Source organism: Bradyrhizobium sp. 164 (assembly GCF_023073715.1).
GTDB lineage: Bacteria > Pseudomonadota > Alphaproteobacteria > Rhizobiales > Xanthobacteraceae > Bradyrhizobium.
The window spans coordinates 336,017-382,256 of record NZ_JADPKA010000066.1 but is presented as its reverse complement, the minus strand read 5'-3'; the positions used below and the strand labels follow the sequence as shown (position 1 = coordinate 382,256).

Sequence of the window (46,240 nt, the reverse complement as noted above, 5' to 3'; positions counted from 1 at the left end):
TCCACTTATCGCGTGCTCTATCGCTCGACGGGGCTGAACGGTCGGCCGGTCTTTGTGTCCGGCGTCGTCATCGTTCCGCAAGGCACGCCCGCGCTCGGCCGACGTCCGATCGTTGCTTGGGCACATCCGACTTCGGGTATCGTGCCGCGTTGCGCCCCATCGCTCGCCATTTTTCTGTTTCAGCAGATCCAGGGACTTCGCTCGATGATCTCCCGTGGCTTCGTCGTTGCGGCGACCGATTATCCAGGGCTCGGTACGCCGGGCCCGCATCCTTATCTGGTCGGTGAGAGCGAAGGTCGAGCCGTGATTGATATTGTGCGCGCGGCACGCTCCGTTACCCGCGCAGGCGATGGCAAGGACTTCACGGTTTGGGGGCATTCACAAGGCGGGCAGGCCGCGCTCTTCGCCGGAATGATCGCAAACGCCTACGCTCCTGAGCTGAAGCTTCTCGGTGTCGCTGCAGCGGCCCCGGCAACGGACCTCGTGAAGCTGATGAGCGACGACATCAACACGATCGGCGGCAAGAACATCACAGCGATGACGCTTTGGTCGTGGCACCGAGTCTACGGAGCCGCCATAGACAACGTCGTCGATCCGCGCGCCATGCCTGCAATCGACAGGCTGGCGCAAGAATGCATCGAAGGCCCTTTCGACCTGATCGTCAGGCAGAGGACAGGGCGGCCACTCGAGCAATATTTCCTGGCCGTGCAAGATCCGAGCAAGGCAGAACCTTGGCGATCGCTTCTCGAACAGAACAGCACCAGGGTGCTCTCCCCTGAGATCCCCATCTTTCTTGCGCAGGGGGCCAACGACCAGGTCATCCAGCCCGCGGTCACGCAGGCCTACATGGACAAGTTGTGCAAAGCCGGCAGCAAGGTCAGGATGGTGATGTTGCCCGGTATCGGCCACGGACGCGCAGCCCAGGCGAGCGCGATGGCGGCGGTAAATTGGATGACTGACCGCTTCACGGGAAAAAGACCGCCGGACGATTGCGTCAGATAGGCTTGTCCAGAACGCCAAAGGAGTTGGTCAGCTCTTAGCTACGCCTTCAGCGTGCGGTGGCGTCCCAATTTTCGGCCGTTGCCCAGTAATCAGTAGCGGTCAAAACGTCTCGGTAATCTTGCCAGGCGATCGGCAGTTCGCGGCAGACCTATTCAGGACAACCTGCAGGATCGATCTCACGCGCTCGCAAAACGGCAATTCCTGTTATTAGCTCGTTTAAGCAGCGTCTCATTTAGAAGGCTGCCAAGTTTCGGGAAGCCGCCGAACAGTTGTTGGCGGTACTCAGCGAGACCTTCTAATGAAGCGCGTCAGGCAGGCTGAGGCTGCTTTGCAAATCAATGACTGGTTGGCCGCACCAGGGGTAGCGCCGCCTACTGCACTTGGGCAGGCAGCTGGCACGGCGAAAAGGCCATCTTATGAAGTTTCTGACCGACTATCTTGAGCGCGCGGTCCAGCTAAATCTGGCGATCAGCGAACCGGATTCAGCGTTGAAATTCAGCTGCTTCAACTAGCCGGGCCATATCGCGAGCTGGCCCAAAGCGGGCGAGGACTATGGGGCTCCCGCGGCCAAGTCGACCAAAAATCGTTTGGGTTGAAGACCGGAAGATCTTGGCCAGTGTCAGGAGCTGCGCGGCGAAACCCGCCGAGTGGAAAGAATCGCGGCCGCAGAAAAATCCGCTACTCAGACGTCGTTCGGGGGGTACGCGCCGCGGCCTCCAGTGATTTCTCTGGTGGCAAGCGCCTCAGGTCGCGGCGCCGCGATCGACGGCAAGATCTCGAAGAGCGCCACTAACGCACCCCAACGACGGCTCCCCGATCGTCAGAATGAGACTCATCTCGAGCATTGCCAGTGAAACACCGGGTGCGCCCGCTTAACCCCGCCGCTCAGTCCGCCAGCGCGGTCCGCCGGTCCGTTATTCGGCGCCGCATGGACGAGCTTCCTCGCGGGGTCTGCGGTTGTCACTCCTGCCCTGGCGGGAAGGAGCCACCGTGCCGGTTGCGGCGGCCCGTTCGCCTTATCCACCGTCAGTCCCAGCGTCCCAGCCTCAATCGCCGGCGTCGATCCTCGGTCCCTCAAAATCTGACCATGCGTCGGCGCCGCGCATGTGGTGCAGGTGAATTTCGGCCCGAAACCGGAGAGGCGGACATCGTCCGGGCATTGGTCGACCTCGGCCAGGGGATAGCCGGATCATGTGGCCGCAGCGGTAGGGCAGCGCGCGAGAGTCTTCGCGCCATGATCCGAACGCCCCAAATTACCTCTCGCGATTTCGTGCCGATGGAGGATCGAGTCCCCGGGAGCGGGCAGGCGGGCGCAAAGCGACAGCGGCGTGGGGCAAGTCAGCAGCGGAGTCCAGCAGCTTGCAAGCGCCTCCTTCGCTAAGTCTGTGGAGCAGCCTGAGTGGGAGCGGTGACCCTGGATTCTTGCGCCGCTTCTGAGGGTGCTTCTCGCGGCCTCCGGTTCTCAGCGGCAGTGATCAAGGATACACCGCGCCGGCCGTCGGAGCGCGCAATTGCGCCGCTACTAAGTGAGGTCGAAAGCAACGCTGTAATGGCCGGAGGTGTTACGGAGGCGAACCTGCCGCAAGCCTCTAAAAACTCGCGCCGATCGTCTTCTTCTTCTGAAGGTGACATCGTACGCCTCATAATTTTTTGAATATAGAAAGTTGGTCGATGGCAGAGTTAAGAGGTTCAATCACGAAATGTAACCACACTCCGTTGGGAATCGAAGTCCTCACATGCTGCCTGGGGCACAAACCATCAATTGCGATCTGAGTGCCCCATGAAGATCATCCTGGTTCGACGGATTCACAAGAGCACTTTAACCCCGCGTGCGATCAAGTTGGAGAGCACCAAGTGGCAAAAGCGACCAAGAGCAAGCGCAAAGAGTACACCAAGGACGATGTCAGGCTAATCAAGGCACATTCCAAGGCTCGCAGGCCGGTGGCCCAAGTTTCTAAGCTGATGAAGCGATCAGAGGGTTCGTTGAGGCAAAAGGCGCGTAGTCTTGGAGTTGGCTTGGGCCATCAGCGCTAACCTGGTGCAAAGAGATGGCAAGCCGCGTAGGCGGGTAGGTCCCTCATCGCTTGAGAAATATAGTCCGAGGGTTCGACGGCTGGACAAAGGCCCGATGGCACCAGAGCCGGGCCCGTCTTCGCGAACCTGCCGATCGGCGTCGGCGCGGTCGTGTCCCCGGTGGTGGTGTAGCTCGGTAGAGCAAAGCCGCCCGGACGCGCGCCGTCACATAGTGCCGTAGCGGGCGGGCGGCTTTGGGGTGGTCACCGGCAGTTCGCCGGTAGGGTCGGGTTGCTGACACCAACCTGATTCGAGGAACCACCGATGACCGATGAGATGATGAACCTCCGCACGCTCGTGGAGAAGACCCCTGATGCGGATCTACTGCGCGAGATGATCGGCTTTGCTGCCCAGCGATTGATGGAGCTGGAAGTGGAAGGCCAGACCGGGGCCGCCTACGGCGAGAAGAACCCGGAGCGTCTGGCACAGCGCAACGGCTACCGCGACCGGACCTGGGAGACCCGCGCCGGCACGGTCGAGCTTCGTATCCCCAAGCTGCGCAAGGGCTCCTACTTCCCGGGCTTTCTGGAGCCGCGCCGGATGGCCGAGAAGGCGCTCACCGCCGTGGTGCAGGAAGCCTATGTGCAAGGCGTCTCGACCCGCTCGGTGGACGACCTTGTTCAGGCCCTGGGAATGAGCGGCATCTCCAAGAGCCAGGTCTCGCGGCTGTGCGCGGAGATCGACGACAAGGTAAAGGCAATTCCTCGGCCGTCCGATCGAGGGCGACTGGCCGTATCTGTGGATCGACGCTACCTACGTGAAGGTGCGCCAGCAGGGGCGTATCGTATCTGTCGCGGTGATCGTCGCGGTCGGCGTCAGCAGCGACGGCCGGCGCGAGGTTCTCGGCATGGACGTCGGGCCCTCCGAGGCCGAGACGTTCTGGACGGCATTCCTGCGCAAGCTCGCCCGCCGCGGCCTGCGCGGCGTCAAGCTGGTCGTCTCCGACGCCCACGAGGGCATCAAGGCCACCGTGGCCAAGGTGCTCAACGCCTCTTGGCAGCGTTGTCGCGTTCACTTCATGCGCAATGCGCTGGCCCATGCCGGCAAGAGCGGCCGTCGCGTCGTCTCCGCCTTCATCGCCACCGCGTTTGCTCAGGACGATGCCGAGGCCGCTAAAATGCAGTGGCGCAAGGTCTCCGACCAGCTCCGTCCCAAGCTGCCCAAGCTTGCCGGCTTCCTCGACGAGGCCGAGACCGACGTGCTCGCCTACATGACGTTCCCACCGCAGCACCGGACCAAGCTGCACTCGACCAATCCGATCGAGCGGCTCAACGGTGAGATCAAGCGGCGCACCGAGGTGATCGGCATCTTCCCCAATGAGGACGCCATCGTCCGCCTCATCGGCGCGATCCTGCTCGAGCAGAACGACGAATGGGCCGTCCAGCGCGCCCGCTACATGACGCTGGAAACTATCGCTCCGTTGAGCGATGATCCAACCGTCAGCCTCCCGGCTATCGCCAGCTGACCAGTCCGGCTCTTGCCGGCGAACGCGGTCTCCCACCGCCAGTTACACCACGCTTAGGGACACGATCGAGTATTGCGCAAACACGGGTCGGAACGTGGCCGAGTGCTGAATCGCCCGTGCGAACCTCCGCACAGGCAACCGGATGGCTTCCCCTCCAACAATCACTGTGGTCCGAGAGAAGGTTGGAAGGGCCGAAACAATAAATCCGCTTACTACTCCTTCACTGCCCACGATTGTTGAGTCAACTTCGCGATCTTCGTCGACCGGAACGGCCAAGCTGACAAAATTTGGGCCGCAGGGAAAATGCAGCGCATCATTGGGATCCCCAGGGTGGGTTAAAACCTGGCCGGCAACGATTTGGCGGATCTCGAGGTAGGGCTGGATTAGCAGAAGGTCTTCATCGCTGAGATTTCGAAGAAGATTATTGGCCGGACGCGTGGTGGCGGCTTTATGCGCCGGAGGCGGTCGCATCATTTATCCGGAATGTTCTAGGACGATCGGCGCTTTCACCTTAGTTCCACAAACCGGAACTGACTGTGCAAATGTGCACACACGCGCGATTTGAGAGAGAGCTCGCCCCTTCTCCTGATGATTTCCAAAGAGAGCCACGCCTCCACTTCCGGGGCAGGCGTGGCCAAGGCGACAGGCGTGCGAAGGCGGCCGAGCTACTCGAGAACGTCAAGATCTGATAGATCGCGGGGGGCAGCCTGAAGGAGCCTCTCGAGCAGTGCGGTAGTCGCGGCACGACTGAAGAGATCGGCTGGGTACCGCCTGATGCTTTGCACGCGACTGATGCATTTTCAGGATTAAGGTGATCGTCCGCGTGGCCCTATTGGGCGAAGTCAACGATGGAGCGTGCGGCCCAGATCTAGCGCGATAACGGCGTATCGGCGATGTCGAGCAACGCGCCGAGCCCCTGACGCAGGCGGCGGGTCGCGACGCTATCGTTGGCAAGTCCAAACACTGCCAGCGAGCGCGCGGTGACACCGTAGGCGCGTCCGAGCTCGAAGTCCGTCATGGACGCATCCGGCTGGTTGGTGTCGATCAGGCTGAGCCAGCTGCGCCCGTCGGTGACCGCCGGCAAGATGAAGTTCACGATGTCATGGTGGGCGTTGTAGACCAGAAGCATCGTCGCATCCGAGCCGCGTCGCTTGATGCCGGTCTCCTGGGCGCGCCCGTCGAGCAGCATGCCAAAGCACTTGGCGTTGCCGTCCTGCCATTGCTCGTCGGTCATCTCTTCGCCGGACGGTGACAGCCAGGTCACGTCCTTGACGTCGAGTTCTTCATGGTGGGAGCCGATCAGGAACCGGCTGCGATAGAGGATCGGGAAGGCCTTGCGTGTCGCAATCAGCTTGCGCGTGAATTCACGAAGATTGCGGCCGTTTGCCGAGATACCCATCCAGTCGAGCCAGGTGGTCTCGTTGTCCTGGGCATACGCATTGTTGTTGCCTCGCTGAGTGTGTCCAAACTCGTCGCCCGCGAGCAGCATTGGCGTGCCGTGGGACAGCAGCATCGTCGCGAGCATGTTCCGCTTCTGGCGTTCGCGCAGCGCCGTGATCTCTTGATCGTCCGTGGCTCCTTCGGCGCCGCAATTCCAGGAATGGTTGTTGCTGTGGCCGTCGCGATTGTTCTCCCCGTTCGCCTCGTTGTGCTTTTCATTGTACGAGACGAGATCATTGAGGTTGAAGCCGTCATGCGCGGTGACGAAGTTGACGCTCGCCCATGGCCGCCGCCCCCGCTTGTTGAAGAGATCGCCGGACCCTGACACACGTTTGGCAAGGTTTGCCAGCGTGCCTTCATCACCCTTCCAGAAGGCGCGCACGGTATCCCTGAACTTGTCATTCCACTCGGCCCAGCCGGGCGGAAACTGGCCGACCTGGTAGCCGCCAGGGCCGATGTCCCAAGGCTCTGCGATCAGCTTGACGCTGGACAGCACCGGATCCTGACGGCAGGCGTCGAGGAAGCCACCGCCTTCGTCGAAGCCATAGGGCTCGCGCGCGAGGATGGTGGCCAGGTCGAAGCGGAAACCGTCGACCCGCATCTCCGTCGCCCAATAGCGCAGGGAATCCGCAACCAGTTGCAGCACCCGTGGGTGGGAGAGGTTCACCGTATTTCCGGTGCCGGTATCATTGATGTAGTAGCGCTTCTGGTCCGGCAGCAGGCGGTAATAGCTGGCGTTGTCGATCCCCTTGAACGACAAGGTCGGGCCGAGTTCGTTGCCTTCCGCCGTGTGATTGTAGACGACGTCGAGGACGACCTCGATGCCATGGGCATGGAACTGGTTGACCATTTCCTTGAATTCGTTCGCGAACGGCGTCCTCAGGTAACGCGGCTCTGGCGCGAAGAAGGCAATGGAATTGTAGCCCCAGTAATTGCGCAGGCCCTTGTCGACCAAGTAGCTATCGTCGACGAAGGCATGGATCGGCAGCAGCTCCGCACTGGTGATCCCGAGCAAGCGCAGATACGCGGGGATTTCCGAATGCGCGAGGCCGGAGAACGTGCCGCGGTCTGCCTCGGGCACCAGCGGATGCAGCTGCGTAAAACCCTTGACGTGCATTTCGTAGACGATCGTCCGCTCCCACGGTACCTCGGGTTTGCGCGCCGCGCCCCAGGTGAACGCGGGGTCGATGACGCGGCACTTCTGCATCAGCGGCGCGCTGTCGCGCTCGTCATAGGAGAGGTCCTTGTCGGCGTGATCGAGCTGGTACCCGAACAGCTCGGGCGCCCAACGCAGTTGCCCGACCAGCTGCTTGGCATACGGATCGAGCAGGAGCTTGTTGGGATTGAAGCGGTGTCCGGCGTCAGGCTCATAGGGTCCATGGACGCGATAGCCGTAGACGGTGCCGGGACGGGCCGAGGGCAGATAGCCGTGCCAGACCTCGTCGGTGTATTCCGGAAGCTCGATCCGCTCGAGTTCGGTTTCACCGTTGTCGTCGAACAGGCAGAGCTCGACATTGGTGGCGTGGGCCGAGAACAGCGCGAAATTGACCCCGAGGCCGTCCCAGGTGGCGCCGAGCGGAAACGGTTTGCCCTCGGTGATACGGGATCGGCGGAGGCTCGACGCCGCCCGCGTCAGGGCGTCGTCCGATTGCGTCTTTTGGTCCATGTCTGCCCCCGATGACAATCCGGTCAGGATGTCGGCGCTGGTGTGGGTATCTCGGTTGCGGCCTGCTCGGTGGCCGCAGCCGAGGCGATCACGGCCGCGGGAGGTACGTCGGCCGGCTTGGCCGGCGGGTTGGCGCGCTGCTTGGCGACTTCCTTGCTGATCGCGGAGATCGAATTGCCGATACGCTCGGCGATCGCGGTCAGCTCGGCATCGGACAGACCCAAACGTTTTCTCACGAGGCGCATTTGAGTGCGGTCGGTCAGGTCGAGCTTGTTGCGAATCGGTTTTGGCGTCGAGCGGCGCATGGTGGCAACTCCTGTGTGTTGGTCGTAACAGTCGCCTGATCATTCCGTTCCAGCGGGTAGCAAATGGCGTTAGCTGGTCGCGCTTATCTCCAGACCGGCGGAAGGTATGGGCATCCGGATCGCCTCTTCGGTTGCGGGTTCACGGTGGCAGGGCTCGGATCGGCTGTGGCTGGCGCGAACGCCTGTGGCGAGGAACGAATGCACGCACGCCAGCTTTTTCCTGCGCAGGCATCCTTTCAAGCGATCGTAACGACCGACCCATCGCGGTTCGCCGAGGCATGCCCAACTCCGTGCATGGGCGCGAAAGGGAAAGATTTGATTCAGAGACTGGGAATTGCCGGACAGGCCCGGCGACACGGTGCTTACATCGTCGATCAGGGGATAAGCTTCAACCTCTGGGCCCCGACGGCTCGCTCGGTGGAGTTGCTGGAGGTGGGGCGACCGCCACAGCGGATGGTGGGCGATGACGACGGCTGGTACCAGCTGCTCAGCCCGACAGCGCATGTCGGCACGCGCTATCAGTTTAGGATCGACCAGGACCTCATCGTCCCGGATCCGGCCTCGTTCTTCCAGCCTGATGATGTCGGTGCGCCCAGCGAGGTGATCGATACGTCGGGGTTACGTGATGCCACCCTCTATCCGGGGCGGCCATGGGCGGACGCCGTGATCTACGAGCTGCACGTCGGCACCTTCAGCGAGGAGGGGACGTATGCCGGCGTCGAGAAGCGGCTGCCCCATCTGCGCGATCTCGGCATCACGGCCATCGAGCTGATGCCGATCAACGACGTCCCCGGCCGGCACAATTGGGGTTATGACGGCGTGCTGCTGAATGCGCCCAATGCTCGCTACGGCAGGCCGCAGGATCTCAAGCGGCTGTTGCGGGCAGCCCACGATCTCGACATCATGGTCTACCTCGACGTGGTCTATAACCACTTCGGACCGCAGTTGAATTATCTGCACAGCTACGCGGAGAATTTCTTCAACAAACGCCACAGCACCGGCTGGGGGCCTGCCGTCAACCTCGAGGGACGCGATGGCGCGTTCGTGCGCGAGTTCCTGATCGAGAACGCGCTGATGTGGTTGCGCGACTACGGCTTCGACGGGCTACGCTTCGATGCCGTTCATGCGCTGAAGGACGATTCCGAACGGCATTTCCTGGTCGAGCTTGCCGAGACCATCCGGCATGAATTGCCGGGCCGGCGCGTGCATCTGATGCTGGAGAATGAGGCCAATCAGGCGCACCTGCTGGACCGAGTGGACGGAGCCCCGAGATATTACGACGCCCAGTGGGGTGACGATTTCCACAATGCGCTTCATGTCCTGCTGACGGGAGAAGAGGAGGGATATTACCGCGCGTTTGCGGACAAGCCGCTCGAACACCTTGCGCGATCGCTCACGGAAGGTTTTGCCTACCAAGGCGAGATCTTCGCGCTTCATAACGAGCCTCGCGGCGAGCCGAGCGCCCATCTGCCGCCGGACGCCACGATCTTCTTCGCGCAGAACCATGATCAGATCGGCAATCGGGGTTTGGGCGAGCGACTATCAAAATTGGTGAGCCCGGAAAAGCTTTGCCAGGCGATGGCGTTGGTCTTGCTCAATCCGCACATTCCGATGCTTTTCATGGGGGAGGAAGCGGCTGTCGAAACGCCGTTCCTGTTCTTTGCAGACTGGACGGGACAAGCCGCCGAGTTGACGCGGGAAGGGCGGCGCAAGGAGTTTTCCCACTTCAAGGCCTTCTCGACGCCCGAAATGCGTGCCAGGATTCCAGACCCGTGCGACGAAACGACGTTTCAGGCCTCGAAGCTCGACTGGAATAGCATCGACCATTCTCCCGGGAGCGCCAAGTTTCGGACGCTGACGACGCAGCTGCTGAAGATACGGCACGACAAGATCGTACCTCTTATCAAACAGGGCTTCGTTTCGGCGCGACGTGAGCTACTGGGCCAGGATAGCGGCAGTGGCGGTGTGGACGTGCGCTGGCAGACTGAGAGGGGGGACATTCTGCAGATTGTCGCCAACTTTGGCGACCACCAGCTGCCCATGCCGGATTTGGTCGCAGGCGATTGCTTGTGGCGAGGAGTCCCCGCAGAATCGGGAGCGCTACTGCCAGGCGATATCACGGTACAACTTGGTCAGCTCTGAGACGCCAAAGGACGATGTTAGTGGGCAAGAGGGATCAAGGGCCTTGTCGATTTACACGCACTGAAGACGTCAGTGCCCTAAGTGGAACTTCGAGGTCCCAAATTTGCGTTCTCCGGCGGACTAGAGGGCATCCCACAGTGCTTTGCCCGCCCGGATGCGAGCTTCCGATGCGCTTCAGCCTGTTGCAAAGCTGTTCTTTCAGCCCGAGTCCGGCTCACCGCTCGCCAGCCGCCCGACCCGAATAGCCTATTCAAGATACTCTGTCAGCAATTTCACCCGAGTGCCGACGCGTTGGGTACTACTACACCCCGGGACGTGCGTCGCCCCTTGGGAGCGTCGATTTGCCGAATGGATGCTCGGCCGTCTCGCGACGCTGGCGCATGGCTTGCGGGTTCGCATCGAGGCACTGCTGCACAGCTGCAAAGTACATGTTCATGCTCCATCGTGTGCTGCCCTGAATTGCCCGATCCTTGGTGGGTCGGTCGTCAGCGTCGTATTGATGTTCAGCAGAAAACTGCCACGGCGCATCGATGTAGTTAGCGCCGCTGGCCGACATCGAACTTGTACGTCAATACCAGTTATGAAAAATTGCGACGCTTTTCATAGCCTAGACTTCTCCGACGTTTTCTGTTCCTCGCTAAGGCTCTCCATTCTGCTCTTTGCTTCCTTGATGTGGACTGCGGCTCGCCCCAGAGTAGCTCCTTCGGCTGTGAAGGAGGCCTAATCTTGAGACGGCGTGGTCCAGACCTCGAAGACGATATCGAAGTTGAACGTGGTGCAGCCGCAGATGAGTTGATGCCCCGCCATCTGTGTCGCCTCCCATTTGCGCAGCGGTTGACCTGCACCATCACGGAGGCCTGTGAAGTGAACTCGGGCGCACTAAGTTTTATGAACTTATCGGGGATGGTCGAGTGGCCAAGAGTTGGACGACGTTTTTCATCTGAGGCTGCGAAGTCGCTGTCAAAATTCCATAACATCCGATTTGCGAATGTCCGGAGTTCGCGCAAAGCGGACTAGAGTCGCCCAGGCGGCCGAAGGCCGCCCGGAGTCACTCCTCGCGGCAGGCTATTGCGGCGCGGGAACCGCGACAACTATTGCTCAACTTCGCTCGCCGCCGACAAGGTAGGCTGTTCGCGCATCGCTGGCCGGTAGCGCTTGGTTAGTTTGGCTATCCGGATTTTCGTGTGGATCCGCGGACGGATTGACGTTTTTCGAGCTGACTTGCGAGAGGGACGAGAATTAGCAAGAATCGCCACGGTTGGACGACGCAAGTCGGCTGCAGGTGAGACGCGCGGTCCGAGCGGTTGGCTGGCGCGGACAGGGCACGGCTCAAAGGCGCCGATATGCGCCCACTATCGCAGTAGGCTTCAGCGTCGACGGCGAAAACCGCTTGGCGAATTGACGAATGTCAGTGCGAGCTTGCGGAAACCCAAAGAGCATGCCGTCTGTTGCCTTGCGCACAATTCACTAAGCGGCGCGCGGTTTGGGGATCAGATCGCGGATCTTCAATGCCTTGATCGCGGTCGAACGCTAAACCGGTACCTCCTTTTGCTGATCGCACTCGGGGGCGAAGCGGCATCGCCGAGGGAAGACGATGATGAATATTGAACGATATACCGAGCGCTCGCCCGGTTTCATCCAGTCCGCGCAGTCGCTGGCGATGCGCGAAGGTCATCAGCAGTTTTCCACCCTGCATCTGCTGAAGGTCCTGCTGGATGACAGCGAGGGGCTTGCTGGCGGTCTGATCGACCGCGCCGGCGGCGATTCCCGTGCAATCCTGAAGGCGACCGAGGATGCCCTGAACAAGCTGCCAAAGGTCTCCGGCTGCGCATGGTGAAGAAATAGGCGATCAGCTCCTGGATCATGATGCCCCAGAGCAGGGTGCCGGTGAGGACGAAGATCTCCTTCTCCTCATTGGGAATGCGCCGCGAATCCAAGATGTGGAAGACTCGCATTGATAATAGGCCGCATGGCAGCGGGGCTGCCGCTTTGAGAAAGAGTGCTGTGTGGGACGCGTGCGGAAGCTCCTGGGAAGTGGCCCAGGGAGCATTTCCTGCTAGTTGCTGAGCTTGATGAAGTTCGGGAACTTGACGTCGACCGTGGCGACGTCCTTGGGCCAGACCGCGCTCTGCTTGCCGTTCTGCCATTGCAGCATCAGGCCGGTGATCAAGCCCTTGCCATATTTTATCGAGTGCGTGAACGGGTCGTCCTTGCCGTAGAACTGGACGCGGCCAATGGTGCCTTCCCAGTCGGTCTTCTCCAGCGCAGCAACGAGCTTGTCCGCCTCGGTCGAACCGGCCCGTTTCACCGCATCGGCAATGTAATAGACCTCGTCATAGGCAGTGTAGCCGGCATACGACGGATAGTTACCGAACTTCTTCTTGAAGTTCTCCGCGAACGGCACCGACTTCGGCGTGACAGCCACACCCGGTCCCGAGACGCCCTGATAGAGGACGCCTTCCGCGGCCTGGTTGGTGTCCTTACCGAACGTTTCGTTGGTGGCTTGCGAGGAGATGCCGAACATCGGGATCGGCACCTGCTGGTTCTTCCACTGCACCGTCGGCTGCACACCGACATGGGAAATGCCGGTGATGATCACGTCGGGCTTGGAGCCCTCGATCTTATTGAAGATCGGCGTAAAATCGGTGGTGTCAGGGGAGAAGCGGATGTGGTCGAGCACTTTCAGCCCGATTTTGGGCAGGCATTCCTCGTAGCCGATGTCGAGCGGCTTGGTCCAGGCAGCGTCCTCGCTCATGATGACTGCTGTCTTCATGTGCATCTTGTCGACGAGCAAGTCCTTGGCGCCATCGCAAACCGAGAGCGCCAGGGCCGCCGAAGTCAGATAGCCGTGGAAGGTGTACTTGTTCTTCTCGTAATCGGCATGGACGCTCTTGCTGATCTCGTTGGAGGCAGCACCGGGCGTGACGAACGGTGTCTTCAGCCGCGAAGCCCACGGTTCCAGCGCAAGTACGACCTCGCTGATGTAGCTTGCGATGACTGCGTTGACCTTGTCCTCGTTGACGGCACGCTGGAAGGCACGCACAGAATCCGCGGAAGAGGAGTGATTGTCGTAGGAGATAATTTCGATCTTGCGTCCATCGACGCCGCCATTGGCGTTGATCTCGTCAGCGGCAAGTTGCGCCGCCTGTGGGATGGAGGCGCCGGCGATCGCCTGCGCTTCCGCGATAACGCCGATCCGAAGTGGATCCGCCGCAAGTGCCGCGCCTGGTGCCGTCATCAGCACACTGGCCGCAGTACCAAGTGCTATTCGCAACGCAACAGAGAGTCTCTTTTTCATGTTGTTCTCTCCCTTCAACAGGCCTCTTGTGAGCCATTGGGGCGCGACTATAGCGGCCTACAGATTCTCGGCAAGTGAAACTGCATTCATGATTGCGGGGAGCGGCCTCGCATACTGGCATCCGAGAAGGGCGGCGCGACGAGTATTCAAGTGTGGTTGGACTTCCGAAACGAGCTCAGCGCACCTGACTCACGCCATCTCCCTCAGCGCGCTTTGGTCCGGAACGACCGCAGCATCTTGGCCAAGCCGGGAGCGGCGGCACTCAGCTCGTCCAGATGTATGCGCGAGAGCGATCGCAGCTTCTGCTCGCCCTTGGCCGTCAGCTTGACGAGAACGCGCCTTGTGTCCTCGGGATCGGCTTCCCGGCCGATCAGCTTGAGTTTCGCCATGCGATCCACCAGCTCCACCGCCGTATGGTGCCGGATCAGGAGGAAGCCGGCGATGTCGCCAATGCTGGCGCCGCCGGGGCTGGCGAACCCCTTGATCGCCAGCAACGCCTGATGCTGCTGTGGCGTCAGCCCGGCGTTCTGGGCCGCGGCTTCGCTGAAAGCAAGGAAGGTTCGCAACTGGTAGCGGAATCGGGCTAGCGCCGCGTAGTCGGCCTCACGCATCGCGCCGCCCTTGGCGGGCACGCCATGCGCCCTGCGTCCAGTCTTCCGCTTTGATTCAGCCATTCCTGCCTTCGACGTCAGCCCGCCGGCGAAGCGGTCGCTGCCGAGACTATCAAGGAAGGACGGCGGGACCAATCGGCGGGGCCGCGGATGCACAAATATCCGGTGCTCCCCAGCTGCCTATTCGAAGCTGGACAGCAGGATCTTGACCAGGATGACCTGGAACGCGATCGGGATGCGGACGCTCTTCCGCCTGATCGAGCGCTGCAGCGCGCCCGCGATCTCGGCGCTGGTCAGGTTACCGGCCGCCGCATCGGTGATCAACTCGCCCCACATCTGCGACAGCGAGCCGCCGGGCGGGATCACGGGCTTGATGGTCACGCCGCAGCCCTGCGCCCAGTCGACGATCTCCCGCATGGTGTGAGGACCGCAGTTGCGCGCAGTTGCGAGGCGCTCGGCCGTCAGCGCGCGCAGCAGTTCACGCGAGGGCGACCAAGTCCCCTTCGGTGGCTGCTCGCCGGTGAGTTCGACCGCGAGCTCCTTCAGGACATTCTGGGCGCGCCCGCTCAGCTTCTGCATCGGGCCAAGTTCCCGTTTCGCCTGAATGGCGCCAACCGCTAGTCCCCGCTTGCCGGCAGACCGGTTGCGCGGCTCGGACATGCGGGCCGCATCGCTGGACTGCGGCGCCGCACGCGTGTCGCTCCCCTCTCTGACCGGCCACGCCGCCTCCTGCAACTCCGCCTTTTGCGGCCAAGAGCGTCGCTTCCGGGCACCCGCTATCGTCGTTTGCCGCGCCATTTCTCCCGCTGAACCCTCCAGCCTCTTACTCACAAAGACTAATATATATCGCAATCCGATATGTTTTCACGTGACAATTTTTGTCGTTCGACCAAAGGCGAAATTGACAGAAGGACTTCACAAGCAATGTTTACGTGCAGGAGCTACACGCGGATGTGACGTGCCCGGTGCAGGCAGGCCCTCGAGGTCTGCTGCCGCCGGACAGGTCGTGTTGTGCCTGCAAACAAGAATGACATTCGGAGGAAACGATCATGACCGACAATCTCATCCGCCGCGGCCTCTCGCGCCGCAGCCTGCTCCAGACCACTGCAGGTCTCATCGGCGGCTCGGTGCTGCCGGCAATGCCGGCCCTTGCCGAGGACAGGCCGATCGGCACGTATCCTGCGGGCGTGTCCGGGTCCACGGCCTTCATCGGAATCTCGGTGCCGCGCACCGGCACCTATGCCGTCCAGGGCGAAGACGAACTCAAGGGCTATCAACTCGCGATCGAGCACATCAACAGCGGTCACGACCTGATCAAGAAGATCTCGCCGAAGACCAGCAAGGGCGTGCTCGGCAAGGAGCTCAAGTTTGGCGTCGCGGATTCCGCGGCCAAGCCGAACGAGGCGGTGCAGGCGCAGCAGCGCTTCATCAGCGAGAACAAGGCGATCATGATCACCGGCGGCACCTCGAGCGCGGTCGCGGTCGCGCTCAACAAGCTCGCCCAGCGCGAGAAGGTGATCTTCGTGTGCGGCATTTCCGGCTCGAACGACACCACCGGCAAGGACTGCGTCCGCTACGGCTTCCGCCAGAACTTCTTCGGCCAGACCGCCGCCGCGGCGATCGGCCCCGTCATGGCCAAGGAGTTCGGCAAGGGCAAGAAGGCTGCGTATCTCACGCCGGACTACACCTACGGTCACACCGTCACCAAGTCGATGCAGGACTTCCTTGCGACCGCCGGCTGGACCACCGTGACCAACCAGGTGGCGCCGCTCGGTGCGCCTGACTACTCCTCATATCTTCTGAACGTCGCGAATTCCGGCGCCGACGTGCTGATCAACGTCAACTGGGGCCACGACGCGGTGCTGTCGACCCAGCAGGCCAAGCAGTTCGGTGTCCTCGACAAGATGAAGCTGGTGGTACCGTATCAGGTGCCGTTCATTGCCCGGGAGACCGGCGGCTTGATGCAGGGCGTCTACGCTGCCACCGACTATTGGTGGACACTTGAGGACAAGTTCCCGCTGGCCAAGATGTTCAACGAGGCCTTCGAGAAGAAGTACGGCTACAAGCCGGAATGGGGCGCGGAGAACGCCTATGTCAGCTTCGCGCACTGGGCCCGCATGTGCGAGCAGGCCGGCAGCTTCAACCCGCCCGATGTGATCAAGGCCTATGAGAAGGGCGAGACGATCCCCTCGCTCGTCGGCGACGTGCATTACCGTCCCGAGGACCATCAGTGCGTCCGCCCGGTGGTCATCGTAAAGGGTAAGCAGCAGAAAGACATGAAGAACAAGGAAGACTGGTACGACGTGGTCGAGGTCGTCCCCGGCGACGGCCTGATGCAGAAGCCGGACGCCTTCGGCTGCCATCTCGGCGACTACAGCTGAGCCCGCTCTAAGCCCTGTGACGCCGCGGGCTGCCCTCTGCTCCGTGCGGCGTCACCTTTTTGGCGCGCTCCGTCGCGCCTGCGCAGCAGTGACCATTTCATGATCAGTTGGCCCAACCTCGTTTCGCAGCTTTTCAACGGGCTGGCGCTCGGCGCGCTGCTCGCGCTGATCAGCTCCGGTCTGACCATCATCTACGGCACGCTCGGCGTCCTCAACCTCGCCCATGGCGCGATGTTCATGATCGGCGGCTACGCCGGCTTTGTCGCCTACCAGTACACGGAATCGTTCGTCCTCGCCGTTATCGCGGGATCGCTGTTCGTGATGCTGCTCGGCGTGCTCATGGAACGCGTCATCATCCGCCATTTCTATCATCGCCCGCACGAGGATCAGCTGCTGGTGACCTTCGGGCTCGGTATCTGCTTCGTCGAGCTCGTGCGCCTGATCTTCTCGAGCCAGTCGCAGCTGGTGCCACCCCCGGCGATGTTCCGGGGCATCACTAATCTCGGCTTCATGTTTTATCCGACCTACCGCCTCGCCGTGGTCGGCATCGTCGCCATCGCCCTCGGCGCGCTGTTCATCATCCTCTACCGGACCAGGCTCGGCATGATCGTGCGCGCCGGCATCGAGGATTCTGTGATGGTCGATTCGCTCGGCATCAACGTCTATCGCGTCTTCATGGTCGTGTTCGGCATCGGTGCAATGGCCGCCGGCTTTGCCGGGATCGTCAACGCGCCGGTGGTTTCGCTGACACCGGGCATCGGTGACGACATCCTGGTCCAGACGTTCGTGGTGGTGGTGATCGGCGGCGTCGGCTCGTTCCCCGGTGCGATCCTCGGCGGCCTGATTGCCGGCGAGATCATCAGCGTCACCTCCATGTTCAACCCCGGCTACGCCTATGTGATGCTGTTTGCGGTGATGACGCTCGTACTCGTGGTGCGACCGCATGGCCTGCTCGGCGTTCAGGGCCGCGAGTAAGTGATTTCGTCATGCTCAAGCAACGTCAGTTCCTGATCGAGACGCTAACGGCCATCGGCCTGATCGCGGCTCCGTTTGTGCTGCCCCATCTCGGCTTCGCGCCGAACACCGTCAATCGAATCCTGGTCTGGGGCCTATTCGGGCTCGGCTTCGACATCCTGTTCGGCTTCACGGGGTTGTTGTCGTTCGGCCAGTCCGCCTTCTATGGCACCGGCGGCTTCGTCGCGGCCTATCTCCTGACGCGCGCCGGCTTCAGCAACGTGCTGGGCGCGCTGATCATCGGCATGATCGCCGCCGCCGTGACCGGTTATCTTGTCGGCCTGATCGCGCTGCGCCGGACCGGCATCTATTTCGCCATGATCACCGTGGCGATCGCGCAGGTGTTCTTCTTCGTCGAGTTCAATCCGCTCTCGGATTTTACCGGCGGCGAGAACGGCCTGCCCGGCGTCCCGACGCCGAGTTTCAATCTCGGCTTCACCACGGTCCACTTCACCAACGGCTGGTCGCTCTATCAATTCATCGCTCTGTGCTATTTCATCGGCGTCATCATCGCGCTCAGGATCGTCCGCTCGCCGGTCGGGGCGATTCTGAGCGCGATCCGGGACAATCCGCTGCGCGCCACGGCCGTCGGCCACAACATCCATGGCTACAAGCTGACTGCTTTCGTGATCGCCGCCGCCTATGCGGGGTTTGCCGGCGGCCTCCTCGGCGTGCTCCAGGCCTTCATGCCGCCGGACGCGTTCACGTTCGACACCTCCGGCCAATTGGTGATGCAGACCGCCATTGGCGGCAGGAGCACGCTGTTCGGGCCGCTGGTCGGCGCGGCGGTCTGGCTCTTCCTGCAGGACTTCCTGCAGGCCGCGTTGGGCCTCGGAGCCGCCTGGAAGCTCGTGCTGGGTGTCGTGTTCGTGCTGCTGGTCTGCTTTCTGCGCGGCGGCATCATCGGCGGCCTCGCCGATCTCTATCGCCTCGCCTCCGGCAGGCGTAAGCGGACGGAAGCAGAGGCTGAACAAGAGGCTACGGACGCCGCGCCGACACGGCAACCTGCGCCAGCATCGATGCAGGCCAAAGAAGTCGAACATCCTGCGTATTCCAGGCCGATCCTGAAGGCCACAGGTCTCACCAAACGCTATGGCGGCCTCGTCGCCAACAGCGACATCGATTTCAGCGTCAATCAGGGCGAGCTGCGCGGCATCATCGGTCCTAACGGCGCCGGCAAGTCGACTTTCTTCAAGATGTTGACCTGCGAGGTCGCCCCGACGTCGGGCCAGATCGTGTTCGAGGGCCGCGACATCACGGGACTGAAGATCACCGAGGTTTGCCAGCTCGGGCTCACCAAGAGCTACCAGGTCAACCAGCTCTTCACCGGCCTCACCGTTCGCCAGAACCTGACGATCGCCGCGCTTGCCGAGCTGCGCGGAAAATTCCGGCTCGATTTGTTCCGCAAGCTCTCGGGCATCAAGGGCCTGGCCGAGCAGGTCGAGCACACGCTGGCCCTTGTCAATCTGACCCGCCGCGCCGACACGCCCGTATCCGAGCTCGCCTATGGCGAGAAACGCAGGCTGGAGATCGGGCTTGCGCTCGCAACCTCGCCGCGCCTGCTGCTGCTCGACGAGCCGCTCGCCGGCATGAGCCCGCGCGAGCGGGTCGAGACCGTTAAGTTGCTCAAGTTGATCGCGCGCGGCCGCACCATGATCATCATCGACCACGACATGGATGCCCTGTTCGAGCTGGTCGAGCGCATTACCGTGCTCCAGGAAGGCCGCGTGCTGGTCTCCGGAACGCCCGAGGAAATCAAGACCAACGCCGCGGTGCAGGAAGCCTATCTCGGCGGCGTCCACGGAGAGATCGCCGCATGAGCCTGATCGAGGTCAACGGCCTGAACAGTTATTACGGGGACTCCCACATCCTGTTCGACGTCGCCATGCATGTCGACCGTCACGAGGTGGTGGCACTGCTCGGCCGCAACGGCGCCGGCAAGAGCACCACGCTGAAGAGCCTGATGGGCGTCGTGACACCCCGCAGCGGCAGCGTGAAATTCGACGGCATCGATATCGCCGGGCGCAGAAGCCACAAGATCGCGCAAGCGGGCATGCAACTGGTGCACGAGGAGCGCCGGATCTTCGGCAGCCTGTCGGTGGAGGAGAACATCCTCCTTGCACAGATCACCGCGCCCAAACGCTGGCCGCTCGGCCGCATCTACGAGATGTTTCCCCGGCTGAAGGAGCGTCGCAACAACCGTGGCACCGAGCTTTCCGGCGGGGAGCAGCAGATGCTCGCGATCGCGCGGGCGCTGGTGCGCGATCCCAAGATCGTGCTGCTGGACGAGCCGTTCGAGGGCCTTGCGCCTGTGATCGTCCAGGATCTCGTCAAGGCCTGCCGCGAGCTGGCGGCGGCCGGCCAGACCATCGTGCTGGTGGAGCAGAATCTGGCGGCGACGCTAGCGCTGGCGAGCCGGATCTACATCATCAACAACGGCCACATTGTGCACGAGGGGCCGGCGCAGGAGCTGAAGGCCCAGCCGGAACTGCTACAGCGCTATCTCGGCGTTTAGACGGATGTTTGAGCATGATCTCTTCGGAATGCCGCGGCACACTTTTCCGGATCATGCTCTAGCCGGCGAGCGCCGCGACCATCCGTCTGGCGTGATCGGCGAGCACGGCCATGTCTTCCTTGCGCGTCTGCGCCGGCAACAGCTCGATCCCGGACCTGACGGGCATGACGTGCATGTGCAGGTGAAAAACCACCTGGCCGCTGGCCGGCTCACTGAATTGCTGCAGGATAATACCCTCGGCGTCGAACGCCTTCATCGCCGCAATCGCGATCCGCTTAGCGGTTCTCGCAACCGCGGCGAGATCGTCATCGGCGATGTCGAGGATGCCGCGCGCCGGCGCGCGAGGAATGACCAGCGTGTGTCCGGGCGAGCGCGGCATAATATCCAGGAAGGCGAAGCTGCGGTCGTCCCTGAAAACTTCGAAGCAGGGAATCTCGCCGCGCAGGATCTTCGCGAAGACGTTCTGATCGTCATAGGCCGCCATGAACCCCTCCCATCGCTGCGAGGTACGATCAAACGCGCTCCTTTCCGTTGACGCAAGCAAGCCTGCCGATCTATCCACGATGCCAAGCGAGATGGTTCCATTGACGACAGGCTTTGATCCCGGAAACAGCATCGAGAGTGCGCGTCGCGCCCTCGCCGCGCGATTGCGATCGGCCGGCATCGAGGAGTCCGCTCTCGCCGCGCGCCTTCTCGTCGGCGCGGCTCTGGAGCTCGATCTGACCGGAATGGTGACGCAGGCGGCGCGAAAGCTTACGCTAGAGGAGACCGCGCGCCTCGAACGATATGCGTAGCAGCGCTATCTCGGCGTCTAGCGAGGCGCCGATCAGCGTGTCGAAACCGTCGATGGGGTCTTGTTCGCCGAGTTGCTTAGCGGTGTTCACGTACAGGAATACGACCATTATCCCTCTTCAACATACACTGGCCCAGGACGGACGACACCTCATGACCGCGGCACAATCCCGCCAGTCTGCTCGTCGTGATCGCCGGCTCGACCGGCCACGGCACAGCACGCCCGGATATCCGCCTGTCGTCCCAAATCGCTCGCGCAAGCCGGCGGCGACCTGGACGTTCATGAGAATGTTCTGCGCAAGTGGGTCAAGGAGTTCGGCTCGGACCCGGTACAGGCCTTTCCCGGCGGCGGACTGTGGCCTCCACCAACGGCTGATGCGCCTGCAAGGCCTGCGGGCGCGGCCGCGACGCCGGCGCTTGCCGAAGGACAGCGGCGATCGACAGCTCGAGACCGTGCCGGCGCGAACCTCCTTGACCGGCAGTTCACTGCCGAGCGGCCGAACCAAAAGTGGATCGCCGACTTACGTATCTCTGGACGGCCAAGGGCTGGCTCTACGTCGCAGCAGTGATCGACCTGTTCTCACACCGGGTGGTGGGTTGGTCTATGAGTGCCGCCATGACAGCTCAGTTGGTGACCGATGCCCTGCTGATGGCCGTCTGGCGACGCGGCAAGCCGGACGCGCTGTTGCACCAGTCCGACCAGGGCAGTCAGTAGACCAGCGAGCAGTTCCAGCGTTTGATGGCCGACCACGGCATTGTCTGCAGCATGAGCCGTTCCGGCAATGTCTGGGACAACGGGGCGATGGAGAGCTTCTTCTCGTCGCTCAAGACCGAACGGACGGAAGGCAAAACCTACAGGAGCAGAGACGAGGCGCAAGCCGATGTGTTCGACTACATTGTACGATTTTACAACACGACCCGCAGGCACTCGGCAATGGGCTATCTCAGCCCGGTTGAGTTCGAGCGCAAGGTGGGATTTGCTTAACCTGGTGTCCATCAAACCGGCAGCAGCTCACAACGGTGACCCAGAAAACGATGGAATTAGGCAGCCTCAGTAAAGCCGATTGAGCGATGGGCAAAATGGGCGAGCTTCGGCGCCATGGGGTCAAACTGCGCACTTAAATGTGCATGAGCCTTTGGCGCAATTGTTCTCGGCCAATGCTGCTTCACCCCGGGAGATCATACCCGCGCAGGAAGTGTTTTCTGCAGCAATGCGATTGAGCCTCAACAGTCAGACACGCCCTGGGCGGCCATGAGCGGACGATGCCGACGTGAGCTGGCGGTATCAGGTCGCGCGATAAGTCTTTGAAAACAAAGGCTCAGATTGGGTGCGGTACCGTTCGTAGCGCTCAGCTGTCTCGAACCCCCGACGCTGACCGCCGGCCTCGCGCCCGCGTGACGCCGGTAACGTGGGACTATTGTCATTCAAAGTACCAGAGGATGCGGGGCAGCGGTGGAAGCGGCTAACGATCGTCGTGTCTGCAGCGCGCCGGCGAGCCGCAGCCCGAGACTAGATTGAGCACTTTAGGTCTGACCACGATGACGTAATTGCGGTCAGCGCTCGTGGCGGGCAAGCTCCGTTATCGTCGAGCCCTCGCAATCAAATGATTCGAAGGAGCTCCCATGAAGCAGCACGTCGGACTGGACGTCTCCCGAAGAGAAACCGCTGTGTGCGTTGTCAACGAGACTGGTCAAAGTAATCTTCGCAGGAAAAGCGAAGTCTAATCCTGGAGCCTTGACTGACCTGCTTCGCAAACATGCGCCTCATGCCGAGCGTATCGGCTTTGAGACCGGGGCGATGGCGAGTTGGCTATGGCATGAACTCCGCAGGGTTGAGCTTCCGGTGGTCTGCATCGACGCTCGGCATGCGCACGATTGAGCACTTTAGGTCTGACCACCGATTGACCACCGAAATACCGTGAACAAACGGCGATGAGGTACTCAAGCAGAAGCGAACTTCATTGTTTTTATTGATCTTTTCGATCGCTATTTACGTTCGGGACCCAAGTGTTGCGGGTTCGTATCCGCGGCGGCTCGATTTACAATTCGGCCGTAACCTGTTGATCTGTATAGGCTGGTTCGCGTGTCTTTTTACACCTAAGTACCTCTGGTTGTTCATCAAACATCAGACTCTTAATCAGCGGGTCCCAGGTTCGAGCCCTGGTGCGCCCACCAAGCTTTTCAACGGCTTGGGTATCTGGCGATACGGGTATGCCAGCAAGCGATCAGCGGCCTTTCAGCCGATCACCGCCCTCAATTCGGATCGAGGAGTGATCGTGGTCTGTGCTCGTCTCTTTATTTTATTCTCGGCAAGATGCCCCACGTCGCTGAATTTAGTCCGGGCCGAAAACATGTGCATCGTACAACTGGATATTCGCAGCGCGTCATCGGACCGCTACTCGCGCTGAGGCGATCGATGTCTTGCGCAAGCGCGAGTCGCGCGTAGAGTTTCGGAACAATAGGACGCTTGCAGGTGATCTTGGTCAGGGTCACGACGGCTACAGCCGCGTGCGATACCTTGTTGCTCGGGGCGTTCGCGTGCGCGAGGCGGATGCCGATCGCCGCCTTTCTCCCGAGCGACGTGCTTCCGCTCTTCGTACTTTCTCCCGGAGCCGCTGCAATTGAGCGAGCAGGCCAACGAGTTCGATCGTTGCGTGACGCAGAACAGCCAGGCTGCAAACCCCACTACTCACTACAACATCCCCAAACAGGCCCTTGCCGAATCCGTGACGGGAAGCTCGAATTTGTGATGACGTGCCAATAACGTCTAAGCGATGGATCATCGCGCCGTCCGTTCGCTTTGCGACGATTCGCGGAAATATTTTCGCGCATTCCATTTTCGAGCATTCTAACGCGTCGCAACAAAATGCCTGCATCAGGAAAAGGGAATTTGGACGCACTCTCTAGAACGACCTCGTCTTTTGCATCAGCACGAGGGAGCCGCACGAAGCATCTCCGCCGTCCGGATGATCGGCTCTTCGACCCAGGCCTCGCGGGCGAACCAGTTATGATTAGCCTGACAGATCGGACAACGAGTATTGCCGAAAAACACGATGCTCCGCAGGAAAGTCTCACGATCGGATTTGATGCCGGTCGGGATCGCGCGACCGGTTTGCGGGCACTTGACCATAATCATACCCATGCGAGCCTCCCTGAAATAATTTGATGGTTGAATAAAAGGGCCGGCCGGCTGGAGTGCGCTCTCGTCGGTGCGGGTTAACTGGGGGGCATCGCACCTGGGGTCGTTGTTCGAGCAAGGGGCAGCTTGCTCGTGACGACGCTTCTCCAACCGACCGGATTCCTGCTTGGCGAAATGGGGATACCGCCGGCTTTCGCTCGGCAACCCTGAATAGTGCTGCGACCTCAACCGAAAGCTTCTGGGAGGCGCTTAACAATTGTGATGTCCAAATCCCTGCGGCTTCGCGCGGAATGTTCCGCTCGTAACGAAACCATTATCTTGGTCTTGACGGACAGATCAGCCCACCGGATCACTGGTCTCACTCCCTTCGTGCAGTTCGTTAATATTCTCCGTCTTTATTTAATGTGCAAATTAAAATTTGCATTGTCGGTCTGATTTGCGACTCTCGGTCAATTTATTTCTTACGCGGGGGCTGCACGGCACGATGTCCCTCGGCAAAGATGTCCGGCCTTTCCTCGTTTGGCTTCAGCAACCCCTCATTCTCGTCATGGCGTTCGCTGCGTGCTGCGGCTTGCTCGTCGGTATTAAATGGTTACGCGAGGTTCAAATATGAAACAAATTTTGATTATGCGATAAATATGCAAATATCGTTGTTAATTGCTGCCAATCACGTAAGCTAAACTCGTCCAAGTTCGTGCGACTGGAGGAGACGATGTGGGAATCAATTCTTAACAAGCACAACCTCACCTCGAATACACCGCAGTTGGCTCAGATGCGCGCTGAATTGCTAAGCATTGGTGAGAAGGAGCGCATTCTGAGAGAACGGAGTGCCGATCGCGAAGCTTATCGGTACCTATTGGATGCTCATCGGTTGATCGCGAGAGCGAGCCTTCTTGGAAAGCAGGTGTTGAACATTTCTCCGCAGGGAGGGGGCAAGGACGGTCAGCTGGCGGCATGACCGGCCGGATTGTCATTTTCGAAACGAGCCCGATGGGGCGGCGTGTGTTCGGCTGAACGGGAACTGCAGCGCCGCGGGCCGGGCTAGACTGAATCTCGCGGGCGACGGCCGTCTCCTTGGTGCCGCGACAATAGCGCCTCCCAGACGCTGTCGCCGCCTCGTCGGTACAGGGCGAAGCAGACCTGTTCACATTGGTTGGAGCCGTGCTGGAAAGATCGTCGGCAGAGATGGTGTTGAGACCGGCTCCGGATGCAGTATTCGCGCTGCTGGAGGGGCGACCAATGCTCTTCAGCGAAGCAGGGCAGAAGATTTTTGAACTGGACCGAGTAGGGGCATTCATTTGGTGTAAGTTGGCACAAGGCGCCTCTCTGGAAGAAATTTGTCAGGGGCTTGGTGCGCTAGGCATTGACGAGCAAACGGCACGCCAGTTCACGCGACAGGCTGTAAATGTCTGGATCGATCGAGCGTTGCTTGAAGTCGATTGGCAAATGCCGACCGATTGTGCCTTCTCAGCGATCCTGGGTCGGCACAGAATAGGCGTCCGGGCCGCAAATCGGGACCTCTTGAATCGGCTGCTTCCGCTATTTTGTGTTCCGGACCAGAGCGCCGGCTGCGACGTCGACGTTGCCATCGAAGCAATGATGCTGGACGGGCACGTGTTCTTCCGCGGAGAGGATGCCCGCATCTCCAGATGTGAAGTCGAAGCGCTGGCCCCCACGATCAAAGCTTACATCACCGAGCGGCTCATTCGAAACAGTCGTTGGGTCTTCTCCCTTCATGCCGCTTCTCTCGTGAAAGACGGTATGGGCCTGCTGTTATGCGGCCAACCGGGAGCTGGGAAGTCTACCCTCACACTGCAACTGGTGGACGCCGGACTTCGGTATGCCGGCGATGATGTTGCGCTGGTTGGAGCTGACGGAACGATCTGCGGACTCCCGTTTGCTCTCACCCTCAAGCAGGGATCGTGGGGCTTTCTCTCGCGACTAGATGGCGACCGGCACGACGCGACGCATTGCCGCTCCGACGGCGTTCTGGTGCGGTACGTACCCATTCCGGCTGCACAGAACCAATGCTTTTCCGCAAGCTGGGTCATCTTCTTGAACCGGGTCGCGAGCGGTCCGGCCGAACTGACCGCGATAGATCAGTTGGATTCGATGAAGCGGCTCATCGAGAACGCATTTGCTGCTGACGGACGACTTTCGCAGGCCGGCTTTTTCGCTTTGAAGCGGATTGTCGCGGGAGCGCGATCGCTTCAACTCACCTATTGCGAGGCCGTGGAGGCTCGGCGATTGATTATGGATTTGTGCAATGGCAAGACATAGCGCCGCACTGACGAGCCTTTGCAATTGCTTGCGAGGCATGCCACCGGTCGATGTAGAGTGGACGCCCGTAATCGGGCTCGCAAACCAGACCCTGACGACGCCGGCGCTCATCGATTTTGTCGACAAATTCGCATCGATGCTGCCGGAGGACGTCTGCACATATATTCGCCAGATCCACCGCCGAAACGTGCTGCGCAACAATCGGCTCATCGCCCAACTGGAAGAAGCGGTCGTTGCGATGAACAGCTCGGGAATTACGCCGATCATGCTCAAGGGGGCATCGACACTGGCGACCGCGCCCGAGGAGCGACGAGGCGTTCGGTTAATGTCTGATCTGGACATCATGATTATGCCAGACGAGGCCAGAACGGCAGTCGCCGCTCTATGTGCAATTGGTTACGATATCGATTACCAGGCCCCTTCCGAAAGCCAGAGATGGCACGTCGAGCTGAATCGGTCGCACGATGTCGGCACCATCGACCTGCAGCGGGCAGCTCCAGGTCCTGCGTACCTCTACCAGAGCTTCGGGCATGCGCTGAACCATTGCGTCCCTGCGCCGCTGGGACGGGGACGCGTCTATATCCCCAGGCCTACCTACCAAGCGCTCATGTTGATCATCCATGATCAGTTTCAAGACTATGGTTATTGGCTCGGCGACCTCGACCTGCGGCACCTTGTTGAATTACGCGATCTAAGCAATTCCGCCGAGGGCCTCGATTGGGGGGAGCTTAGCTCTCTTGTCTCGAGCGAGTTGATGAAGAACGCAGTCGAAACCCAGCTGTTCGCTCTTGCTGAGCTGCTTGGCGTCGAGATTCCGCACGCGTTGCGCTCCCGACTGATTCCGCGCCTGCAGTTCATGCGACAGTTGATGCAAGCACGCTTTCCGGCCACACGCGTGCCCCTCCTGGCGATGAACGTTCTGGACCTCAGAAACTACCGCAGGGAGGCGGCTGTTGTCTCGACAAGAACCAGCGCGAACCGACGTGGATTGTGGTCTGTGCCAAGAGCTAGAACCTTACAGTTTCTGCTGAATGCGACGACCGCAGTTCGTGCGGGAAAGGTCTAGAGCCTGCGACCGTCACACGAGCGTTCTCGAGAGATCATGGCGGCAGGTCTTGGCAGAGCGGGTTTTCGATCTGCTACATGCTCCAGGTGGGTAGGCGGCTGCCCCAATCCGCAGGACTGAACATTCTCAGCCGACCCGAGGTGCGTCCAGTCGTGCAGAGCTAGGAATGCTCTCGACCACCAGCATTCCCTTCGGACGATTCGCCGTTCTCGCGGATTTTGAACTCCTCCAGCGTGTGGCCTGATTGGAGGGCGGCAACCAGCCAGCGGGGCTGTTTACCACGTCCTGACCAAGTCTCTGTTGGCTGGAGCGGGTTGTAGTACTTCGGTACGACCTTCGGGTATTTGCGACGGGGCTGGCCGGTCCCCGTCTCAGAGGCCCCGATTTCAGCTTCGCCGAATTGATCCGGCTGGTTGAGTTGCGCAAGACGCTTTTCCAGTTCCCGCTTTTCGGCGGTGATCTTTTCGGCGAGAATCTTCGTCAGCTCCTCGTGAAGGAGCCAGAGTTCCTCGAAATCCATGGCTTCGAGATCTTGCCTTCGCATAGCATTTCTCGTCACCGTTCGACTGATGCCCCTACCTGCCTGTCATCTCCACGCCGAATATCGTTGTTCGCGCGGCGAGTTACGGACAGGGACCGAGACCGGTCTTTCAAATTTGACGCGACAATAAATAAATAGTATATTATTTAATATTATATTGCGAGCGATATTTTTAATCGACGTATTGAAAGGCCAGAAGCCTTGCTGCAAGCCCGAAAAGAAACATTGGACGCTATTGACTGCCCTATGGGGCGCCTTGAAGCGGCGATCAGCCGGTTTATCGCTCCGTCGGCTGCATTGACCGACATCCAGGCTTTGAAGCTGCAAATCCAGTTGCGAGGGCTCGCGCTAAGAGACATCGCAATCATAAGCTCGCGATTGCGGCAGGCCGATGGTCGCATTTCAGGTGGATTGTCGACTACGAAAGGCGGCCTCGCGCGCCGGGCCTATCCGCCGAGAGTGCGGCGCGGCAGATTGATCCCACGGCCCGCTTAACGTGCATTCTTCGCTTGAGTGGAGGCGTCGGTGCACGTAAAGCGCGTGAGTTGCTTTGGCCGAATTAAATTGAGGGGGATAGTTCATTTTTCTGTCTTGATTAGAACCGGCGACGCAGTTATGTGGAGCACGAACTTGTCGTTCGGTTCCACATATTTTTGTAATGTTGACCCTCTTGGTTCTTGATTACCCGGCCGGGGCAATATTAAATGGGCGCAACTACAGGATGCTAGCATGTCGACCAAGAAGCTCGAACTAGAAGCGATGTCCCTCGACGATCTATGGTCGCTTCATGAGGAAATTAGCGGCATTTTGTCGGATCGAATCAAGGCGGAAAAGCAGGAACTGGAGAAGCGCCTGGCGGTTCTCGGCGGTGGCATGGCCGTATTAGCCGAAACAGGCGGGCCGGGCGTCTCTGCGACCGGCAAACCGAGGCGCAAATATCCGCGCGTGCTACCGAAATACCGCAACCCGCAGACTTCCGAAACCTGGTCGGGACGTGGCAAGCGGCCGCGGTGGTTAGTTGCTGCCATGAAATCCGGCCGTCGGATCGAGGAGTTTCGCATAGGGGAACCGGCTCCGAAGTTTCGGCAACGGGCGTGAATTACCGTCCATGGGCCGTCGTGGCGCCGCGATCCTGTTCGCTTAACAGGCGTTGCGCCCCCGCAGCACTTCCATGGGAGTTCGCAGCAGGATTGCGAGGTCTAGCCGAAGACTCCAATTGTCGATGTACCAGAGATCGTACTCCACACGTCGCTCAACCATGGTCGCTGTAGGCGTTGGTCCACGGCAGCCATGGATTTGAGCCCATCCGGTCAATCCGGGTCTCACTCGGCGCCGGAAGGCGTACTTCCGGACGAGCTTTTCGAACTGTCCGTCGTGGGCCACGGCATGGGGGCGTGGGCCTACCAGTGACATGCTGCCGTCGAGGACATTCAACAACTGCGGCAGCTCGTCGAAGCTCGTTCGCCGTAGCCATCTGCCAACCCGGGTGATGCGAGGATCAAGAGGCGTTGCCTGAACGACGGCAGGTCCATTCTCAAGCACATGCATCGTCCGAAACTTTCGGATGGAAAATATTCGGCCATTGAAGCCGCATCTTTGTTGCTTGAAGAGGATCGGACCGGGGGAATCCAGTCTGATCGCGACCGCAGCCATCGCGAGCAATGGTGCAAAGACCATCAAAGCAAATCCCGCGCCGATAATATCGATTATTCGCTTGCTTGCGCGCTCGATTGCGGTGAGGGGGCCCGGCTGGATTTCCACGCAAGCGGCACTTCCCAAGCTCCTCGTCGGATGTCGAAGCAGTTCGGATGCGGCACCTACCGGGACGAACACGATAGGGAATGGCAGCACCCTCAGGTCGGAGATAAAGGCACGAAGGTCGGCCCAACGTTCCGGATTGGCCTCCAGCACGATTTTATCGACTTCGGAATTCCGAATATGTTCGATCACGCGGCAGCTGAGCCGTTTTCTGGAACCGGGGTCCGAGCCCATCGCAGGCAACCCAAAGCGGCCCTTAACGCAATAGCCGAGGACCGCAAGAGTCTCCGACAGACCAGCATGATTCGAAGGCGGCTGATCGGTGATCAGGACGAGATTCGTCCGAGCGAATTTCCTGCCACTGAAGCATTTTATTAGCAGTGTCCTGGCAACGCACCGTTGCGCAATCAAAGATGCCAGGCCGAGTGCCGCAAACAGGAGGCCGGCACCTCGGAAGAACTGTGGCTTGTCATCCAGCATCTCTACAGCGGCGGCCAGCACATGCAACAAAATCCACGTGAGGCAAATGGCGCGAACTTGGCTTCGGAGAACGAGGAGTTCTGTTGGCCGATACAGTCCCCTGCCTTTCAGAATGTAGACAAAAGATACTGATGCTGCGGCCGCGTAGGCGCATGCCTGGCCTAGGCCACCTGGTGCCGGGCTGCCGGGTGAAAGAAGCGCAGAAAGGAAGCCGGCGAATAGAATGGTCGCGATATCGGCGCAGATCGCTACGAATTCAACAGAGTCGTACCGGACGGGCCATTTGCCTTCATCAGCAATGGACGATCGTGAGTTGACGAGAGCTAGATCGCTCTCATGGTCGCCGATATGCCGGTTGATAAAATTCATGGCCAATCAACAGGAGCGCATGCGGTTAATAATTAATATATTATGAATTTAAATATATTATTCAACCTGAATTGGTCGCAATTTGATAAATTTAATCGGATCTTGGACGCCCGCCCGATTATCAATCAGGACCGATCTGGGCGCGATCGGACACACTGCTGGAAAACGCTATGGGCCTTGCGAGCGCAACTTGTGGAGGTAGCTTGGGTCGAGCTCCGAAATCGAGCTCTCGGCAAGCGCCCTGCCGTCTGCCGATGCCGATTGGTATGCGGCGGCGATAGCTGGCCCGAGTGCGGTCCGGCCGGTAATCGCAACTTTAAGATCGCGCCGGATAAGATCTCGTAGCTCAGGATCCTTGATCGCAGCGTCAATGCCGAGAGCGACGGAAAGCCGTAGTGGAATAAGATCCAGCGCGTTTGGTGCAGTATAGTAGGACATCCTAAGTAAGCTTGTCGTGTCATAAGTCGCCGCGTGCTGCTTTGAAAGCGCCGCCAGCATGAGCCAAACGTCGCCTCGAAGGGGCGAGTATTCCAGCACTGCAGAAAAAGCATTTAAGTCCGTGGACCGGCCGGTGTTCTGCGGGTCCGTGGCCTTGTCAGACCTGAGGCGCCCAGTTGCAGTGGCGACATCCCCGCGCGTGGATTGGTGCGCTGAGATCAAGGCTTCGTTCGAACCGGCAACCGATGTAACAGAGAGGCGATCACCAAACGGCCAGCTTTGCGAGACCATCAAAGCTGCTTGCGCAGCTAACAGCAATCCGATCATTGTCAGAACAACGCGTGTCAGAGGCCATGGAAAAGCGAAGATGGCCGAAGGAATTCGTCCTGCTGCCGTGGCTCGGTCGCTGGCGTCCTGTGTAGGCTGCCGCAACTTGATGGATTCCACGTCGCGGGCTGTACCGGACAGGCTTTGAGCGAAAGCCAGGCCGTAGACCGCCGCCACCAACAGTGATGTCCATAAATCGAAAAGGCCGTTTTCGGCAAAGGCCAGTATTGTCAACGATACGCAAGCGCCTGCGCCGACGGCTGGATATAGGTAAGCCTGATTGCGAGACAACGCGCGCCCGAACAAGATGCAGGCGCTGATGACGGTGACTATCAATAGCCCGCAGAGGAACGTACGTCCCATTTCGACCGCGACCGCCGCGGCAGCGGTCGGCCGTTCGCGCATTGCGACCATGCCAACGTCTCCATAAATCGGCAGAAGCACAACAAAAGTGCCTGCACCGGTCCCGATCGGGTGAGTGTCCTGTAGCATCCGCTCGGTTGCGGCCCGAGTTTGCGTCGATAAGGCAATCGTCAGGTCAGCATTCCGATTGATCGAAACGAAAGTGAGGCTGGCGACGAACAACATGGTGGCGGTTGAGAGAACACCGGCTCTGCCCCACAGGCCAAAGAACCATTTGCGAATTGCGACCACCGTGAGGATGATTGTCACCCCGAGCAGCACGGCAATCAGCGCTGTCGAACCGCTACAAAGTGCGATCGCCACAAGCGAGACGATCAATGATAGAAACGCGCTGCTAAGAATGGCGAGCGGTCCTGTCGGCGAGCGAGGCGATCGTCTAGGCCGCCGCAATTGGTCGATCGCACGGATAGCCATTGCAGTGGAGAGAAGGACACCAAGTGCTGCCGCGGTCGAGCCGGTCCAAGCATGTTCGGCGGGCCAGGAGCCACTCAGGTTGTTGTTTCTCCAGATCGAAAATATACAGCTGACGGCGGTGATCGATACAAGGATATAGAGGACCTGCGCCGCCCGATGTGTGTCCAGAGCAACGACCGCGGTGACGAGGGCGGCAGCGAGGACAATGTTGTAATGTGAAAGCGCCAGTACCGTCTCGTGTACATCAACCGAGAACCTCTGTGCGAGAGGTTGGTGTAGAGCGGCCGACGCCGTCGCCCAGATCTGATTTCCGAGCCCGCGGAGCGGGATCGGTACAACTTGCAGTGCGATCCAAAGCACGGGTGCGGCAAGAGCCAGAATTATAAGGGGCCGCAGAAGCCTTGCGAAGGAGGCGAGGGTTGACGGCTTGGCGAAGAGGCCGACGGCCAGTATAGCGGCCGCAAGAATGCCCGATAGCACCACTGGACTCTTTAGGTTCTCGACCACAGCAAAAGCGGCAGCGACCGCCGCAGGCACAGCGAGCATTGCAGACTGGACAACCATTTTACACGACCCGCTCAAACCAAGGGCATGTTGCAGAAGGCGCCTGACTCCATCGTTTTGGCTCGACGCAAGTTAGAGGGGGTCATCCTAAGAGACCGACAAGCCATATCTGACGTAGTGGCTGTCATCGTAGTAATCACTCCGGTGAGCGTCGTACCGTGCCATTGCCCTTATATCGGTCTTGTTAAGGACGACGCCGATCAAGGAATCGGAGATGGTCGGCGCAGTATGCAGGGCATGCTGAACCACATCGATTTTCGTCCGTCCCCATTCGACGACGAGAACGTAGCAGTCGACCAACGGCGCAGTGACACGCACGTCTACCAGAGGCGAGAGTGGCGGGAAATCAACTATGACGTAGTCATAGGTCTGCCGCAAACGGTCGAATAGCTTGCTTATGTTTTCGGCGGAAAGGATCTCGCTCGTATGAAGGATAGGGCCACGCCGGACGGCTGGCAAGAATGCAAGATTGGTTCTGGGGTCGTGCCACAGCGCTTCTTCGAGCGAACGCTTTCCGTTCGCCACCTCGAGTAAACCGAATGCAGCTTTCGGAGCCATAGCCGCAGAGAGTGAAGGGTTTCTAAGGTCGCAATCGACGACAATAGCTCGCTTACCGCTATGTCCGATGAGGTGAGCTAGAGAGGCTGCAATCGTCGTCTTGCCCTCATTTGGCAGAGCCGACGTGATTCCGATCACTTGGTTGGAGGCCTTCGCGGGGGTGTGGTCTATAGCGAGCTTGATCGAACGGATGGCTTCCGTGAAGCGGGAGAGCGGCATCCCGATGACGGCTCGGTGAAGCGTCGGAACGTTTGAGATCGTGCGTGATCGCAGATCTTCATCCGGTGGCTGGGATCGGGCGGTAGACTTCTGCCCCTTCGGAGACGACAGCAAGGGGACCAGCGACAAGCACGGCAGCTCCAGTGCGGTCTCCACCTGTGAGGACGTGCGGAAAACTCTGTCCAAAACATCTCTCAGAAGAGCCAAGCCGATCCCGAGTGCTAGCCCGGCGGCCAAGCCGAAACCGAGCACCAAGTTTGCCTTCGGCTTGCTCTTGCGCTCCGGCGGGGAGGCGGGAAAGATCACCCGTGTTTCCGAAATTGGAAATGTCTCCTGCTGGGTCGCCCCCATGGAGTGCTGCAGAAATGCCTCATGCATGGCGCGCAGACTTTTCGCTCGGCTCTCCAACTCCCGTATTGTCAGTTCTGCTGAGTTCGTCAGGCGTGATTGCGAGACGGCGCGAGCAAGTTGGTTCTCGAGCTCCTGCTGCCGCTGCTGAGCAGCTTCCAATTCGTTTCTGCTGGTTTCGGCGAGCCTCTTAACTTCTTCGAGGATGGATGTGCGAATGTCGCGTATCCGAGTGCGCAGGTTGACAACCGCCAGATGGTCGCGGCCGAACCGGGCTGACCAGTCGGCTTCGCGACGTGACAACTCGAGATATTGCTGGCGAAGCGTATTGATGATCGCGCTCTGGAGGACATCGGCACTCGCCGCGTCAGGAGCGCTGATGGTGGAGGAGCCAGCTGCATTGGCGCGTAGGACGGCGTCGTAGCGGTTGAACTTGACCTGTGCATCGGAGGTCTGGGTTCGGGCAGCTACCAATCGGGCGTTGAGATCGTTGACGGGCTGTTCATCAATCGATTTTCCGCCGGTCGAGACGATGTTATTTTGGGACTTATATGCGCTCACGGCGCGTTCGGCCGTCAGTGCTTGCTCATTGAGGTTTTGGAGACGTTCCTGCAGCCAACTCGCTGCCGTTCGCGTGGCCTCGAATTTCGCATTCATCTGGTCGTTAATGTACGCGTTGGCCACGGCATTGGCGATCTCCGCCGCGCGTTCCGCGTTGCTCGAACTGTAGCTAACCTCGATGATCTTGCTATATCCGATCCTGTACGCGGAGAGCCTATCAAGCAACGCGGCGATCGCGCCTTCCGTGGGCATATCAGCCTTCGAATCGTGCTCCGGCTGCTGACCGCGGTTTCGAATGCGATACAGTAGCGAGCTGAAGGACCAACGTGAACCCGTAAAGTCTGGATCGTTGGCGAGATTCAGCTGCGTTATGACTGCTGCTGCAATTCCCCGCGACCTTATCATCTGCAGTTGCGTTTCGATTTGGGCCGCGTCGACGACCGGCTCTGGAAGGAGTGACTGCTGCTGGACGAACTGAGCTCGAGGATTCGACAGCAGGATTTGTACTTGAGCTGTGTAGGTCGGGGGAGCGAACCGCAGGTAGAGCATCGCGGCTGCGAATACGAGAGCGGCGGTGACGATAATCATAAGATATCGACGCCTTGCAAAGATGACCGCGAACTTGACGAGATCGCCGATTCCCCCGCCGTTGATCTGGTTCGACTGGGCTTGGCCGCCCAGAGGCAAGCGTGTTCTGTCGGTCTGTAGAAGATTGCTCTGAAGCATGGGGTACCTGTCTGGCTCGGGAACACGTCGGTTTGGTCGCCCGCATGCGAGCGTTTGGTATATGATTTATTAAATGAATATAACGCAGAAAAATATGATTGCCAAATTAAATGTTATTCGGGTATTAATTGAAGATGGTCCACGGAAGGGGCCTTTTGGCCAATTTTGCGCGGAGTCGCTGTTGCGCGCCGACGATAATCGGCGGATGGAATTAAATGATATTTGAATTATGGTGGTTAAAGGATAGCCCGGCGGGTGACCGATGGTGAAGGAAGAAGCGTGGCGGGTCTCCCCGATCATTCAACGACAGTCGAACGCCTTGAAAGAGCCGCCTGCTGGCATGGCGATGCGACTCGGCTCAAGAAGTCGAATTCCTCCCGCGCTGCAGACGCGTGGCATGTGCGAGCGCCCATCATGACGGCTCGAATGATAACGGCGAAGGCAGTTTCGACGAGAGCAATTTCGATCGGTGCTTTGGAGATTTCGTTGCGCCTTCTGGCGGGACTGAGCACCACGTACGGGAGGACGTTTTCATGCTGGAAGTACGCTGTTTAGAGATCCCAGATATAAAGATCATTCAAACGGATCGAGTGTCCGACGCGCGGGGTTATTTCTGCGAGACATTTCAGCGATCTGCATTCGCAGAGAAAGGGATTCTCGTCGATTTCGTTCAGGACAATCAATCCAGCTCAGATCAGGTCGGGACAGTCCGGGGCTTGCACTTCCAGCGACCGCCGTTCGCTCAGGCCAAGCTCATACGAGTGCTAAGCGGCGCCATCCTGGATGTCGTGGTCGATCTTCGGCGTTCCTCGGCGACCTTCGGAAAGCATCTAGCTGTCAAGCTGGATAGCAAAACGGGTGAGCAACTGCTTGTCCCGAAAGGCTTTGCGCACGGTTTCTGCACGCTGCAACCGGAGACCGTCGTATTCTACAAGGTCGACCAGGTCTACGCTCCAAGCCATGACGGAGGGCTCTATTGGGCCGATCCGGCACTGGCGATCGAGTGGCCGGTGACAACAGTCGAGGCCCAAGTGTCGCCAAAAGACAGGTCCCTGCCCAGGCTGGACCAGCTTACGGCCATTTTCGAGTGACGGAGAGCGTTCAGATGCGCGTTCTGGTGACCGGGGGAGCGGGATTTATCGGCTCTGCAGTGTGCCGGAGCTTGGTGCTACAGAAGGGCGCTGCAGTGATCAATGTCGACAAGCTGACCTATGCGGCCAACTCAGCCTCGTTGGCGTCTATCGAGGGGCGAAAGTCATACTTGTTCGAGCAGCAGGATATCTGCGACCGCGAGGCCATGGATTTCGTGTTCAGCAGCTACCAGCCTGACGCGATCATTCACCTCGCAGCCGAGAGTCACGTCGACCGCTCGATCACCGGCTCGGCCGCTTTCATTGCCACGAATATCGTGGGGACCTACACGTTATTGGAAGCCGCCAGAAAATATTATGAGGGCCTCTCCGTGTCACGACGAAAGCGGTTTCGCTTCGTTCACGTCTCGACAGACGAGGTCTACGGCTCACTCGGACTTGCCGACTTCTTCCGGGAAGAAACGCCTTACCAGCCGAGCTCGCCCTATTCAGCGAGCAAAGCAGCCTCGGATCATCTCGCGCTTGCATGGTTCAAGACCTATGGCCTGCCGATCATTGTATCGAATTGCTCGAACAACTACGGCCCGTTTCAATTTCCAGAAAAGCTCATCCCCTTGATGATTCTTAATGCGATCGAGCGCAAGCCGCTGCCGGTGTACGGCGACGGCCGAAACGTGCGCGACTGGCTGCATGTGGAAGATCATGCGGCAGGTTTGATCACGCTTCTGTCGGAAGGTAGGCCCGGCGAGAAGTACAATTTCGGCGGCGATAGCGAACGCTCGAACCTCGACGTAGTTACCCAGATCTGCGACGTCGTCGACAGGCTGTATCCCGGTCCGGCAACGCGACGATCGATGATTACCTTTGTGCCGGATCGTCCGGGACACGATGTCCGCTACGCGATTGACGCGTCGAAAGCTCGCCGTGAGCTCGGCTGGCGGCCCACAAGAACGTTCGAGCAGGGGCTGACCGAAACAGTCGCATGGTATCTCAAGAGCCGCGCGTGGTGGGAGCGTGCCCGCAGCGGGGTTTATGACGGCGCGCGTCTAGGGCTCTTGGCTACACAACATTGAGGCTGAGAATGACGGAAAGGCCCATTTTCATTGCTGGTCGCAACGGTCAGTTGGCAAGGTGTCTTCATGACCTCGCGGTGCTGCACAGCATGCCCGTGGTCTCCCTTGGACGCAGCGAACTCAATCTGGAGGCTCATGGGGAACTCCGACGGGCGATCGATCCATTCGCACCGTCCATGATCATCAACGCTGCCGCTTACACGGCGGTGGACCTAGCAGAATCGGAAGTAGCAAGAGCCTTCAGCATTAATCGCGACGCAGCGGCCGCGTTGGCCGATGTCGCATGGCAAATGAATATACCGTTCATCCAAATCTCAACCGACTATGTCTTTGACGGCACAAAGCTGGATGCTTACGAGGAAAGCGATGTTCCTGCGCCAATGAATGTGTACGGCGCATCGAAGCTCGCGGGCGAAGCTGCCGTTCTAGCGGCTCACCCGCTCGCAACGGTAATTCGCACTTCTTGGCTTTATAGTCCCCACGGTAACAACTTTGTTCGGACGATGCTGCGGCTCTGTGAATCGCAACCAGTCGTCAAAGTCGTTCAGGATCAATGCGGAAATCCGACTTCCGCGCTTGACCTTGCGTCGGCGATCCTTCAGCTCTCAGCGCGGCTGCTAACCCGCGATCGTAGAGCCATGGCCGGCATCTTTCATCTTGCCGGACAGGGTGAGACGACTTGGCATGGGTTTGCCCAAGCGATTTTCGACTTGCTCGCTCATCGCGGAATCCGAGTGCCGCAGCTTGAGGCGATCACGAGCGAACAGTACCAGACGGCCGCGCGACGGCCGCGGAATTCGCGCCTCGATTCATCCAAGGCAGAACGCGTCTTAGGCATTCGATTGCCGTTATGGCGTTGTTCTCTCGAAACTTGTCTCGACCAACTCCCGGAAGGTAGAATCGATGCTGAAAGGAATTGTGCTGGCTGGGGGCAGCGGAACTCGACTGTATCCAATCACGAGAGCGGTGAGCAAGCAGCTACTGCCCATCTATGACAAGCCGATGATCTACTATCCCTTGTCAACGCTGATGCTGACAGGCGTGCGCGAGATTCTTATCATAACCACACCATCAGATCGGTGTCAGTTTGAGCGCCTATTGGGGGACGGCAGTCAATGGGGAGTTAGGCTCAGTTACGCGGAGCAGCCCCGACCCGCCGGTCTGGCGGATGCGTTCATTGTCGGCGCAGACTTCATCGGGAGCGATCGTGTTGCGATGGTGCTTGGAGATAACATCTTCTTTGGCGACGGCCTGAGCGAAATGCTCGCAAGGGCTGCCGAGCGTGAGGAAGGTGCAACCGTTTTCGCCTATCATGTACGAGACCCGGAGAGGTATGGCGTCGTTACGTTCGACGAGGGCGATCGCGCGCTGCGGATCGAGGAGAAGCCGAAGCAGCCGAGCTCGAACTGGGCGATCACAGGTCTCTATTTCTTCGACAACAACGTCGTGCGCTACGCACGGCGCATTGAGCCGTCGTCGCGCGGGGAACTCGAGATCACCGATCTGCAGATGCAGTATCTTTCGGCCAAGGCGCTCCATGTCGAGCGGATGGGACGGGGGTTCGCTTGGCTAGATACCGGAACAGTGGAGTCGCTAATCGATGCGGCTATGTTCGTGCAGACGCTTGAAAAGCGGCAGGGCATGAAGGTTGCTTGCCTTGAGGAAATTGCGTTGAGGCAGGGATTCATCGAGCGCAACCAGATCGAAGAGTTGGCGCGACCGTTGGAGAAGAGTGGCTACGGTCAGTATTTGCGCGAGATCGGGTCTCTCCTGACTTGAGTCATTCGCAGACATTGGAACGAGTCAACTCATGGTTCTTCGATGAACATCAACCCGATCAACAGTGGGGCTTTGATGCCCGATCTCTCGCAAAATTCCCCGCTGGTGCGCTATGCGCTCAGAGGATTGGAGCGGTGTTGGCTACCTGAACACGGCTGCTGGTCACATATCTACCATCTGGACGGGCGCGCTTCGCCGAACGAGTCTTTACGGCGCAGCGATGTGTTCTACACGCTTAACGTTCTGCTCGGAATGTCAAGGATAAAGGAGGTTCCTGGCAGCATCAATCTATCGGAAACATTCCATCGGAATGCGGTCCAGCTCACGGTCCTTTCGGTACCAAAGTATGCACTCGGCATGGCGCTTTGGGTTTCCGCAGAACTCAGCCTCGAGCTGCCCGAGCAAGTTAGGCGTGAAGTGAAGGCGCTCTTGAGCGATCAGGGGGCGTGGAAGACGTTTCGGGCCCAAGATTTGGGTATGCTGTTGACGGGCGTGGTGGCTCAGGCCAGGGCCGGCGGCAAGGAGTGGGCGCCTTTCGCCGCTCCGCTGTATCGCTTTCTCCAAGAGCGATTTTACACTGGATCAGGGCTATTCTTCGACGCAGGATCGGGATTTCGGCGGCGCTTCGCTTCGTTCGCGACGCAGATCTATCTCTCAATTGCGTGCTATCACTACGGTGAATTTGCAGGCGAGTCATCCGCACTCGCCATGGCAGAGGCCTGCGTGCGCAAGTTGATTGCGCTTCAAGGCCCCGACGGCGAGTGGCCCTGGTTCTTCGATGCGGCTGGTGGGCGCGTGCTTGATTTCTATGAAGTCTACTCGGTGCACCAGTATGGCATGGCTCCGGCGTTGCTTGAATGGGCAGAGCGCTACCGGGTCCGGGGGGCGCGGAATGCCCTAGTCAAGGGATTTACCTGGGTACTGGGCAAGAACCAGCTTCGCCGCTCGATGCTGGTGCCCGATCTCGGGCTGACCATCCGATCTCAGCTCCGCAAGCAGGAGCTGACAACGAGGGCGCCCAGGATGCTGCGCGCAATCACAAACGCCTACTCCGGACACGAGTCCGGGCTAATTGAAAATGCCGGTGTCGGACTTCGGCTGGAATGCCGTAGCTACGAACTGGGCTGGATATTGTGGTCATTCGGTCAGCGAGCTGACTTGCTGGAACTGACCCACAACTCGGCCTTTGGCAAGGTACCCATGCCGGCCTGACGCCGTGGGACGAACGCTTGTGCTAACGGTTCCAGATGACGGCCCGCCGATTGCGCAGCAGCGACAGCATTGTTGTGACCCGATGCATTCTTACGGCACACATGACTGCGATAGCTTTGATGCGGGCCCCGATACCGTAGAGCCGGTCACTCGTTAAGATCGTGATGACGCCCGGAGCGGGCGAGGCCAGAACAAGTAGGGCCTGCGCAATCCAACGTAATCTCCACGCCGGCTTACCGTCGGCCATGTTGCGGTAGTGCAGAAGCTGTCGGTCCCACTTGACATAGAGCTCCTGGAGAGAACTCCTGGCCGGGTGGAAGACGATCATTTCCGGGATATATTGAAATCGAAGCCCGGCACGCTGCGCCCGTTGTCCCCACTCCATATCCTCCGCCACGTCGATCCCTGCGAACGGACCGACGCAATGGAAATCCTGGCGAAGCATCGCCATGTTGCCAGTGCCACAATAGCCATCGCGCTCGATATAGAGCTTGAATCGATAAGCGAAGACGCTCTCGTAGGCCGCGATGGCATCCTGATGTGGCTTCGTGCCACGCCAGATGCGGACGTCCCCTCCGAGCACCGTTCGAGGCGGCAACGAATGCAGTGAGCGCCACACGCTGCTCAGCCAATCCGGATGTGCCCTGCAATCGGCATCAATGAAGGCAAGCACCTCGCCGCTCGCAGCAGCAACTCCGGTGTTGCGCGCCGGGCCAGGCCCGGGCCGCGCCTCGCACAACAGTCGTACGCCCGGATATTGAGCGAGGACGTCGGTTGGCAAGGTTGCGGAGCCGTTGTCAACGACAATGATCTCGAACGAATCTCGAGGAATGCTCTGCGCCTCGAGACTGGCCAGGCATGTTTTCAGCGCGCCTGGCTGATTCAAATGTGGGACAATCACCGAAATCGCGCGACATTTAATGTCCATTTAATTCCCTCCGCCGCCGACTGCCGCGAATTGACCGCTTACGCGGCTGTCGGCCTCGCATTTAAGGCCAAAATATAATATCAATATAACTTGCAAATAAAATCGCTATCATTATTATATCGATATTATTTAAGTTCAATTGAAAGCGGTCTTTCGCTCAAAGCGAACCATCGCCGGGGAGGAACCCATGCGTGCCTACTTTTTGGGGTGCCCCATCGATATCTTGACTATGGCAGAGACTGTCGACCTTGCTCGTAAGGCCATGCGAAACGGTCAGCGTCTGCAGCATGTGGCGCTCAACGTAGCGAAGTTCGTCAACATGCGCTCCGATCCAGTGCTTGCCGCTGATGTCGCCAACAGCGACATTGTCGGAATCGACGGCATGGGAATCCTTTGGGGAGCGCGGGTGCTTGGTCTCCCGGCAACGTCGCGAGTCACCGGCGTAGATCTACTCAGCGAGTTGCTGAAAGTGTGCGCGCAAGAGGGCCTCCGACCGTATTTTCTGGGAGCCTCACCCGCCGTCGTGCAACAGGCGGCGCAGCGTGTTCGGGACGAGCACCCTTCGCTTGTCTTTGCTGGGTTGAGGCACGGCTATTTTTCAAGCGAGCAGGAGAACGAGGTCGTCCGCGATATTCGGTCCAGTGGCGCTGATTGCCTGTTCATCGGCATGCCCACGCCGCGGAAGGAACGATTTCTTGCGGCCTACCGCGACGAGCTCGGCGTACCGTTCATCATGGGCGTGGGCGGCGGGTTCGACGTTCTCGCGGGCTCAGTTCTGCGAGCTCCCACTCGCATGCAGCAACTCGGCCTCGAATGGTTGTACCGCATCTATCAGGAGCCCAGGCGGATGTGGTGGCGGTATGCCAGGACCAACACGCTATTTGCGGGAATCTTGACGCAAGCCTTCATGTGGCAGGCAGTTAGACGGGCGCCTGGCATCTACAGTGTGCTGCCCCCCGGGGCAGGTCGGATCGGAGGGTGAGGCGTGCGAAAGCATTTTCTCATCCTGTTAGGAACCAGGCCGGAAGCAATCAAGCTGTTTCCGGTCATCAAGCGGCTCAAGGCCGAAAAGAACAAGGACATCGCCCTCACGGTTTGCGCGACAGCGCAGCACAGGGAATTGCTCGACCAGGTTCTCAAGGTGGCCAAGGTGGTCCCGGATGTCGATCTCGACGTCATGACAGTGAATCAGACGCTCGATAGTCTAACCGGCCGGCTATTGTCGCAGATCGGAGAAGTGCTGGAGAGGGTGAAGCCCACCAGAGTGATCGTCCAGGGCGACACTGCGACTGCTATGGCAGGTGCGCTGGCGTCGTACTATCACCGCGTTCCGGTCTCACATGTCGAGGCGGGACTGCGAAGTGGAGATATCTTCGCACCCTGGCCCGAGGAGGTGAACCGCAAGATTGTCGGCTCGATCGCCGATCAGCATTTCGCGCCGACCGAGCGTGCTGCGAGAGCGCTGCGGGCGGAGAACGTCTCCAAGGATCGCATTCATGTTACAGGAAATACGGTCGTTGACGCGCTGATCCTCGCGAAAGCCATGGTGGAGGCCGATCCGCAGCTCTCGTCCCGCTGGGACGGAATCAAGAAGCGCCACGGCAACCGCCGCATTATCCTAGTCACTTGCCACCGCCGAGAGAATTTCGGCGGGGGAGTTTTCAACGTCGTCAATGCACTGGAGACAATCCTGAGCAGGGAGGACGTTGCCGTCGTACTTCCGGTTCACCCGAACCCGAACGTTCGCGACGTGTTCGCGAGCCGCCTCGCCGATCATCCGCGTGTCGTACTCATTTCTCCCCAAGAGTACACCGATTTTGTCAGCCTTCTGTCGCTCTCGTATTTGGTTCTCACTGACTCCGGAGGCGTGCAAGAAGAGGCGCCAACGTTCGGAAAGCCCGTCCTTGTCATGCGTGAAACGACGGAGCGTCCGGAGGGCGTCGAAGCCGGCACCGCACGACTGGTCGGCGCGAACTACGATAGGATCGTCCAAGAAACATTCCGTCTTCTTGACGACGATGAGACTTATTCGGCTATGGCTCGCTCCCATAATCCCTTCGGTGACGGGCGGGCGAGCGAGCGGATCGTAAAGGTGCTTCTTGATGCCTGAATTCCATAAAGTTGCTGTCATCGGACTTGGCTACATCGGCTTGCCGACAGCCGCGCTGATAGCCAGCCGCGGCCTTCAGGTGGTTGGGGTGGACACAAAGGAATATGTGGTCAGGACGGTTGGTTCCGGATCCATTCACATTTCGGAGCCCGATCTTGACGGTCTCGTTTCCAAAGTGGTGTCGAGCGGAGCGTTGACGACATCAAGCGAACCGCAAGCCGCCGACGTCTTCATCATCGCGGTACCCACACCTATTGACGGAAACAATCGGCCGGATTTGTCCAACGTGAATACCGCGGTCGAGTCCATACTCGATCTGCTTCGACCTGGTAATCTCGTCATTCTCGAATCGACCTCGCCGATCGGAACGACTGAAGGAATCGCCAAGCGGATTAGCGAACGCAGGCCCGACCTGAGAGTTGGTGTCAACGGTCATGAGGATGGTGCAATCTACGTCGCTTATTGTCCGGAGCGCGTATTGCCCGGGAGGATCTTGAGTGAACTCATCAACAATGACCGATGCATCGGGGGAGTGACCCCTGCCTGCACTCGGCGGGCTCAGCGCTTCTATAAGATGTTCGTTCGGGGCGCCTGCGTTGCAACCACCGCGCGCGCAGCCGAGTTGGTCAAACTCACGGAAAACGCGTTCCGCGACACGAACATTGCATTCGCCAATGAGCTCTCATTGATCTGCGATAGGTTCGACATCAATGTTTGGGAGGTTATCGATATTGCCAACCGTCATCCGCGCGTGACTGTGTTGCGACCGGGACCAGGTGTGGGTGGTCATTGCATTGCGGTCGATCCCTGGTTCATCATCGACTCGGCGCCGGACCTCGCGCGACTCATGCGGGCAAGCCGCGAGGTCAACATTGCCAAGACGGAAAGCATTATTGAGCGAGCCGAGGCTCTGATCGACGATCATCCATATGCAAACGTGGCTTGCTGCGGGCTGACGTTCAAGGCAAATGTCGATGATTTGCGCGAAAGCCCGGCGATGGAAATCGCAATACACCTCGCGAAGAAGTACGGGGAGCGCATCAAGTTTGTGGAACCGAATCTGCGGCGGTTACCGCCCGAACTTGCAGATTACCGTCTCGGATTCTTGAGCATCGACCAAGCATTGCGCACGTGTGAGATCGCCCTTCTCCTGGTCGACCATGACGAATTCAAGATGGTTCCACTAGCCGAACGCCGTCATCTCGACGTCATCGACACTCGGGGCATATGGCAAGATATGCCTGCGCGAACGTGAAGCTGCCGAACCCTCCAGAGGCGAGACTACCAATTTGATACCCTTCTTGGACTTGAAAGCACAAGCTCGGACAGTCGGGTCGCAAATCGACGTTGCGATCGCGCGTGCCGTTCGAGACCTGCGGTCTACATGGAGGCCCGAAGCGGCAGCTTTTGAGAAGCGGTTTGCCGACTACTGCAATGTCGCGTGCTGTTGCGCTGTCAACAGTGGCACATCGGCGCTCCGTCTCGCATTGCTGGCGGCTGGAGTGGGGCCGGGCGATGAGGTGATCACGGTCTCGATGAATTTCGTCGTGGCGACAGCTGCCATCATCAGGTGCGGTGCAACACCCGTCTTTGTGGACGTTGATCCAGTCACGTGGACGATGAATCCTGCTTTGATCGAGGCTGCGATTACGAACAGAACGAGGGCGATCCTGCCGGCCCATCTGCATGGGCTCATGGCGGACATGGATCCGATCATGTCGATTGCCCGCCGCTATGGTCTCTTTGTGATCGAGGACGCTTCGCAGGCGCATGGTGCTGTGTACAAGAGCAGGCGTGCCGGCTCGATCGGAGACTTGGGCTGCTTCAGCTTCTATCCCGATAAGAATCTCGGAGCCCATGGTGAGGCCGGAGCAGTTGTTACCGATCAGGCGGAACTCGCGCGACGTGTGTCGTGGCTCCTCGATCGGAATCAGGATGACGAGCGCAATCACGTTTTCGCAAGATACGATGATCGAATGGACGAATTGCAGGCAGCAGTACTGAACGTAAAGATGGACTACATCGAATCCTGGACTGAGACACGTCGAGCGATCGCGGCGCAATATGACCAGGCATTGTCGACTGCTGCACTCGCGAGTCCGCGGCCACCCAGCCACAGCCGGCATGTCTATCATATCTACGCTCTTAGGCTTCAGCATCGCGATCAGGCGCTTGCCATGTTAGGCCGCGCGGGGATCGGCGTCGGCATTCATTACGCCGTTCCGGTGCATTTACAACAGAGCTACGTAGAACTTGGATATCGCGTCGGCGATCTGCCTGTAAGTGAGAGGCTTGCGCGTGAGTTTCTATCGCTTCCCATTTATCCCGAGCTGTTGCCGGAGCGAGCCGGCATTGTTGCTTCCGAAGTGAGAAAAGTGGCTCCACGAGAGGCCCAGATATTCCGGAGCGACTGGGCATTTCAGAACAAAATGCCTCGAGATGGCCGATTAGCCTAGAAGCAGGAGAGCGGTCAGCATGGATCTCAAGGGCAAACGCGTTCTCGTTACCGGAGGGGCCGGATTCATCGGTTCGCATATCGTAGATTTGTTGTGCGACGAAGGCTGCGTCGAGATCGTCGCGCTGGACAACATGACGACCGGCCGACCGGAGAATCTTAGGAAGTCGCTTAATCGAGGCCCCGTTCGACTAGTCCGCGGTGATTTGCGCGACACCAAGTTGGTAGAAGCTCTTGTAAAGGGAGCCAACATCATCTTTCACCACGCTGCACCATGCAGCGCCCATTGCATGGCCGAGCCGCGTCTTGCCATGGAGGTCATGGTGAACGGTACCTTCGACCTGCTTGAACTTTGCGTCAAGTATGACATCGAGAAGTTCATCGCTGCGTCTTCCGCTGCGGTGTACGGCGCGGCGGAGGAAGTTCCGACGACAGAGCATCAGAACCCGTATGGAAACCGTACGGTCTGTGGAACAGCGAAGGTCTGCATTGAAGGCCTGCTCCGCGCCTATAACGATATGCATGGTCTCGACTATATCGCTTTGAGATATTTTGACGTGTATGGCAGCCGAATGGATGTGCACGGCCGCTACGCCGAAATGTTGATCCGCTGGATGGAGGAAGTGGAGGCTGGAACGCCGCCGGTAATAATTGGGCACGACCAGCAGACCTTGGAT

At 59.4% G+C, this 46,240-nt stretch carries 33 protein-coding genes and 5 pseudogenes (1 of these 38 only partly in view); 24 read left to right on the top strand and 14 right to left on the bottom strand.

Annotated features, from left to right (window positions below):
- Positions 1-12 precede the first annotated feature (12 nt).
- Together IVB01_RS21885 and IVB01_RS21880 are read left to right on the top strand one after the other, a co-directional pair.
- On the top strand, positions 13-1,002 hold the full coding sequence (locus tag IVB01_RS21885) for an alpha/beta fold hydrolase (protein ID WP_247494879.1): 990 nt from the start codon (positions 13-15) through the stop codon (positions 1,000-1,002).
- Between the two features lie 2,337 nt (positions 1,003-3,339).
- Positions 3,340-4,540 (top strand): annotated as a pseudogene (locus IVB01_RS21880) (IS256 family transposase).
- Positions 4,541-5,408: 868 nt separating this feature from the next.
- Here the strand turns inward: IVB01_RS21880 and glgX are convergent.
- The gene (glgX, locus tag IVB01_RS21875) at positions 5,409-7,646 is read right to left on the bottom strand and encodes a glycogen debranching protein GlgX (protein WP_247494878.1); all 2,238 of its coding nucleotides are present in this window, start codon (positions 7,644-7,646) and stop codon (positions 5,409-5,411) included.
- A gap of 23 nt (positions 7,647-7,669) precedes the next feature.
- Positions 7,670-7,951, bottom strand: coding sequence for a DUF3606 domain-containing protein (locus IVB01_RS21870; RefSeq protein ID WP_247281206.1), 282 nt, complete (start codon positions 7,949-7,951; stop codon positions 7,670-7,672).
- Between the two features lie 198 nt (positions 7,952-8,149).
- On the opposite strand from IVB01_RS21870, the gene treZ reads away from it, so the two are divergent.
- Positions 8,150-10,093: a malto-oligosyltrehalose trehalohydrolase gene (gene treZ / locus IVB01_RS21865; protein ID WP_247494877.1), complete on the top strand. Its 1,944-nt coding sequence runs from the start codon at positions 8,150-8,152 to the stop codon at positions 10,091-10,093.
- A gap of 301 nt (positions 10,094-10,394) precedes the next feature.
- Here the strand turns inward: treZ and IVB01_RS21860 are convergent, their stop codons facing one another.
- Positions 10,395-10,649 (bottom strand): hypothetical protein, encoded by a 255-nt coding sequence (locus IVB01_RS21860; protein WP_247354600.1) that lies wholly within the window; start codon positions 10,647-10,649, stop codon positions 10,395-10,397.
- 1,041 nt (positions 10,650-11,690) lie between these two features.
- Here IVB01_RS21860 and IVB01_RS21855 point away from each other — a divergent pair.
- Positions 11,691-11,918: pseudogene (locus IVB01_RS21855) on the top strand (Clp protease N-terminal domain-containing protein); the annotation flags it as partial.
- Here IVB01_RS21855 and IVB01_RS21850 read toward each other — a convergent pair.
- From IVB01_RS21850 to IVB01_RS21835, 4 genes and pseudogenes are all read right to left on the bottom strand, one after another.
- A pseudogene (locus tag IVB01_RS21850) lies at positions 11,914-12,024 on the bottom strand (branched-chain amino acid ABC transporter permease); the annotation flags it as partial. The pseudogenes IVB01_RS21855 and IVB01_RS21850 overlap by 5 nt on opposite strands.
- A 125-nt stretch (positions 12,025-12,149) precedes the next feature.
- Complete coding sequence (locus IVB01_RS21845) at positions 12,150-13,391, bottom strand: ABC transporter substrate-binding protein (RefSeq protein ID WP_247419080.1); 1,242 nt, start codon at positions 13,389-13,391, stop codon at positions 12,150-12,152.
- A 203-nt stretch (positions 13,392-13,594) separates the two neighbouring features.
- A complete protein-coding gene (locus IVB01_RS21840) occupies positions 13,595-14,065 on the bottom strand; it encodes a MarR family winged helix-turn-helix transcriptional regulator (protein ID WP_247298728.1) in 471 nt (156 codons plus the stop codon).
- A 117-nt stretch (positions 14,066-14,182) separates the two neighbouring features.
- Positions 14,183-14,581, bottom strand: coding sequence for a hypothetical protein (locus IVB01_RS21835; protein WP_247298732.1), 399 nt, complete (start codon positions 14,579-14,581; stop codon positions 14,183-14,185).
- Between the two features lie 470 nt (positions 14,582-15,051).
- Between IVB01_RS21835 and IVB01_RS21830 the strand changes: the two genes are divergently transcribed.
- From IVB01_RS21830 to IVB01_RS21815, 4 genes are all read left to right on the top strand, one after another.
- Complete coding sequence (locus IVB01_RS21830) at positions 15,052-16,383, top strand: substrate-binding protein (RefSeq protein WP_247419085.1); 1,332 nt, start codon at positions 15,052-15,054, stop codon at positions 16,381-16,383.
- A gap of 99 nt (positions 16,384-16,482) precedes the next feature.
- Entirely contained in the window at positions 16,483-17,358 is an 876-nt protein-coding gene (locus tag IVB01_RS21825; protein WP_247298737.1) for a branched-chain amino acid ABC transporter permease, read from the top strand.
- Positions 17,359-17,369: 11 nt separating this feature from the next.
- Positions 17,370-19,217 carry a branched-chain amino acid ABC transporter ATP-binding protein/permease gene (locus tag IVB01_RS21820; protein ID WP_247419086.1) on the top strand — a complete coding sequence of 616 codons (1,848 nt, stop codon included), beginning with the start codon at positions 17,370-17,372 and terminating at the stop codon, positions 19,215-19,217.
- Positions 19,214-19,912: an ABC transporter ATP-binding protein gene (locus IVB01_RS21815; RefSeq protein WP_247281197.1), complete on the top strand. Its 699-nt coding sequence runs from the start codon at positions 19,214-19,216 to the stop codon at positions 19,910-19,912. The genes IVB01_RS21820 and IVB01_RS21815 overlap by 4 nt, the downstream gene beginning before the upstream one ends.
- A 58-nt stretch (positions 19,913-19,970) precedes the next feature.
- Here IVB01_RS21815 and IVB01_RS21810 read toward each other — a convergent pair whose 3' ends face one another.
- Positions 19,971-20,396 carry an HIT family protein gene (locus tag IVB01_RS21810; RefSeq protein ID WP_247281196.1) on the bottom strand — a complete coding sequence of 142 codons (426 nt, stop codon included), beginning with the start codon at positions 20,394-20,396 and terminating at the stop codon, positions 19,971-19,973.
- Between the two features lie 91 nt (positions 20,397-20,487).
- Here IVB01_RS21810 and IVB01_RS21805 point away from each other — a divergent pair.
- Together IVB01_RS21805 and IVB01_RS21800 are read left to right on the top strand one after the other, a co-directional pair.
- Positions 20,488-20,703: pseudogene (locus IVB01_RS21805) on the top strand (protein-(glutamine-N5) methyltransferase, release factor-specific); the annotation flags it as partial.
- A gap of 355 nt (positions 20,704-21,058) precedes the next feature.
- Positions 21,059-21,689: pseudogene (locus IVB01_RS21800) on the top strand (IS3 family transposase); the annotation flags it as partial.
- A gap of 1,941 nt (positions 21,690-23,630) precedes the next feature.
- Here the strand turns inward: IVB01_RS21800 and IVB01_RS21795 are convergent.
- Complete coding sequence (locus tag IVB01_RS21795; RefSeq protein ID WP_247419087.1) at positions 23,631-23,846, bottom strand: hypothetical protein; 216 nt, start codon at positions 23,844-23,846, stop codon at positions 23,631-23,633.
- A gap of 709 nt (positions 23,847-24,555) precedes the next feature.
- Here IVB01_RS21795 and IVB01_RS21790 point away from each other — a divergent pair.
- The 3 genes from IVB01_RS21790 (at position 24,556) to IVB01_RS21780 (ending at position 27,189) form a co-directional block, all read left to right on the top strand.
- Positions 24,556-24,801: a hypothetical protein gene (locus IVB01_RS21790; RefSeq protein WP_247335353.1), complete on the top strand. Its 246-nt coding sequence runs from the start codon at positions 24,556-24,558 to the stop codon at positions 24,799-24,801.
- Between the two features lie 281 nt (positions 24,802-25,082).
- On the top strand, positions 25,083-26,123 hold the full coding sequence (locus tag IVB01_RS21785) for a PqqD family peptide modification chaperone (RefSeq protein ID WP_247494876.1): 1,041 nt from the start codon (positions 25,083-25,085) through the stop codon (positions 26,121-26,123).
- The gene (locus IVB01_RS21780) at positions 26,110-27,189 is read left to right on the top strand and encodes a nucleotidyltransferase family protein (RefSeq protein WP_247494875.1); all 1,080 of its coding nucleotides are present in this window, start codon (positions 26,110-26,112) and stop codon (positions 27,187-27,189) included. Before IVB01_RS21785 ends, IVB01_RS21780 begins: the two co-directional genes overlap by 14 nt.
- Positions 27,190-27,349: 160 nt before the next feature.
- Here IVB01_RS21780 and IVB01_RS21775 read toward each other — a convergent pair whose 3' ends face one another.
- Positions 27,350-27,733: an H-NS histone family protein gene (locus IVB01_RS21775; protein WP_247335344.1), complete on the bottom strand. Its 384-nt coding sequence runs from the start codon at positions 27,731-27,733 to the stop codon at positions 27,350-27,352.
- A gap of 726 nt (positions 27,734-28,459) precedes the next feature.
- Between IVB01_RS21775 and IVB01_RS21770 the strand changes: the two genes are divergently transcribed.
- Positions 28,460-28,828 (top strand): H-NS histone family protein, encoded by a 369-nt coding sequence (locus tag IVB01_RS21770; RefSeq protein ID WP_247335342.1) that lies wholly within the window; start codon positions 28,460-28,462, stop codon positions 28,826-28,828.
- Between the two features lie 42 nt (positions 28,829-28,870).
- Here the strand turns inward: IVB01_RS21770 and IVB01_RS21765 are convergent, their stop codons facing one another.
- The 3 genes from IVB01_RS21765 to IVB01_RS21755 all read right to left on the bottom strand — a co-directional run bounded on the left by IVB01_RS21765 (position 28,871) and on the right by IVB01_RS21755 (position 34,915).
- Entirely contained in the window at positions 28,871-30,337 is a 1,467-nt protein-coding gene (locus IVB01_RS21765; RefSeq protein WP_247494874.1) for an exopolysaccharide biosynthesis polyprenyl glycosylphosphotransferase, read from the bottom strand.
- 168 nt (positions 30,338-30,505) lie between these two features.
- Entirely contained in the window at positions 30,506-32,485 is a 1,980-nt protein-coding gene (locus IVB01_RS21760; protein ID WP_247494873.1) for a hypothetical protein, read from the bottom strand.
- A 105-nt stretch (positions 32,486-32,590) separates the two neighbouring features.
- Complete coding sequence (locus IVB01_RS21755; protein WP_247494872.1) at positions 32,591-34,915, bottom strand: AAA family ATPase; 2,325 nt, start codon at positions 34,913-34,915, stop codon at positions 32,591-32,593.
- 533 nt (positions 34,916-35,448) lie between these two features.
- Here IVB01_RS21755 and rfbC point away from each other — a divergent pair.
- From rfbC to IVB01_RS21730, 5 genes are read left to right on the top strand one after another with little or no spacing between them, the layout of a single operon-like run.
- On the top strand, positions 35,449-36,006 hold the full coding sequence (rfbC, locus tag IVB01_RS21750; RefSeq protein WP_247494871.1) for a dTDP-4-dehydrorhamnose 3,5-epimerase: 558 nt from the start codon (positions 35,449-35,451) through the stop codon (positions 36,004-36,006).
- A gap of 14 nt (positions 36,007-36,020) precedes the next feature.
- A complete protein-coding gene (gene rfbB, locus IVB01_RS21745) occupies positions 36,021-37,079 on the top strand; it encodes a dTDP-glucose 4,6-dehydratase (RefSeq protein ID WP_247494870.1) in 1,059 nt (352 codons plus the stop codon).
- Between the two features lie 8 nt (positions 37,080-37,087).
- Entirely contained in the window at positions 37,088-38,074 is a 987-nt protein-coding gene (gene rfbD / locus IVB01_RS21740; RefSeq protein ID WP_247494869.1) for a dTDP-4-dehydrorhamnose reductase, read from the top strand.
- The gene (gene rfbA, locus IVB01_RS21735; RefSeq protein WP_247335329.1) at positions 37,983-38,858 is read left to right on the top strand and encodes a glucose-1-phosphate thymidylyltransferase RfbA; all 876 of its coding nucleotides are present in this window, start codon (positions 37,983-37,985) and stop codon (positions 38,856-38,858) included. The genes rfbD and rfbA overlap by 92 nt, the downstream gene beginning before the upstream one ends.
- 42 nt (positions 38,859-38,900) lie before the next feature.
- Positions 38,901-40,070, top strand: coding sequence for a hypothetical protein (locus IVB01_RS21730; protein WP_247419114.1), 1,170 nt, complete (start codon positions 38,901-38,903; stop codon positions 40,068-40,070).
- Between the two features lie 22 nt (positions 40,071-40,092).
- Here IVB01_RS21730 and IVB01_RS21725 read toward each other — a convergent pair whose 3' ends face one another.
- On the bottom strand, positions 40,093-40,998 hold the full coding sequence (locus IVB01_RS21725) for a glycosyltransferase (RefSeq protein ID WP_247419115.1): 906 nt from the start codon (positions 40,996-40,998) through the stop codon (positions 40,093-40,095).
- 187 nt (positions 40,999-41,185) lie between these two features.
- Here IVB01_RS21725 and IVB01_RS21720 point away from each other — a divergent pair, with 187 nt between their 5' ends.
- The 5 genes in view from IVB01_RS21720 to IVB01_RS21700 are tightly spaced (at most 34 nt apart) and all read left to right on the top strand, a layout consistent with a single transcriptional unit that may run on beyond the window.
- Positions 41,186-41,980 carry a WecB/TagA/CpsF family glycosyltransferase gene (locus IVB01_RS21720; protein WP_247419116.1) on the top strand — a complete coding sequence of 265 codons (795 nt, stop codon included), beginning with the start codon at positions 41,186-41,188 and terminating at the stop codon, positions 41,978-41,980.
- Positions 41,981-41,983: 3 nt separating this feature from the next.
- On the top strand, positions 41,984-43,108 hold the full coding sequence (gene wecB / locus IVB01_RS21715) for a UDP-N-acetylglucosamine 2-epimerase (non-hydrolyzing) (RefSeq protein ID WP_247281172.1): 1,125 nt from the start codon (positions 41,984-41,986) through the stop codon (positions 43,106-43,108).
- On the top strand, positions 43,101-44,363 hold the full coding sequence (gene wecC / locus IVB01_RS21710) for a UDP-N-acetyl-D-mannosamine dehydrogenase (RefSeq protein WP_247281171.1): 1,263 nt from the start codon (positions 43,101-43,103) through the stop codon (positions 44,361-44,363). Before wecB ends, wecC begins: the two co-directional genes overlap by 8 nt.
- 34 nt (positions 44,364-44,397) lie before the next feature.
- Positions 44,398-45,564: a DegT/DnrJ/EryC1/StrS family aminotransferase gene (locus tag IVB01_RS21705; RefSeq protein ID WP_247494868.1), complete on the top strand. Its 1,167-nt coding sequence runs from the start codon at positions 44,398-44,400 to the stop codon at positions 45,562-45,564.
- A 19-nt stretch (positions 45,565-45,583) separates the two neighbouring features.
- Positions 45,584-46,240, top strand: the 5' portion of a protein-coding gene (locus IVB01_RS21700) for an NAD-dependent epimerase/dehydratase family protein (RefSeq protein WP_247494867.1). Its footprint extends 342 nt past the window's final position; 657 of the gene's 999 nt are visible here — the first part of the coding sequence; the start codon lies at positions 45,584-45,586; its stop codon lies off the right edge, out of view.

Excerpts from the sequence above, each read along its gene's own strand:
- rfbD (WP_247494869.1), top strand. The coding sequence starts at position 37,088 with ATGACGGAAAGGCCCATTTTCATTGCTGGTCGCAACGGTCAGTTGGCA.
- IVB01_RS21870 (WP_247281206.1), bottom strand. The coding sequence starts at position 7,951 with ATGCGCCGCTCGACGCCAAAACCGATTCGCAACAAGCTCGACCTGACC.
- IVB01_RS21860 (WP_247354600.1), bottom strand. The coding sequence starts at position 10,649 with ATGTCGGCCAGCGGCGCTAACTACATCGATGCGCCGTGGCAGTTTTCT.
- IVB01_RS21770 (WP_247335342.1), top strand. The coding sequence starts at position 28,460 with ATGTCGACCAAGAAGCTCGAACTAGAAGCGATGTCCCTCGACGATCTA.
- IVB01_RS21845 (WP_247419080.1), bottom strand. The coding sequence starts at position 13,391 with ATGAAAAAGAGACTCTCTGTTGCGTTGCGAATAGCACTTGGTACTGCG.
- IVB01_RS21780 (WP_247494875.1), top strand. The coding sequence starts at position 26,110 with ATGGCAAGACATAGCGCCGCACTGACGAGCCTTTGCAATTGCTTGCGA.
- IVB01_RS21795 (WP_247419087.1), bottom strand. The coding sequence starts at position 23,846 with ATGGGTATGATTATGGTCAAGTGCCCGCAAACCGGTCGCGCGATCCCG.
- IVB01_RS21760 (WP_247494873.1), bottom strand. The coding sequence starts at position 32,485 with ATGCTCGCTGTGCCTGCGGCGGTCGCTGCCGCTTTTGCTGTGGTCGAG.
- IVB01_RS21835 (WP_247298732.1), bottom strand. The coding sequence starts at position 14,581 with ATGCAGAAGCTGAGCGGGCGCGCCCAGAATGTCCTGAAGGAGCTCGCG.
- IVB01_RS21730 (WP_247419114.1), top strand. The coding sequence starts at position 38,901 with ATGAACATCAACCCGATCAACAGTGGGGCTTTGATGCCCGATCTCTCG.
- IVB01_RS21810 (WP_247281196.1), bottom strand. The coding sequence starts at position 20,396 with ATGGCGGCCTATGACGATCAGAACGTCTTCGCGAAGATCCTGCGCGGC.
- IVB01_RS21815 (WP_247281197.1), top strand. The coding sequence starts at position 19,214 with ATGAGCCTGATCGAGGTCAACGGCCTGAACAGTTATTACGGGGACTCC.
- IVB01_RS21790 (WP_247335353.1), top strand. The coding sequence starts at position 24,556 with ATGTGGGAATCAATTCTTAACAAGCACAACCTCACCTCGAATACACCG.
- IVB01_RS21825 (WP_247298737.1), top strand. The coding sequence starts at position 16,483 with ATGATCAGTTGGCCCAACCTCGTTTCGCAGCTTTTCAACGGGCTGGCG.
- IVB01_RS21725 (WP_247419115.1), bottom strand. The coding sequence starts at position 40,998 with ATGGACATTAAATGTCGCGCGATTTCGGTGATTGTCCCACATTTGAAT.
- IVB01_RS21765 (WP_247494874.1), bottom strand. The coding sequence starts at position 30,337 with ATGAATTTTATCAACCGGCATATCGGCGACCATGAGAGCGATCTAGCT.
- glgX (WP_247494878.1), bottom strand. The coding sequence starts at position 7,646 with ATGGACCAAAAGACGCAATCGGACGACGCCCTGACGCGGGCGGCGTCG.
- rfbB (WP_247494870.1), top strand. The coding sequence starts at position 36,021 with ATGCGCGTTCTGGTGACCGGGGGAGCGGGATTTATCGGCTCTGCAGTG.
- IVB01_RS21775 (WP_247335344.1), bottom strand. The coding sequence starts at position 27,733 with ATGCGAAGGCAAGATCTCGAAGCCATGGATTTCGAGGAACTCTGGCTC.
- IVB01_RS21785 (WP_247494876.1), top strand. The coding sequence starts at position 25,083 with ATGCTCTTCAGCGAAGCAGGGCAGAAGATTTTTGAACTGGACCGAGTA.
- rfbA (WP_247335329.1), top strand. The coding sequence starts at position 37,983 with ATGCTGAAAGGAATTGTGCTGGCTGGGGGCAGCGGAACTCGACTGTAT.
- treZ (WP_247494877.1), top strand. The coding sequence starts at position 8,150 with ATGCACGCACGCCAGCTTTTTCCTGCGCAGGCATCCTTTCAAGCGATC.
- IVB01_RS21820 (WP_247419086.1), top strand. The coding sequence starts at position 17,370 with ATGCTCAAGCAACGTCAGTTCCTGATCGAGACGCTAACGGCCATCGGC.
- wecC (WP_247281171.1), top strand. The coding sequence starts at position 43,101 with ATGCCTGAATTCCATAAAGTTGCTGTCATCGGACTTGGCTACATCGGC.
- IVB01_RS21830 (WP_247419085.1), top strand. The coding sequence starts at position 15,052 with ATGACCGACAATCTCATCCGCCGCGGCCTCTCGCGCCGCAGCCTGCTC.
- IVB01_RS21720 (WP_247419116.1), top strand. The coding sequence starts at position 41,186 with ATGCGTGCCTACTTTTTGGGGTGCCCCATCGATATCTTGACTATGGCA.
- rfbC (WP_247494871.1), top strand. The coding sequence starts at position 35,449 with ATGCTGGAAGTACGCTGTTTAGAGATCCCAGATATAAAGATCATTCAA.
- IVB01_RS21755 (WP_247494872.1), bottom strand. The coding sequence starts at position 34,915 with ATGCTTCAGAGCAATCTTCTACAGACCGACAGAACACGCTTGCCTCTG.
- IVB01_RS21840 (WP_247298728.1), bottom strand. The coding sequence starts at position 14,065 with ATGGCTGAATCAAAGCGGAAGACTGGACGCAGGGCGCATGGCGTGCCC.